The sequence below is a fragment of the Vibrio sp. sp1 genome (assembly GCF_016920955.1).
Taxonomy (GTDB): Bacteria; Pseudomonadota; Gammaproteobacteria; order Enterobacterales; family Vibrionaceae; genus Vibrio; species Vibrio alginolyticus.
On sequence record NZ_CP060589.1, the window covers coordinates 692,059 to 749,729 of the forward strand.

The following is a 57,671-nucleotide window of genomic DNA, read 5'->3' on the forward strand; positions in this document are numbered from 1 at the left end:
ACTTTTTGACCATAAACCAATACTGGGATGTGCTCACGAGTATGGTCAGTACCTGGCCATGTTGGGTCACAGCCGTGGTCTGCCGTTAGGATAAGCACATCGTCTTCTTCCATAATCTCTAGCACTTCGTTGATACGATCATCGAAGTACTCAAGTGCCGCTGCGTAACCCGCTACGTCACGACGGTGACCGTAAGCTGAGTCGAAGTCTACAAAGTTAGTGAATACGATCGTGTTGTCGCCCGCTTCTTTGATTTGCTCTAGCGTTGCTTCGAACAATGCAGGGATACCTGTCGCTTTCACTTTCTTAGTGATGCCGCAGTTTGCGTAGATATCAGCAATCTTACCAATAGAAACCACGTTGCCTTGCTTCTCTTCAACAAGTTTCTGTAGAACCGTTGCTGATGGTGGCTCAACAGAAAGATCACGACGATTACCTGTACGCTCAAATTGACCTTTACCAGCACCAACAAATGGACGCGCGATAACACGACCAATGTTGTAATCTTCTAGCTCTTCACGTGCGATTTGGCAAAGCTCTAGTAGACGGTCTAGACCGAAAGTCTCTTCGTGACATGCGATTTGGAATACAGAGTCCGCAGAGGTGTAGAAGATTGGTTTGCCAGTCTTCATGTGCTCTTCACCAAGATCGTCAAGAACTTGAGTACCAGATGCGTGGCAGTTACCTAGGAAACCGTCAAGACCTGCACGCTCAAGAATGCGGTCAGTCAGTTCTTTCGGGAAGCTGTTTGCTTTGTCAGTGAAGTAACCCCAGTCAAACAGAACAGGAACACCTGCGATTTCCCAGTGACCAGACGGCGTGTCTTTACCTGAAGAAAGCTCTGCTGCATGACCGTATGCACCAATGATTTCAGCGTCTGCGTCTAGTCCAGGTGCGAAGCGACCTGTCGATTCTTTATGCGCCATTGCCAAACCAAGTTTCGATAGATTTGGAAGGCGAAGTGCACCTTGGCGATTGTCGTTATCTGCTAAGCCTTTTTCACATTGGTCAGCGATGTGACCTAGTGTGTCTGAACCTACATCACCAAATTCTTTAGCGTCGGCAGTTGCACCGATACCGAATGAGTCTAGTACTAAAATAAATGCTCTTTTCATTGCTCGTTCCTTAGGCCCACTCGGCTTTTTATTATGGTTGAGTAGGCCTTGTGTAATTGCTTGTTCTATTAGATATCTTCTGCACGAATTTGGCGGTAAACCTCTGGAGTTGGTGTGTATTCACCACCTACTTTGATTGCACTGCGCAGTGCTTTTGCCGCTTCTTCCCATTGCTCTTCAGTGCGAGCGTGGATGACCGCAAGAGGTTTATCACTGTCTGCGACCTCACCTAGGCGGATGAACTCGTCGAAACCAACTGCGTAGTCGATTTCATCAGTAGCAACACGACGACCACCACCCATAGCAACCACAGCCATGCCGATAGCACGTGTATCCATTGCAGAGACAATGCCCGTTTCTGTTGCGTAAACTGGCTTGATGATTTCTGCTTTTTCTAAGTAGTTGTTGTAGTTTTCTACGAAGTCCGCAGGGCCGCCTAAGCCAGCAACCATCTTGCCGAAGCACTCAGCCGCTTTGCCGTTATCCAGCACTTCCATCAGTTTTGCGCGTGCGTCTTCTGTGTTCTCAGCAAGCTTGCCAAGTACTAACATTTCAGCACATGAAGCCATGGTCACTTCAAGTAGACGAGGGTTACGGTATTCACCTGTTAAGAAACGAACCGCTTCACGAACTTCTACTGCGTTACCCGCTGAAGACGCCAATACTTGGTTCATGTCCGTAAGAATTGCCGTAGTCTTAGTGCCAGCACCGTTTGCTACCGCAACGATTGATTTTGCTAGCTCTTCAGACGCTTCGTAAGTTGGCATAAATGCACCTGAACCCACTTTTACGTCCATCACTAGCGATTCCAGACCCGCCGCCAGTTTCTTAGAAAGGATCGACGCCGTAATCAGGGAGATATTGTCTACCGTTGCGGTAATATCACGAGTAGCGTAAACACGCTTATCCGCAGGAGCAAGGTCACCAGTTTGACCGATAATCGCCACACCAGCGTCTTTGGTTACTTGACCAAAAACATCGTTGCTCGGCGTAATGTTGTAACCAGGGATAGATTCAAGTTTATCCAGCGTACCGCCTGTATGACCAAGACCGCGGCCAGAGATCATAGGTACGAAACCGCCACACGCTGCCACCATTGGGCCAAGCATTAAAGAAGTTACGTCACCCACACCACCGGTTGAGTGTTTGTCGACAATTGGACCACCGAAGTTCATGTGGCTCCAGTCGATAACCATGCCCGAATCACGCATTGCACACGTTAAGGCGATGCGCTCATCCATGGTCATTTCATTAAAGAAAATCGTCATAGCAAACGCCGCAATCTGACCTTCAGATACCGTGTTGTTCGCTACGCCTTGAATAAAGAAGTTGATTTCGTCTGCGGTAAGTACTTCACCGTCACGTTTTTTACGAATGATTTCTTGTGGTAAATACATTAGTGCCTCCCAAGCTCTTTTGAGCCATGGTTGTAGTAGGATAGAAGAGGTTTGGTAGCACCCGTTTAGGTGCTACCGTTCAGACGTATTATTGGAATTAGTACGCTGTTGGATCAGCGACGTCGTCCGATACTTCTAATGTATTTAGTAGGTTGGTTAGCAGGCTAGACGCACCAAAACGGTAGTGACGAGCATCAACCCAGTTGTCACCTAGGATTTCGTCAGCCATTGCTAGGTATGCTGCTGCGTCTTCAGCAGTGCGCACACCACCTGCTGGTTTGAAACCAACAGTTTCTGCAACACCCATGTCGCGAATAACTTCAAGCATCATGCGAGCGTATTCTGGTGTTGCGTTTACTGGCACTTTACCAGTTGAAGTTTTAATGAAGTCAGCACCTGCTTCAATACAGATTTGAGATGCTTTCTTGATTAGTGCTTCTTCTTTTAGTTCACCTGTTTCGATGATCACTTTAAGAAGAATGTCACCACAAGCTTCTTTACATTGCTTAACTAGTTCGAAGCCTACTTTCTCATCACCCGCCATTAGCGCGCGGTAAGGAAAAACTACGTCAACTTCGTCTGCACCGTAAGCAACCGCCGCTTTTGTTTCAGCAACTGCGATTTCAATGTCGTCGTTACCATGTGGGAAGTTCGTTACTGTTGCAATACGAACCTCTGGCGTACCTTGCTCACGAAGTGTCTTCTTAGCAATAGGAATAAAGCGAGGGTAAATACAAATTGCAGCTGTGTTGCCTACTGCTGTTTTCGCGTCATGACATAGTGAGATCACTTTTGCATCAGTGTCATCGTCATTCAACGTAGTTAGGTCCATAAGTTTAAGTGCACGTAGCGCTGCTGCTTTTAAATCGCTCATTTCTATCTCCGATCAATATTCAAAAAATTCACTACTCAGCCTTACATCACGTCTTTAACTATAATCAACAAGTCGAGACAATGTGAGTAAATGGCTAAACAGTCTATTAATGAACGGACTTGGTTCCCTGAAGACTCGGCATATACAGCGAAAATTTATCATATGCCAATTGCTATCCTTGTCACCGCACAGTACCAGTTTGGCCTATGGCACAACAATCTATGATTGCGGTGTCTTTAATATCACATCACAAAGCAAAACGCCTATTAGATCTGATATTGCAGGGCAATTCATTTGCCCATCGATTATGTAATATTCATTACGTGATTAAGAATCAAGCTTAACCACTATCCTGTGATTAATACATTATAGAGTTTCACCGCAAAACTGTAGCACCAAATAGAGCGCAAACGGTTTGTATCTCAAAATTTCCTAGCCCCTATTCCATTGACTGCGTAATACCTCGACTAAGGCAAACACCCGATGAAATTTTGGAGCCCGAAAAACGAAAAATGCCCCGCAGCAATCTCTTGCTACAGGGCATGATGTAAAACGGCGTCTATATATTAAGAACCGATTCTAATTATAGTGCTGCAAGGCTTAAGCAGAAGCCTGCAATTGTCGCTGCCATAAGGTTAGACAACGTACCTGCAAGAACTGCTTTAACACCCATGCGAGCGATGTCACTACGACGGTTTGGTGCAAGGCTACCTAGACCACCAAGTAGAATCGCGATAGAAGAAAGGTTCGCGAAACCACATAGTGCGAATGAGATGATAGCTGTTGTCTTCTCAGACATTACTTCACCAGTTGCCGCGATTACTTGAGCGTTTTCACCTAGATATGGTGTGAAGTTCAAGTAAGCAACGAATTCGTTCACTACGATTTTCTGACCGATGAATGAACCAGCTGTTACAGCTTCTGCCCATGGAACACCGATTAGGAATGCTAGTGGAGAGAACGCGTAACCTAGGATTAGCTCTAGTGTTAGTTCTGGCATGCCGAACCAACCACCGATGCCACCTAGCATACCGTTGATTAGCGCGATTAGACCAACGAATGCGATTAGCATTGCACCTACGTTAAGCGCAAGTTGTAGACCAGAAGCCGCACCGCCCGCAGCTGCGTCGATTACGTTAACTGGTTTGTCGTCACCGCCGTCCATCGCTTCTTCGATACTTTCGTGAGGCTGGTCAGTCTCTGGGTGAAGGATTTTAGCGAACAGTAGACCACCTGGTGCTGCCATGAATGATGCCGCAACTAGGTACTCTAGTGGAACACCCATAGATGCGTAACCTGCTAGTACACCACCAGCAACAGAAGCTAGACCACCACACATTACCGCGAATAGCTCTGATTGAGTCATTTTTGGAACGAATGGGCGAACAACTAGAGGTGCCTCAGTTTGACCTACGAAAATGTTAGCTGCAGCTGACATTGATTCCGCACGAGAAGTGCCTAGCGCTTTTTGTAGTGCGCCACCAAGAATCTTGATAACCCATTGCATAACGCCAATGTAGTAAAGAACTGAAATCAGTGCAGAGAAGAAGATCAGTGTAGGAAGAACACGGAATGCGAAGATGAAACCGCCGCCGCCGAATACTTCGAACATCTTGTCAGAAACAAGACCACCGAACAGGAATGATGAACCATCGTTACCGTAGTTGATAACGTTAGAAACACCTGAAGAGAAACCGTTTAGTAGATCACGGCCCCAAGGTACATACAGAACAAATGCACCTAATGCGAATTGGATAGCGAATGCGCCACCCACAGTTCTAAAGTTGATAGCTTTTCGGTTGTTAGAAAATGCCACTGCAATCGCAAGAAGCACTACCATACCGATTAGGCTCATAAACAGGCTCATAGTTTATGACTTCCTTATAAGTTATTTATTGGCGTGTTACAAAATGGAGCTATAAAGCGGGGGCAATTATACTCATGCAGAATCAATTAAAGTAATGCCAGCCTCACACTTTCCTATAAGATTCATGATTGATTCAACCAGCTTTGTGAGTTAATTCACAATAAGCAGGAAAACGTTTTCGATTTCAAACCACATCTTTAGATTTTATTCACATATCGAGAAAGCAAAATTGCTATTTTTCCACAGTTGAGAGGCAATCGATTGCTTTCGGCCGTTATGCAACTCTACGAGCTCATTAAAGACGTGAATGAGTTTGGCTGGGTGATTTGACTCCCCTTGATATCCAAGTATAGGCATATCTGGTGCGTCTGTTTCGATTACTAGGTTTTCGAGTGGTAATTTTTGAATTGCGTCGCGTGTTTTCTTGGCTCTTGGGTAGGTAATCGTTCCTCCTACACCGATAAAAAAACCTAATTTGACCCACTCCATGGCTTGCTGATAACTCCCAGAAAAAGCGTGTAGCACACCACCTCTAGGGAGATTCGCCGCTTTCACCATTTGAATGAGGCGATTGTGCGCTTTTCGGCTATGTAAAATAACTGGGAGTTCGAAGCGTCTAGCCAGCTCAAATTGAACTTCAAGTATCTTTTCTTGCAACTGTGGATCAACATCAATGGCAAAATCTAAACCACACTCTCCTATTGCCACGCACTGCTGCCCTTTTTGATTTAGATAGCCTTCTAGCTCTGTAAGGTGCTGCTCAACGTTATCTTCAAGAAAATACGGATGAAAGCCGAGAGCATAATACAAATTGGCATGTTGCTCTGCCAAAGTTTGAATACGAGCCCAATTTTGCGGACCGACGGAAGGAATCAAAATTCTTGCGACGCCTTGCGTTTGAGCAAGCTCAAGTTGATGCGCAAAGTCATCTTGAAACACATCAAAATCAAAGTGGCAGTGCGTATCAAAGAGCTTCATCTTGACGCTTTTTATCTGTATCTGCGGGCAGAAAATCAGAGGATGGTTGGGCTTCACTCTTCTCTTTAGTTTGATGGGCAGGGTCTTTTCGATATGGGACGCAACTGCGTTTCTGGTCGGGGGTTAACCCCATTTCTTTACACCAATTGTCGTAACGCTTTAGCCCACGTTTAAACCAGTTCATATCTTATCCTTATATAAAAACGCCCTTGGCTAAGTTTATAGCCAAGGGCGTTTTAAAATCTAGTTTGCGTTAAGGCTTACCCTAACCGCACAAATTAGTGCTCGCGCGTCGCACGGAAATCAACGTCAGGGAAACGCTCTTTCGCTAAGTTTAAGTTAACCATTGTTGGAGCGATATACGTTAGGTTATCACCCCCATCCAATGCTAAGTTCGCTTGATTCTTGCGTTGGAACTCATCCAGTTTCTTCGCATCACCACACTCAACCCAACGCGCAGTTGCAACGTTAATGCCTTCATAAATCGCTTCAACGTTATACTCAGACTTCAAACGAGCCACAACAACATCAAACTGAAGTACACCAACGGCACCAACGATCAGATCGTTGTTCTGTAGAGGACGGAATACCTGTACCGCACCTTCTTCTGATAGCTGAACCAAACCTTTGAGAAGCTGCTTCTGCTTTAGTGGATCTTTCAGGCGAATACGACGGAATAGTTCCGGAGCGAAGTTCGGAATACCAGAGAACTTCAGTGATTCACCTTGCGTAAAGGTATCACCAATCTGAATAGTGCCGTGGTTGTGTAGACCAATGATGTCTCCGGCGTAAGCGTGTTCTGCACGTGCACGGTCACCAGCCATAAAGGTTACTGCATCAGAGATACTCACTTGCTTGCCAAGACGAACGTGGTTCATCTTCATACCTTGCGTGTAAGTGCCAGATACAATACGCATGAATGCGATACGGTCGCGGTGTTTTGGGTCCATGTTCGCTTGGATCTTAAATACGAAACCAGAGAACTTCTCTTCAGTCGCTTCAACTTCACGTTCAACCGCTTGACGAGTTTTCGGCGCTGGAGCCCATTCAGTTAGACCGTCTAGCATATGATCCACACCAAAGTTACCTAATGCAGTACCGAAGTAAACTGGCGTAAGATCACCTGTTAGGAACATTTCCAAATCAAACTCAGGGCAAGCACCCATAACAAGCTCAAGCTCTTCTCGAACACTTTCCGCAAGGCCTGCACCAACTTTTTCATCAAGCTCTGGGTTATCGAGACCTTTGATGATTCGAACTTCTTGAATCTCATGACCGTGACCTGATTCGTATAAAATCGTTTCATCACGGTGAATGTGGTACACACCTTTAAATTCTTTACCACAGCCGATTGGCCATGTAATTGGCGCACACATCATGCCCAACTCGTTTTCTACCTCGTCCAATACTTCCATTGGATCACGAACGTCACGGTCAAGTTTGTTCATGAAGGTTACGATTGGCGTGTCACGCAGACGCGTTACTTCCATCAGCTTACGTGTACGATCCTCGACACCTTTCGCCGCATCGATAACCATCAAACACGAGTCTACTGCCGTTAACGTACGGTATGTATCTTCCGAGAAGTCTTCGTGTCCAGGCGTATCAAGTAGGTTTACCAGACAGTCATTGTAAGGGAACTGCATTACAGAAGTGGTTACCGAGATACCACGTTCTTTTTCCATTTCCATCCAGTCTGATTTTGCGTGCTGTGCGTTACCACGACCTTTAACCGTACCTGCTTTTTGGATCGCGTTTCCGAATAAAAGGACTTTTTCAGTAATGGTGGTTTTACCCGCATCCGGGTGAGAAATAATAGCGAACGTTCTGCGCTTAGACACTTCGCCTAAAAAAAGGGGATTTGACATTAGTTAATCTTCTAAATTACTTTCATGCTCACAAAATAGGCAAGCATATCTACTATTCGATATTGTGCGGTATTCTCGCTTATTATCGCTGTGCTAGCAAACTGGAAAGACATGAACTGAATTTACTCGGCTCACCAGCCTTTACCTGCAACTAACAAGGGAAAGCCAGCGCCACACAAAGAGATGTAAAAATTCAAAAAATTGTTATTACATATTCAAAAGCCTCGAATCCGGATACGCATTTAAAGCATAAGTGTTGATGAGGTAATTAGTAACGGCCTAAAACTAACTCAAAAATAAGTAACTCATGATAATGGCGTCTTCCTTACCATTTCCCGATTTAGCTGGGTAATAGTTGTAACGACGGTCCACTTCATTAAAACCTGCTTGCTCATAAATATGGATAGCTGGGTGATTACTTTCACGCACTTCTAACCAAGCACTCTCTGCTTTGGCTTGTTCACAGTATTCAATAAACGCGTCCAGCAATTTTTGCCCTAGCCCTCTGCCCTGTTGAGAAGGCGCTACTGCAATATTTAATAGTGTCACTTCTCCAACAATATTCTGTCCATAGAAGTAACCAACCACTTGAGAGCCTTCCAGCATCACATGATGGCAAGCACCGCGACTGGATAAGTCACGAACCAAAGATTCGGCCCAAGGGTGAGAATGTGCTTGCTGCTCGATTTGCCAAACTTGGTCGAGGTGCTCTGCACGCATCGGCGTAATTTCAATTGTCACGCATTAGCTCCGTTAAGAGTACGAACAGATTTGTTGCCACAATGCGCGGCGCTGTTCGTTATTACCATCAATATCTTGTAATAGTGGCGAGACCAGGTGCTTTGCCTTGATGCTTTGATCAGCCTCACAGCCTGCAAACCACACCCACTCTAGCTGATGTTCACCCAGCATGGATAAGCGCTCAGGCTCTAGGTGTAGCGCATCATCAAGCGTGAGCTTAATGCTTTTTAATACGCGCTCAAACATCAATGCCGTCTCGTTTTCTGGACATATTGGCGATACCAATAGGAGTTTACATGAACTTTGCAAATCCAATAATGGCGATTGATAGCCTTCCAGTCTTTCAGGGTGTACCAGCTCCCATGTGCTGATCCCCATTTCACGTAAATACTGTTTCTCGTTAATTGACATTTTCCGTCACCTATTTGAACGAGGGCAATCCTATCAAATTATCGCGATTATACCTAAAGGACTTCAAGGAACACCTGAACACAATGAGATGGTTTGGATATTCCTGAACATAGCGTTTTGCCAACGGCCACACATTGGGTATGACATATGAGGTACATTATGAAATTCTTAAATACGCTACTACTTTGCACACTGGTAGCCGCCACCAGCGTGAGTGTTTTTGCTAATAACAGCGATGAGTGGGAGCTGATTGCAACGAAAACCGTTAACTTTCATACAGAAACAGATACCGTGACACCAAATAGCCTATTCCGAAACCGAAGCTTCAGTAAAATAAAACTAAAATGTGTGCAAGGAACGGTAGACATTAATGGTTTAAAAGTCGTCATGACAGATGGTAGTGAGAAAAAGCTTTCCTCTATGGGCGTACTAACAAGCGGATTGTCGACTCGTGCCTGGAGCCTTCCAGGTACAAAAGAAGCCAAGCTAAAACGGATTGAAATGACTTACAGTAGCTGGGGAAGCACAAAACTTAGCCTGCTAGGGGTAAGTAAAAAAGCGAAAATAGAGGTCTGGGGCAAAAAGAAAAGTAACCAGTCATCCTAACCTCCCTATCTCAGTTTTCAGTGAATAAGAAAGAAGCCCACTTAGTCGTGGGCTTCTTTCATTTACAGTTCAGAGAACTCTGGCGCATAGTCTATGCGTCCGGAGCGTCCAGCACATTGACCTTCGACCAACTCTGCGACTCGAAATGCACCTTTAGGGACATCCCAAGCACATTCAAAGCCCATCTCGTCGCATGATTGAAAACCCTGGCGCGCGTAATAATCAGGATCGCCCAACACCACACACACTGGGTAGCCAAAATCACGCAGTGAATCAAAACCTTCTTTGATCAACTCTGCAGCGATGCCTTGGCGACGGTAATCTTCATGAACAGCTAATGGCGCTAGCCCTTGCCATGACAAATCTTCACCATTTAAGGTCACAGGGCTAAATAAAGCATGGCCTATCACCTCTCCCTCATCTGTACACGCGACTAAGGAAAGCGTGAATTTGCTGTTTTCGCGCAAACGCATCACAAGCTCAGCTTCAGCTTCCGTCGGGAAGGCGTGTTTCAATAAGCGGTCAATGGTAAGAATGTCCGCTGGGGCTTCAGTTCGAATAAGCATTCGCTACTCCGGTTGGTTGTGCAGGCGCTTGAACTCCTTTCTGAACAAAATCAGCCAATTGATTCAAAGCGACTTGCATTGCTTTCGGTAACTGCTCTAAGTCGACACTGTCCATTAAGTTTTTCACTTCTAAGCCAAGCTCAGTATCACCTTCAATTGAAAGGCGACGTTGGAAGAACAGTGTGTCAGGGTCTTCTTTACGACCAGCAATCAGTACTAGGTCGTTTAGATTACCACTAAAACTCACATCTTCCTGAACTGGTTTTTCAGCTACCACCAATTTTTCGTCTTGATAGCTGATGTACCATGCTAAGTTCAAGTCTTTAATCGCAACTTTTAACCACTTGTCTTCAAGGAACTCAAAGTCACCATCTTCCAAGGCTTCTTTAAACACCATTTTTAGCCCTTCCAGCAACGCTTTTTGCTGAATTGGCTGTGGTAATAACTGGACTGGAGAACGCAAAATATTAGCTGCGTTCTTTACTAGTTGACTGCGAATCTTGTTTAACACGTTCATTATCCGTTACTTTGTCATTAGGTTGCTTATATTAAGCAATCGTGGCGATGAGATTACTGTTATGTATCAATAAAGTGCTTATTTTAGATTGGTGGTTTATTGCTCACTAACGCTTCTTTTTTTGAACTTACGTGTATTATTGATGCGAACAGGTGGATAAACACTTTTACAACCGTATTTTCAAAGTTATAGTTATCTGAGCGTATCCATGTGATTGTCGACTGCACAGCTAAAACCGCGAGCCCTTTAATGGCAGGTAACACTTTAGCTTGGTGGTAGACCGCCGCAGGCTTATCAGGGTGTCGCTTTTTATACACGGACGAATAATCTGGCTCATTGGAGATCGGTAATACCCTAATGCCTTCCCAGCAATTAAAACATTGGTTTGCCACGCTAACCTCAAATAGCCCTTTCTTCTTTGCCATTCTTGATAAAAAACACAATTATCGAATGGTAAGTGACCGTTACTGCGATATCGCAGGTTTAAGTCATGAGGAAATCGTCGGCTTAAACGATTGCCAAGTGCTGGGTGAACAGTTTTATAAGAAGCTTGCACCATACTATCAGCGCGCGTTCAAAGGGGCACATGTCGAAGCCGAAATCACGCTCGATGAAACCGACCTTGAAACCAGTCTTCACTTTAGTCTTTCGCCAGTTTTTGAAGGTAACGACATTCGCTTTGTTGTTTTTCACGCTGTCGATACTTCAGAAAAGCAGATACTCGTTCGCTCCTTAGAAGAGTCCGAAAGTAAGTTTGCGAAGTTAACACAACTGCTACCAGACGGCTTACTGCTTATCGAAGATGATATTGTCATCTCTGCGAACCCCGCATCAGCGCGCCTTCTCGGACTTAACTCTCCTCATGAATTGTTGGGCGAAGAGCTAAGTCGTTTATTCATCGATGAAAACAGTAAAAAGGTATTTAGTCATCGATTGAGTACATTAATTTCTGACAAACCTTTTGTCTGCTTAACCAGTGCAAGATGCGGCTTTGAACGGAAAGTTCAGCTACACGCGGATTCCACGGCGATATTAGGTAGCGAATCTCAAATTATCCTAATCCAAGATGCTGATGATGCGCCCAAAAACCTGTCTTCTGCATCGAATGAAGACATACACATTGACTCGCTCACCAAACTCTACAACCGCTTTGGCTTCACCAAACGTTTGGAACAGCTGATCAAAAAGCAAACACCGCTTCTGGTGTTCTATTTGGATATCGATAACTTCAAAAACATTAATGACTCACTTGGTCACCATATTGGCGATAAAGTGATTCAAGAGGTATCGGCCCGTCTTAAACGGTTACTACCAAACCAAGCGATTATTGGTCATTTGGGTGGCGATGAGTTTGGCGTCATTCTGCCGGAGCCAGAAAACACCCGCATGGCTGAAATTTTGTCCGATCGCATTATCTCGTTGATCAACCAACCTTTCGACTTGCACCACTTCAGTAAACGCCTTGCCTGTTCAATTGGTAGCGTTCGATACCCTGAAGACGGACAAGATGCGCGAATCCTACTACAAAATGCCGATACTGCGATGTATGAAGCCAAAGATCGTGGTAGAAATCGTCTGATCAAATTTAACGATCAAATGAACAAAGAAGCGCGTATGCGTTTGTGGCTTGAAATCGAACTGCAAAAAGCATTGCAGCAGAACGGTTTGGAAGTGTGGTATCAACCTAAGGTTAACGCGCGAGACTTCAGTATCAACGGCGCAGAAGCGCTCGTTCGTTGGAAGCATCCAGTCGAAGGGTACATTAGTCCTGGCTCATTCATTCCTGTCGCCGAGCGCGCTGGGTTAATCGAACACCTTGGACGTGTCGTGATGCGTGATGTTTTCAATACGGTAAAACGTTGGAAACAACAGGGCATACTGCCAGGCCGTGTCGCCATCAACCTCTCTCCCGAGCAATTTGGCAACCCACAGCTGATCGACTTTATGGAAAAGTTGCTTCGCACTACCGAGCTTGATCCAAGCTGCATTACCTTCGAGCTAACCGAAAGTGCCGTGATGAGTGATAGCGAACATACACTGCAAATGTTGAATGCGATTAAAAAGCTTGGCTTCGCTCTCTCTATCGATGACTTTGGTACCGGCTACTCTTCTCTTTCCTACTTAGCGCGTTTCCCTATTGACGAGCTAAAAATCGACCGCGCTTTTATTAATGATATAGACACACTACCGAAACAAGTCACTGTGATTGAAAACATCATTAATCTGGGTAAGTCGCTCGACTTAACTGTCGTTGCCGAGGGGGTGGAAACCCACCAGCAAGCTACTTTGCTCTCTAACCTTCAATGTAATGCGATTCAAGGATTCCATTTTTATCGCCCACAGCCAAAACACGAAATTGAAGAGCTGTTTGTACAGAATCGTCGTCACAAGAACTAACCCCGACCCGATACCCTTACTCGCAAGGGGTAAATATCGACTTTATTGAGCTAAACCTAACTTAGGTCAATTTCGCTATTCATAATTCTTCATAAAATGCGGACACCTTTTTATTCTCAATGATTGTGAGCATATGGAACTCTTGTGTCCCGCGGGTAACCTGCCTGCGTTAAAAACTGCGATTGATTGCGGTGCCGATGCCGTCTACATTGGTTTCAAAGATGATACCAACGCCCGTCACTTTGCTGGCCTCAACTTTAACGGCAAAAAGTTAGAAAAAGCGGTGCAATACGTTCATGACCGCAATAAAAAAATTCATGTCGCGTTGAATACCTTCGCTCATCCCAATGGCTTCGAGCGCTGGACGAACGCAGTAGACAATGCAGCGGCACTGGGTGTAGACGCGCTGATTGTTGCAGACATTGCAGTGCTGGAGTACGCGGCTCGCAAATATCCCGATCTGGAACTACACCTTTCAGTGCAAGCATCAGCGACCAACGTCGCAGCCATTGATTTTTACAAACAAAACTTCAACGTAAAACGGGTAGTGCTACCCCGCGTTTTATCGATTCATCAGGTCAAACAGCTCTCACGCAACATCACTAGCGATGTCGAGTTAGAAGTCTTTGCTTTTGGTAGCCTTTGCATCATGTCTGAAGGTCGCTGCTACCTATCGTCATACATGACAGGCGAGTCTCCAAACACTGTGGGAGCATGCTCTCCAGCTAAGTACGTTCGCTGGCAAGAAACAGAAAATGGTCTGGAATCCCGCCTTAACGACATTTTGATCGATCGCTACAGCACCGGTGAAAATGCGGGCTACCCTACCTTGTGTAAAGGCCGTTTCGAAGCAGAAATCGAAGGCGAGAAAAAACGCTACCACGCACTGGAAGAACCAACCAGTTTGAACACCCTCTCTATGCTGCCAGAACTATTTGCTGCAAATGTGGCGTCTGTAAAAATTGAAGGTCGCCAACGTAGCCCAGCTTACGTAGAACAAGTCACTCGAACATGGCGAGCCGCGATTGACCGTTACCAAGCAAACCCAGAAGCTTATCAAGTCGAAGCGGCTTGGGATGCCGCATTGGCAAACGTGTCTGAAGGTACGCAGACCACACTTGGTGCTTATCACCGCAAATGGCAGTAGAGGTTAAGATGGATAATTCAATGAAATACGCGCTTGGCCCGCTGTTGTACTTCTGGCCAAAACAAGACATCGAAGCGTTTTATGAACAAGCGAAATCAAGCTCCGCGGACATCATCTATCTTGGGGAAACCGTATGCTCAAAACGTCGAGAAATGAAGCCTTCGCATTGGCTTGAAATAGCAAAAGAGCTGTCTGCATCTGGCAAGCAAGTGGTGCTATCAACAATGGCACTACTAGAAGCTCCGAGTGAAGTAAACATAATGAAGAAGTACATCGACAACGGTGACTTCGCGATTGAAGCAAATGACGTATCTGCTGTTCAATTGGCATCAGAGCATAAAGTGCCTTTCGTCGTTGGCCCTGCAATCAATACTTATAACGCACACACGCTCAACTTATTTTTGAAGCAAGGTATGATGCGTTGGTGCATGCCTGTCGAGCTCTCTCGCGAATGGTTAAACGATACTTTGGTTCAGTGTGACGAGCTTGGTATTCGTAACAAGTTTGAAGTTGAGGTATTTAGCCACGGTTATTTGCCTTTAGCATATTCCGCTCGCTGTTTCACAGCCCGAGCTGAAAACCTAGCGAAAGACGATTGCGAAACCTGCTGTATCAAATACCCTACGGGTATCCAGGTCAGCAGCCAAGAAGGACAAGAAGTCTTTAACCTTAACGGCATTCAAACGCAATCAGGGTATTGTTATAACCTGATCAATGACTTACCAAGTATGCAAGGCCTAGTTGATGTGGTCCGATTAAGCCCTCTCGGTGTGAGTACACTTTCTGAGTTAGAGCATTTTCGCTCAAACGAGCACGGCGACAACCCTGAAAAACTTGAAAGCCGCCAATGCAATGGCTATTGGCATCAGCTAGCTGGCTTAGAAGTAAAAAACATTTAGCTCCCCAAAAAAGAAAAGCGAGGCCCAACCTCGCTTTTCTCTATCAGCCATTGTTAACAGGCTTGCACTGTTGGCTCAGCCGAAGTTTCATTAAGCAGCTTTTTCACATCTCGCCACAACATACTGATCACGACCAAACTCAATGCAATGTTAGATAATGGGAAAGCTAACCAAATGCCTGTCACGCCGAAAAGTTTCGGCATAATGAATAAGAATGGCAACTGGACCAGCATGTTGCCTAGTGTTACAAACATAGCTTTGCTGCCTTTGTTTACTGATTGATAGTACGCGGCCGCCACAACTAAAAAACCATCTAAGAACAACGCAAACATGTGTAAACGAATCCCGATCACAGTGCTATCAATCAACTGTTGGTCAGCATTATTAAACACCGCAACCAGTTCGTACGGGAAAAGGTTCATCAAAACAACGAACGCCACCCCACCAAGCACAGATGTCCCCATCGCGACCTTTAATAACTTTCTGATGTTCTCCTGATTACGTGCACCGTGGTTGAAGCTCACTAAAGGCTGCATACCATTCGCAATTCCTTCGGCTATCAGATAGTAAACCGTCACGATGTACCCCAAAATGGCGTACGCTCCGATCAACATTGCACTTCCGTATTGAGCAAATAACGCGTTGTGCAGTGCCACCATCACAGAGCCGTAGGCGTACATAAAGAAACTTGATGTACCTATCATGATAATCTTTGGTGCAGCATCAACCTGAACTTTGAAGTCGCGGATACGAAGGCGTAATGTTGCTTTTGAAGTAAAGAAGTAACCAATACCGAGCACAGTGACCACTAATTGTGCAAGTGCAGTGGCAATAGCGGCTCCGGTTAACTCCCACTCCAACCAAGCAATAAATACGTAGTCTAATACGATGTTAATAACGGCACCGATGACCATCAAAATCGTTGCTAAGTTCGGGCTGTCGTCATTGCGTAACAGAAACGGAACTGCGATAGAACCCAACGTGAATACGCACGCGACAATCAGAATATGCAAATATTGCAGCGCAAGTTCAAACACTCGCCCTTCCGCACCTTGCCAGCGAATAAATTCATCCGAAAACAAGAACAATATTGTAGCAACGACCGGCATCAATGCCGCTAACAACGTCAATCCGGTCGTTAGGATTCGCTTAGCGCCTTCATGATCGTTCTCTCCTTGCTTGATCGAAGTCAGCGCGCCAGTCCCCACCCCAATCATTATTCCTATACCGAGGATCGAACCGATAATAGGCCACGCAACATTGATCCCAGCTAATCCGTCAGCGCCAACATAACGGCCAATAAAAATGCCATCAACTATTTGATACAAACCGTTTACGAGCATTGCTGCGACGGTTGGAATCGTATATTTCCAAAACTGTCTATAAATTGAGTTTTGCATGACTGTCACCAGTAGTTAGCAAAGCTAACCATTTAATTAGCAAGACTAACTAAATGGTTAAATTAAATAAAAGAAAGATGAAACAACAAAAACTAAACCATACAGCTGAGGCCTTTGCTTTAGTTTAAAATGACTTATTACTCAATGCTTTATTCAATAAAGCTTGTAACTGTTCAGCTTCTTGCTGATTTAATTGTTGCATCATTTGGTCAGAGATATCTTTGTACACTACCTGCTCCAAAGACATTTTTTCTGCGACTTCTTCCGTAAGCAACACACGCTTAGCACGAGCATCCTCATTACATGCGATGCGTTTCACCAAACCCTTTTTTTCCAAACGCACAACCATTGTCGATGCGGAAGGCTTAGTCACTTGCAGCTCTTCTGCAAGATCGGTTATTCGCACACCCTCAGGGTAAACCTGAATCACACGTAAATAATCGAACTCATTAAAGCTTAGATGTGATAATGGATCTTCTTTGGCATAGACACGCCAAGCTTTGGCGCAAAAACGCTCTAAATCAATCAAGCTTTCTTCTAATGCCATAAAAGCCACCACCACTTAGTTAGCAAGACTAACTATTTTAAATGAGTCACTCATCAAGTTCAATCATAAAAAAAGCCGCTCTCATCGAGCGGCTCTAAATCATTCAATTTCCAGCTTCTTGGCAGCCTTTAACTTGGCCAATCTATCTTGCTGTAATTGATCGTAAATTTGCGCCAACTCCAAGAAAGAATAGCGATGCTCAACATAATCGTAAACGTTGAACGAAATCGCGAGCTTATAAAGTGAGATGGCACTTGCGATATCACCTTCAAGCTGATTACGCTTTCCAAGGTAGAAATACGTTTCCGTCAATCGTTCAGCTAGGCGATAGTTCTCTCTCGTTCCATCCATAATTGCTTTAAGCGCGTCTTCGTCCGAGACGTCTCGTAGCATGATGGCAACAAGAACCCATCCCCACTCTTCACTACGATCTCGTAAATAACGCTGTTGAAGATTGGCTTTTGCTTGCTCTGGATTTTGCTCAGCTTCGATGATGTACAGCCATAATGAACGAAAAGGATCCGTTGGCATTTCTTGATAATGCTTGGTCATATCTTCTAAAGCGAGATCGATTCTGCCACCATAATACAGTGCAATCGCACGGTTGCGCTCAGCATAGGTATTATCAGGAGCCAACTCTATGGTCGAGTCAAACGCTTCATATGCCGCATCAAACTCTCCTACTTGGGTAAAGTATACTCCCAAAAGATTGAAGATGTCCGGCTGAGCAGGATTCAACTGCAAAGACTGGTTAAAGTCCAAACGGGCAAGATCACGTAAACCAACGCTGTCGTAGTAGCTACCGCGCTCATAATGCATTTTAGCGCGCACTTCATCACTAAGGTCGGGACGTTGTAGCAACTGCGAGAGACGCGCGATTTGTACTTCTTGTTGAACACTAGGCTGAAGTGGCACCGCCATCGGTGGATATAACCACTTTTGTGCTGATTGTTGAGAAGTATTTGCACAACCGGTCAGCGCGATAGCAACACATAAAATTGCGGTTTGAAACCATTTCACTAATTGATACTCCTGTTTGGACCGCTCAAGATTTATTTCTCTTAATGCAATATAGGCGATAACCTCGTTTGAGGTTAATACATCGAAACAAACCAAAAAAGGGGAGCGAAAATGCTCCCCTTTTATAACATGCTTTCAGGCCCTTAATCTAATAAAAGGCTGAAAGTCTCATTTTGTCTTACTCGTCTTTAGCAGCTGGTGCTTCAGCAGCAGCTTCTTCAGCTGGCTTTTCTACCGCTTCTTTCATGCTTAGACGTACACGGCCTTGGCGGTCGATTTCAAGAACTTTAACTTGAACTTCTTGACCTTCAGCTAGGTAGTCAGACACTTTCTCTACGCGTTTTTCTGCGATTTGAGAAATGTGTACAAGACCATCTTTGCCTGGAAGAACCGTTACGAATGCACCGAAGTCTGCTAGACGTGCAACTTTACCTGTGTAGATACGGCCCACTTCAACTTCAGCAGTGATCTCTTCGATACGGCGGATAGCTTCTTTCGCAGCAGTGCCTTCAGTTGCCGCAATCTTGATAGTACCGTCGTCTTCGATTTCGATAGTTGTACCAGTCTCTTCAGTTAGAGCACGGATAACTGCACCACCTTTACCGATAACGTCTTTGATCTTCTCAGCGCTGATCTTCATCGTGTGAATACGCGGAGCAAATTCAGAGATGTCTTCACGAGCACCAGAGATTGCTTCATCCATTACAGATAGGATGTGCTTACGTGCGCCTTGAGCTTGGTTAAGCGCAATTTGCATGATTTCTTTAGTGATGCCTTCGATCTTGATGTCCATTTGAAGTGCAGTGATACCAGTGTTAGTACCTGCTACTTTAAAGTCCATGTCACCTAGGTGGTCTTCATCGCCAAGGATGTCAGAAAGTACAACGAAATCGTCACCTTCTTTAACAAGACCCATTGCGATACCAGCAACAGATGCTTTGATTGGCACACCTGCGTCCATAAGTGCAAGAGAAGTACCACATACTGAAGCCATTGAAGATGAACCGTTAGATTCAGTGATTTCCGATACAACACGTACTGTGTATGGGAACTCATCAACAGAAGGCATTACTGCAGCAATACCACGCTTCGCCAGTTTACCGTGGCCGATTTCACGACGCTTAGGAGAACCTACAAAACCAGTTTCACCTACACAGTATGGAGGGAAGTTGTAGTGCAGTAGGAAGTGATCTTTACGCTCACCAGTTAGCTCATCGATGATTTGAGCATCACGCTGAGTACCTAGCGTTGCAGTAACGATCGCCTGAGTTTCACCACGAGTGAATAGCGCGCTACCGTGAGTACGAGGAAGAACACCAGTACGTACATCTAGTGCACGAACCATGTCTTTTTCACGGCCATCGATACGAGGGTTACCTGCAATAATACGGCTACGTACTACTGTCTTCTCTAGATCATGGAAGATAGTGTGGATTTCTTTTGTGTCTGCTTCAGGATCTTCAGCAAGAAGAACTTCATTTACTTCCGCAGCGATCTCATGGATGCGGTCGTAACGAGCCATTTTCTCAGTAATTTGGTAAGCTTCAACAAGTTTAGCTTCTGCTAGATCAGCAATCTTATTTTTAAGCGCTGTGTTCTCTTCAGGAGCAACCCAATCCCAAGCAGGAGTTGCAACTTCTGCTTTGAATTCGTTGATAGCTTGAATAGCAACTTGTTGTTGGTCATGACCATAAACAACCGCCGCTAGCATTTCTTCTTCAGTTAGGTTGTCCGCTTCTGACTCAACCATCAGTACTGCTGACTCTGTACCTGCAACAACAAGGTCAAGCTTAGAAGTTTCTAGTTCAGTTTGGCTAGGGTTAAGTACAAGCTGACCATCGATATGACCAACACGCGCCGCACCGATAGGGCCGTTGAATGGAATGCCAGAGATAGCAAGAGCAGCAGAAGTACCGATCATTGTAACGATATCTGGCTGAACATCTGGGTTTACAGACATTACTGTCGCGATAACCTGAACTTCGTTTTTAAACGCGTCTGGGAATAGCGGACGGATTGGACGGTCGATTAGACGAGCTGTTAGCGTTTCGCCTTCAGAAGGACGACCTTCACGTTTGAAGAAGCCGCCTGGGATTTTACCCGCAGCGTAAGTACGCTCTTGGTAGTTAACCGTTAGTGGGAAGAAGTCTTGACCTGCAACGGCTTCTTTTTTACCTACAACAGATACGAATACAGACGTATCATCCATTGTGACCATAACTGCTGCTGTAGCTTGACGTGCAATAACGCCAGTTTCTAAAGTAACTGTGTGGTTACCGTACTGGAACGTTTTAACAACTGGTTTTTCGAACATTGTTATTCCTTGTTTCTAATCTTCCTTTAGTGCTTAAAGAAATCTTAGATGTGTTAATTGACACTCAAGGCATTACGAATCGCGACTAGTAAAAAGAAACTCGGAAATTCCTTTTGAATAGTCGCGACCTTTTGGTCGACGTGGTTGACTGTAATGCTATGAGCTTTTGAGAAAACCTCTTACAAGGTTTAGCCGCCAGTATTATAACGGCATAAGTCTAATTTGGCTAAATTTAGGCAACAAAAAAGGGGCATAAAGCCCCTTTTTAGACAAACTGCTATGCAGTCGCTGATTAGCGACGTAGGCCTAGACGTTTGATTAGGTCTTGGTAGCGAGCTAGGTTTTTACCTTTTAGGTAATCTAGAAGCTTACGACGACGAGAAACCATGCGTAGAAGACCACGACGGCTGTGGTGATCGCCTTTGTGCGCTTTGAAGTGACCTTGTAGGTGGTTGATAGAAGCTGTAAGTAGAGCTACTTGAACTTCTGGTGAACCAGTGTCGCCTTCGCCTTGTGCGTATTCTGCAACGATTGCTGCTTTAGTTTCTGCATTCAGAGACATAATTCTCTCCTAATAAGAGTAGGTTTAAAGTTGTAGCAGCCAATCTCTGATTCAGCCGCTACGCGAAGCGAGGATTATAGGGAAATTTCCTATCTCGTGCAATATAAAAATACCGACACTCAGGTCGGTATTTTCAATCATTTACTTGGATGCAACGTCATCTCGGAACACGACCAATCGCTTAGGAGCGATTTTGCCATCTTCGTTCATTTCGCCAACGCCAATAAATAAGCGTTCTTCACCCATAGTAAGGCGAAGTGAGCCCTCTGTCGGAGCACCAAATACTTGAACGGGCTGCCCATGTTGGACCATATCCGCCAGTTCAGGCACCAAGTTGACTTCTGGTAAGTCTTCTACCGCTGTATCCATTGGCAAAAGTAGCGGGTCCAGTAGTTCTCGAGGCGCTCGTTCCTCGCGGTGAGCTTGCTCTAGCAACTCATTTAGTTGCTCAAGTGTTACCATATTCTCGTAAGGGTATTTAGCCACACCAGTACGACGAAGCATAGTTACGTGCGCACCACAACCTAACATTTCGCCCAGATCATCAACGATAGTACGAATATAGGTACCTTTAGAGCAGTGCACTTCCATCTCTACTTCATCGCCTTCAAAACGGTGAAGAACAATCTCATATACCGTGATCTTACGAGATTCACGCGGAACTTCGATGCCTTTACGAGCGTATTCATACAAGGGTTTACCTTGATACTTCAACGCAGAGAACATGGAAGGCACTTGATCAGATTCACCACGGAACTGATCGATGCACGCTTCTAGCTTGTCTAACGTAACATCGACTGGACGCGTCTCTACAACTTCACCATCCGAGTCAGACGTATTGGTACGTTCACCCAGCTTTGCGATCACGCGGTAGCGTTTATCAGAATCAAGAAGAAACTGAGAAAATTTTGTCGCTTCACCCAAGCAAATTGGCAGCATGCCTGTCGCTAATGGGTCCAAGGCTCCAGTGTGGCCTGCTTTCTCGGCAAAGTAGATTCGCTTTACTTTTTGCAGTGCATCATTGGAAGAGATACCTGTTGGTTTGTCCAACAGTATAACGCCATTAATTGGACGACCTTTACGACGACGAGCCATTATTCTTCGTCCTCACGACCAGAATCTTTTTGCTTTTGTTTGTCTGAACTAACGACTTCAGACACTAGGTTAGACATACGCATACCTTCAACAAGCGTATTGTCATAGTGGAAGCGGATTTCTGGCGTTAAACGTAGACGAATACGCTTACCTAACATCATGCGAATGTGCACTTCGTGCTCACGTAGCGCTGCTAGACATGATTCAGGTGTTTGCTCACCCACACATAGGAAGGTCACAAATACTTTTGCGTAAGCTAGGTCACGAGAGACTTCTACGTCTGAGATCGTCACCATGCCAAGGCGAGAGTCACGAACTTCACGTTGAAGGATCATCGCTAGTTCTTTTTGCAGCTGCTGTGCAACGCGCTGCGTGCGGCTAAATTCTTTTGACATATCTTTACTCTTATATAGAAAGAATGGGGGGTTGGTCAAAGCCAGCCCCCCATGGTGTATTCAACAACCAATTACTACTTATCTTTCAAAGACAATATTAGTAATTTTAGTCAATTAGTCTAGAGTACGTTTAATTTCAACGATTTCGAAGACTTCGATTTGGTCACCAACGCGAACATCATTGTAGTTCTTAACGCCGATACCACATTCGTAGCCATTCTTAACTTCTTGAACGTCATCTTTGAAACGACGCAGTGACTCTAGTTCACCTTCGTAAATAACAACGTTATCACGTAGTACACGGATTGGGTTGTTACGCTTGATCACACCTTCTGTAACCATACAACCAGCGATAGCGCCCAGTTTCGGTGACTTAAACACGTCACGAACTTCAGCAAGACCAATGATCTCTTGCTTGAATTCTGGAGCAAGCATACCGCCCATTGCTTGTTTCACTTCGTCAATCAATTGGTAAATGATTGAGTAGTAACGTAAGTCAACAGCTGCGGCTTCAACAGCACGACGAGCAGAAGCATCTGCACGAACGTTAAAGCCAAGGATGATTGCGTTTGAAGCTTCCGCTAGTACTACGTCAGTTTCCGTAATACCACCAACACCAGAACCAACGATGTTCACTTTAACTTCGTCAGTAGATAGCTTAACTAGTGAGTCTGCGATTGCTTCTACAGAACCTTGAACGTCTGCTTTAAGTACAACGTTAAGTTCAGCAACTTCACCAGCAGTCATGTTAGAGAACATGTTCTCTAGTTTAGATTTCTGCTGACGAGCAAGTTTCACTTCACGGAACTTACCAGCACGGTAGTTAGCTACTTCACGCGCTTTACGCTCGTCACGAACTACTGTTGCTTCATCACCTGAAGATGGTACACCTGAAAGACCTAGGATCTCTACAGGGATAGATGGGCCAGCCGAAGTAATTTCTTTACCTAGCTCATCACGCATTGCACGAACACGGCCGTATTCTTGACCACAAAGAACGATGTCGCCTTTGTTTAGTGTACCTGATTGAACAAGTACTGTTGCAACTGGACCACGACCTTTATCTAGGCGAGATTCAACAACAACACCAGATGCCATGCCTTCAGCTACAGCTGTAAGTTCAAGAACTTCAGACTGAAGAAGGATTGCTTCTAGAAGACCATCGATGTTTGTACCCTGTTTAGCAGAGATGTGAACGAACATGTTCTCACCGCCCCACTCTTCAGGAATAACGTCGTATTGAGCAAGCTCGTTCTTAACGTTATCTGGGTTCGCGTCTTCTTTATCGATCTTGTTCACAGCAACAATTAGAGGAACGCCTGCCGCTTTCGCGTGCTGAATCGCTTCTACTGTTTGTGGCATTACGCCATCGTCTGCTGCAACTACAAGAACAACGATATCTGTCGCTTGAGCACCACGAGCACGCATTGCAGTAAACGCTGCGTGTCCAGGAGTATCAAGGAACGTGATCATGCCGTTGTCTGTTTCAACGTGGTACGCACCAATGTGCTGAGTAATACCACCCGCTTCGCCAGAAGCAACGTGTGTGCGACGGATGTAGTCAAGTGTTGACGTTTTACCGTGGTCAACGTGACCCATGATAGTAACAACTGGAGCACGTGGAACTGCTTCCGCGTTAGTGTCACGGTCAGATAGTACCGCTTCTTCCAGTTCGTTCTCTTTACGAAGAACTACTTTATGGCCCATTTCTTCAGCAACAAGTTGTGCTGTTTCTTGGTCGATCACTTGGTTGATAGTCGCCATAGCGCCCATCTTCATCATTACTTTGATAACTTCTGTCGCTTTAACCGACATCTTGTTAGCAAGTTCTGATAGAACGATCGTTTCGCCAATTACAACGTCTTGCTTAGCAACCGTTGCTGACTTATCAAACCCGTGCTGCATTGAAGTCGGCTTAGCAAGTTTGCCCTTACGACCTCTACCGCCACGTTGGTTGTTACGGCCACCGCGAGCTTGGTCGTCTTTACCCGAAGCTGCTTTTTTCTTCTTACGACGACCGCCTTCTACTTTGCGATCTGCTTCATCTTCGGCTTCACGTGCGTATTGTGAAGTCGTTACATGGTAATCTGTATCTTCCATATCACCCTTTTTCTCTTCTGCAGCAGACCAACGCTCTTTATTCTTTTCAGCCAATTCGCGAGCTTCTTCAAGCTTGCGCTGACTTTCCTCTTCAGCCTTACGCTTAGCTTCTTCTTCCTGACGACGTTTAAGCTCGTCGGCCTCTTTTCGCGCTGCTTCTTGCTTAATTTTCTCTTCAGCATCACGCTTTGCTTTTTCTTCAGCATTACGTTGTGCATTCGTATCTACGTCTCGCTTCGCTTTTTCTTCAGCTTCACGTTTCGCTTTTTCTTCCGCTTCACGTTTTGCAGCTTCTTCAGCTTCACGTTTCGCAGCTTCTTCAGCTTCACGTTTTGCAGCTTCTTCTGCTGCACGTTTTGCTGCTTCTTCTGCTTCACGTTGTGCTGCTTCTTCAGCTTCACGTTTCGCTTCATCTTCAATTGTGCTGCGCTTCACGTATGTACGTTTTTTGCGCACCTCAACCTGAACATTCTTACTCTTACCACCACCCGCGTTCACACTAAGTGTACTACGAGTTTTACGCTGAAGCGTAAGGCGAGTCGGCTCTGAATCACCTGATTTATCACCGTGTTCTTTCTTTAAATGAGAGAGAAGCTTCTGCTTCTCTTCATCAGTAACATTGTCAGAGCTCGCCTTTTTAATGCCAGCGTCAGCAAGTTGTTCAATCAAGCGGTCGACTGGCGTACCAATCTCATCACTCAGTGCTTTAACTGTTAATTGTGTCATGCCGCTTCCTCCTTGCCGAAAATTATGCTTCTTCGCCGAACCAACAGATGTTACGTGCGGCCATAATTAGCTCACCTGCACGTTCTTCGGTCAGGCCTTCGATACCTTCTAAATCGTCAATACCTTGGTCAGCAAGATCTTCCAGTGTCGCTACACCTTTCGCTGCCAATTTAAATGCCATCTCACGCTCAAGACCTTCAAGTGCAAGTAGGTCCTCAGCTGGTTCTAGACCTTCAAAAGACTCTTCTTGTGCTAGTGCGATCGTCGTTAGTGCATCTTTTGCACGTCCACGAAGCTCTTCGATTAGTTCTTCATTCAAACCATCGATTTCTAGTAGCTCGTTAACTGGCACGTATGCGATTTCTTCTAGCGTTGAGAAACCTTCTTCAACAAGAAGTTGAGCGAAGTCTTCTTCAATATCTAGGTACTTCATGAAGTTTTCAATAGATGCTTGTGATTCTTCAGCGTGTTTCTTCTGAAGATCAGCAACTGTCATAACATTCAGTTCCCAACCTGTTAGTTGAGATGCTAGACGCACGTTTTGACCGTTACGACCGATAGCTTGCGCTAGGTTGTCAGCTTCAACTGCGATGTCCATTGAGTGTGCATCCTCATCAACGATGATAGAAGCAACATCAGCTGGCGCCATTGCGTTGATAACGAATTGAGCTGGGTTATCATCCCAAAGCACAATATCGATACGCTCCCCACCAAGTTCGCCAGAAACAGCTTGTACACGTGCACCACGCATACCAACACACGCACCTACAGGGTCGATACGTTTGTCATTTGTTTTGACAGCGATCTTAGCGCGAGAACCAGGATCACGTGCCGCGCCTTTCAACTCGATAATATCTTCTGCGATTTCAGGCACTTCAACACGGAACAGTTCTGCCAACATTTCTGGCTTAGAACGAGTGATGAACAATTGGAAACCACGTGCTTCAGGCGCGACTTTGTAAAGAAGGCCACGTACACGGTCGCCTGGACGGAAGTTTTCACGAGGAAGTTGGTCATCACGCAGGATTACCGCTTCAGCGTTATTACCAAGATCAAGCACGATTGTGTCACGGTTTACTTTTTTCACGACACCAGTGATTAGATCACCTTCATTGTCGATGAACTGTTCAACGATTTGTGCGCGCTCAGCTTCACGAACTTTTTGTACGATAACTTGCTTAGCAGTTTGAGTCGTAATACGGTCAAACGTTACTGATTCGATTTCGTCTTCTACGTAGTCGCCAAGCTCGATTGAGTCATCTTCGTATTGCGCTGCTTCTAGTGAGATCTCTTTTGTAGGGTTCTCAACGTCATCAACAACTAACCAACGGCGGTAAGTTACAAACTCACCGGTTTTACGGTCAATGGCAACACGTACGTCGATTTCGATTTCGTATTTTTTCTTTGTAGAAGTTGCTAGAGCAATCTCAAGAGCCTCAAAGATACGCTCACGAGGTACCGCTTTTTCGTTCGATACCGCTTCTGCTACCGCTAAAATTTCTTTACTCATTGTATTTAGCCTCTAAGCTTAAACTTTTTTAGGGAACTAAAATTTAGGGATCAGGTTAGCTTTGGAAATGTTACTTAGAGCAAACTCTTCTTGCTGACCGTCTACAGTAATTGTCACTGTTTCGCCATCAACACCGTGGATAATACCTTTCCACTTACGACGGTTTGCTACAGCCATTTTCAATACGATGCTGACCTCGTGACCAATAAATTGCTCGTAATGTGCTGCTTTAAAAAGTGGTCTTTCTAAACCTGGAGAAGACACTTCTAGGCTGTAAGCAACAGAAATTGGATCTTCAACGTCTAAAACTGCACTAACTTGGTGGCTAACTTCTGCACAGTCGTCTACGTTAATACCATTTTCATGGTCAATGTAGATACGTAACGTTGAGTGCGCGCCTGCACGAATGAATTCTAATCCAACTAACTCATAACCTGATGCCGCTACTGGCGCGTCAAGCATTTCAGTAAGTTGTCTTTCTAAACCAGTCATTTAACCACTCCAGAAACAAAAAAAGGGCTCAGAGCCCAATCAAAAAACCAAGCAGTATCTGAGCTATTTCAAAAAGCTCAGATAACAAAAAACCCCGATAGTCGGGGTTTTATGCTGCTGGACCCTGATACGTTAAGAATAGCCAACAATTGCTTTTCTTAACTCGTAGTGTGGTTAGCACTACGCAAACTTGCCAATCTACGATTTCCTTTTAAAGAAAGAGATTGGTTGCGGGGGCCGGATTTGAACCGACGACCTTCGGGTTATGAGCCCGACGAGCTACCAAGCTGCTCCACCCCGCGTCCGACTTGCTGAGCATTATACTCGCAAACAAGTGATTTACAAGTTTGTAAATACATGGTGCCGAGAGAGGGACTCGAACCCTCACACCTAAGGCACTAGCACCTCATGCTAGCGTGTCTACCAATTTCACCATCTCGGCATCAAAACCTTACAGCTTATTGAGGAATTTCATCACCCGCTGGGGCAGGAACTTCACTCGCTGCATCCTTAACTTGTTCAACAACTGGTTGACCTAACGTTGGGTCTACCCATTGTGATTCAGTCTGGTGCGTAGACATACGACCAAGTAACAAGCTAACGATAAAGAATACGGTTGCTAAAATAGCAGTTGTTCGGGTTAAGAAATTACCTGAGCCGCCAGCACCAAACACTGTGTTTGAAGCACCAGCACCGAACGAGGCTCCCATATCTGCGCCTTTACCTTGTTGAATCAACACAAGGCCAATCACACCAAGCGCTGCCAACAGGTAAATCACAAGTAGAACTGAAAACATTTTTTCCACCTATGTTCCAAATTGTTGAGCCAGCGCCGTTCAAAAGAATAAATCATTATGAACAAGGCTAGCGACCTCCTAACGGGAGGCGGAGCAATACTAGCGAAAGCCAGTAACGCTGACAAGGGAAAATTAGTAAAAAATCAATGCCAATGCGTTAAGCGCTCAAAAAAAGGGCAAAAGATGCCCTTTTCATTCAAGACATGCTTTAACGCAATGATTAACAACTTGCTTTAACAGCCTCAGCGATTTTCAATGCTGAGTGTTGAACTAGTTCACCATCTTCGCCTTCCACCATAACGCGGATCAAAGGCTCAGTGCCAGACTTACGCAGCAGTACACGCCCTTTATCACCAAGTGTCGCCTCTACTTCAGCGACAGCGTTTAATACAGCTGTAGCTTCAAGAGGGTTACTTTCTCCTGAGAAACGGACATTTTCTAAAACCTGAGGATATAGTGTCATTCCTTGCGATAGTTCATATAAAGACATATCGCTGCCAATTACAGAAGCAAGTACTTGAAGTGCAGCAACAATCGCATCGCCGGTTGTGACTTTATCTAATAAGATCACATGGCCTGAGTTTTCAGCACCAATTTTCCAACCTTTTTCTAGCAGTTGCTCCATGACATAACGGTCACCAACAGCGGCACGTACAAACGGAATGCCTAGCTGCTTTAAACCATTTTCCATACCCAAGTTAGTCATTAGTGTACCAACAACACCACCCTTTAGCTCACCACGACGAAGAGCATCACGAGCGATGATATAAGCAATTTGGTCACCATCAACTTTGTTACCTAGGTGATCGACCATAATGATGCGGTCACCATCACCATCAAATGCGAGACCAAGGTGCGCTTGCTCTTCAACAACACGCTGTTGAAGTGCTCGTACGTCTGTTGCGCCCACTTTTTCATTAATGTTGATGCCGTTAGGCTCTACGCCCATAGCGATAACTTCTGCCCCAAGTTCTTTGAAAACATTTGGAGCGATGTGGTACGTTGCACCGTGCGCACAGTCTACTACGATCTTAAAGTTCGCAAGGCTCAACTCAGATGGGAAAGTACTCTTACAGAATTCGATGTAACGACCAGCTGCATCATTTAGGCGGGTTGCTTTACCAAGCTCAGCAGACTCCACACATTCAATTTCTTTATCTAACTCAGCTTCGATCGCCAATTCGATATCGTCAGGTAGCTTAGTACCCTCAGAAGAAAAGAATTTAATGCCGTTGTCGTAATATGGGTTATGTGATGCAGAAATCACAATACCAGCCTCGGCACGGAAAGTCTGAGTTAAATATGCCACAGCTGGAGTTGGCATGGGACCAGTAAATGTTGCTTTAAGTCCCGCAGCTGCAAGGCCAGCCTCTAGTGCAGATTCAAGCATATAACCTGAAATACGTGTATCTTTACCTATGATAACTTTCTTTGTGCCTTGTTTCGCTAGTACACGACCAGCAGCCCAGCCAAGCTTAAGTACGAAGTCTGGAGTGATTGGGTATTGTCCTACTTTACCGCGCACACCGTCAGTACCAAAGTAACGTCTTTCATTCGACATAAACTTTCCTTTATTATTTTTAAATATTGTTTTTCGTCATCTCAACAACTTTCATCGCTTCGATTGTCTCTTCAAAGTCATGCACGCGAATGATCTGCGCGCCTTTCATCGCGGCAATCGTAGCACAAACGACACTTGCGTTCGTACACTCAGCCGCTGGCTTGTCTAACAGTTTGAAGATCATGGATTTACGAGACATGCCAGCCAAAATAGGCAGGCCGAATTCATGAAACTTTTCAAGATGAGCAAGCATATGATAATTGTGTTCGATTGTTTTGCCAAAGCCAAACCCAGGATCGAGAATCAGTTGAGATTTATCAATCCCTGCTGCTTCACACGCCGCGATACGTTCTTCTAGAAAAGCCGACACGTCCCCCATTAAATCATCATAATGAGGGTCAACTTGCATGGTCCTAGGCTGACCTTTCATATGCATCAGACAAATTGGAAGGTTTGCTTCTGCTGCGACTTCCAGAGCACCTGGCTCTTGCAGCGAGCGGATGTCATTGATCAAATCAGCCCCAGCATCAATTGCTTGACGCATCACTTCTGCTTTACTGGTGTCAACGGAAATCCATACATCATATTTTTCACGAATGGCTTTGATTACTGGGACAACACGCCTAAGCTCTTCTTCCAAAGACACATCCGGTGCACCAGGTCTTGTTGATTCACCACCAACATCAACAATACTTACACCAGCCTTTATCATTTTATCAACTTGAGCAAGAGCAAGTTCAATTGAGTTGTATTTACCGCCATCCGAAAAGGAATCCGGTGTCACATTTAGAATGGCCATGACATGTGGACGCGAAAGGTCCAAAGATTTGTTATTTGCTGTAATCATCATCATAAACACAAAAACCCCGAGATAACTCGGGGTTTAATATTATCGATACTCTTTATTCAGAGTCTTTCTTTTCAGGCGCTTCGTTAGAAGTTGTTTCAGAAGAGCTAGGCTGTTCTGCATCTTTCGCAGTCTCCGTTGCTTCTTCTTTAACTTCTTGCTTTGCTTGAGGCTTGTCGCTGTCTTCTGGTTTGCTTGCTGAGTTATCACTCCAGCCCGCAGGCTCACGAATTTCAGCTTTGCGCTCCATTAAGTCATCAATCTGGCGAGCATCAATGGTTTCATACTTCATCAGCGCATCTTTCATCGCATGCATGATATCCATGTTCTCTTGAAGAATCTTCTTCGCACGATCGTAGTTGCGGTCAATGATCTGACGAACTTCGTCATCAATCAACTTCGCTGTATCGTCAGACACATGTTTAGTCTGAGTTACACTACGCCCTAAGAACACTTCGCCTTCATCTTCTGCATACAGCAGAGGGCCAAGCTTTTCAGAGAAACCCCATTGAGTAACCATCTTACGAGCAATATCTGTTGCGCGCTCGATATCATTAGAAGCACCGGTTGATACTTTGTCAGCACCGTAGATAAGTTCTTCTGCTAAACGACCACCGTACAAGCTAGAAATCATTGATTCTAGGTGTTGGCGAGACATACTCACGCGGTCCTGCTCTGGAAGGTACATTGTTACACCCAACGCACGACCACGTGGAATGATAGACACTTTGTACACTGGATCGTGTTCAGGAACCAAGCGACCAACAATCGCGTGACCCGCTTCGTGGTATGCGGTTGACTCTTTCACTTCCTCAGACATCACCATTGAACGGCGCTCAGCACCCATCATGATTTTGTCTTTCGCCAGTTCAAACTCAACCATAGAAACGTTGCGCTTGTTACCGCGCGCAGCAAACAGGGCTGCTTCGTTAACTAAGTTTGCTAGGTCAGCACCAGAGAAGCCTGGAGTACCACGTGCGATGAGAGAAGGCTCTACATCACCCGCTAGAGGGACCTTACGCATGTGAACTTTTAGGATCTGTTCACGGCCACGTACATCTGGAAGACCAACTACCACTTGACGGTCAAAACGACCAGGACGCAGTAGCGCAGGGTCTAGCACGTCCGGACGGTTAGTCGCAGCGATAACGATAATACCTTCGTTACCTTCGAAACCATCCATCTCAACGAGCATTTGGTTTAGTGTTTGTTCACGTTCATCATGACCACCACCAACACCTGCGCCACGTTGACGACCTACCGCATCGATCTCATCGATAAAGATGATACAAGGTGCAGCTTTCTTTGCTTGTTCAAACATGTCACGCACACGAGATGCACCAACACCAACGAACATTTCTACGAAATCAGAACCAGAGATAGTAAAGAATGGTACTTTCGCCTCACCGGCAATGGCTTTCGCTAGAAGCGTTTTACCCGTACCAGGAGGACCAACCATTAGAACACCCGTTGGAATCTTACCGCCCAGTTTTTGGAAGCGGCTTGGATCGCGTAGGTAGTCCACCAGTTCTTTCACGTCTTCTTTTGCTTCGTCACAACCAGCAACGTCAGCAAAAGTTGTCTTGATTTGTTCTTCGCTCATCATTCGAGCTTTACTCTTACCAAAAGACATGGCGCCTTTACCACCGCCGCCTTGCATTTGACGCATGAAGAAAATCCATACACCAATCAGTAAGATCATTGGGAACCAAGAGATGAAGATAGTACCAAGCAAGCTTTGCTCTTCTGGAGGCGTGCCTTGTACTTTCACGTTTTGGTTAATTAGGTCATCTAGAAGCTTTTGGTCATACACTGGCATGTAAGTGACCATTTTGGCACCGCCGCCACGACGAACAAAGCTAATTTCACCGTCTTTAAAAGTTGCTTCTTGAATCTGGCCTTGGCCAACTTCCTGTACAAACGTGGTGTAATCCACGGTTCTGCCATTGCTTTCTCCAGGGCCAAAGCTCTGGAATACCGACATCAATACGACGGCGATAACAAGCCACAGAATTAAATTTTTTGCCATGTCACTCAAGGTGTAAGCCTCTCGATAACTAATTGTAATTAAAGGTAGGGTACTACAGTTCATTAACTGTAGCTATAGTGTTAACACGCTCTCAAGAGAGCAAAATGGTTAACCTTTGTAACCAGTGGCTACGACGAAGACCTCTCGAGAGCGAGCTCGCGATGAGTCTGGTTTTCTAATTTTTACGGCTTTAAACATGTCTCGGACTTCTTTCACATACTGATCGAAGCCTTCCCCTTGGAAAACCTTTACGACAAAGCTACCATTAGGCGCTAGAACTTGTCGACACATATCTAAAGCTAATTCAACTAAATACATAGCGCGAGGTTGATCAACAGAATTGTTTCCCGCGATGTTAGGCGCCATATCAGACATTACTACGTCTACCATGGAAGGTTGGATCCTTTCTAGCAAAGCTTCCAATACCGCATCATCACGAAAGTCGCCTTGTAAAAAGCTAACGCCAGCAATCGGGTCCATAGGAAGCAAGTCACACGCGATGATCTGACCGCTGTCCCCTACTATCTTAGCAGCATATTGAGACCATCCGCCCGGCGCAGCCCCCAAGTCGACGACTGTCATTCCAGGCTTTAACAATTTATCTTTCGTTTGAATCTCATCGATCTTGAAATAAGCACGTGAACGGTAGCCTTTTTTTCGGGCTTCATTCGCGTATTTATCATCAAAGTGTTCTTTCAACCAACGACCAGAACTAGCCGAATGTTTTTGTTTACTCATTTTAATCCCAACAAGGCACAAATTGGAGCTATTGTTTTAATAGGCGCTACCTATTACTCAATAAATTATAGTCTTCAGCAATAGATGGCGTTAAAATAGCTTTTTTCAACCCTTATTTTAAAGAAAATTGGCCGCGTAATGAACCTAAGCACCAAACAAAAGCAGCACCTTAAAGGCCTAGCTCACAGTTTAAAACCTGTTGTGCTAATGGGCGCAAATGGACTTACAGAAGCCGTGCTAGCAGAAATTGAAATCGCTCTTAACCATCACGAACTTATCAAAGTAAAAGTTGCTTCGGAAGATCGTGAAACAAAACAGCTAATCATCGACGCTATCGTACGTGAGACGGGCGCTGAAAAAGTTCAGACTATTGGTAAAGTGCTTGTGCTATACCGCCAGTCTGAAGAGCGTAAAATCGAAATCCCTCGTAAGTAACTCTACTTACGTTGCTGAAGAAAAAAGGTCGCCTGAGGCGACCTTTTTGCGTTTTATCAGAGTAATAATGCAACTCCAAACGACTTAGATATATTCTACTCGGTCAATTTCGAAGTCTTTCGCGCCACCCGGAGTTTGAATAGCAACTTCATCGCCTTCCATCTTACCAATCAGGCCACGAGCAATAGGTGAGCTCACTGAAATGCGACCTGCTTTGATATCGGCTTCGTCATCACCAACGATTTGGTACGTTTTTTCTTCTTCGGTGTCGATATCAATCAAGGTTACGGTTGAACCAAAAATAACTTTACCCGTGTTCTCCATCTTCGTTACATCAATAACTTGAGCAACTGACAGTTTGTATTCAATGTCACGGATTTGTGCTTCACAAATGCCCTGCTCTTCACGAGCGGCGTGATATTCAGCATTCTCTTTTAAATCACCTAGCTCACGAGCTTCAGCAATTGCCTCTGAGATCTGAGGACGTAGTTTAAGTAGACGATCGAGTTCTGCACGTAGCTTTTGCTCGCCACGTAGTGTCATTGGAACTTTTTCCATTTTATAACCTCAAGCCCAAATGGGTCTTTGGACAAAAAAAGCCCACCCTGTCATAGGACTGGGTAGTGCGCTTAAAGATGTATTTCGTTTAGTGTAAACAAACTCCCGGACGAAATCATCTTAATTCGAAAGACAGCAAGACTATGCCTTTTCGGCATAATGATATAACTCACTTTTAGAGCGGCTCTAGGGCGAATCACCTTCTCAATTTATTGAAAAACAACACTGTTCATTACACCAAAAACCTCAAAAAAGATAAAAACTAATCAATGTCAGGCCAATGTCATTGCCAATAATTTCAATCAAAAACAGTAATTTAAATAAAAACAACGCACAATTGAACAGTGTTCATCATTGGGATTTATATCATTTTACTAACTCATACGGAAACTTTAGCAGTAAAACATGTCCAGCGAGTTGTTAGATCAATGGCTTACAAGTGCGAACTATATCGCTCAATTAGCCAATTTTGGACCAACAACTTGTGAGAGATCACCTCTCCCCCATACAACAATGATTATGGACAGCTAACTAGGACAAATAAGATGAAAAAGACTCTAATTGCTCTTTCTGTATCTGCAGCAGCTATGGCAACTGGCGTAAACGCAGCTGAACTTTACAACCAAGACGGTACTTCTCTAGAAATGGGCGGCCGTGCTGAAGCACGTCTATCTATGAAAGATGGCGACGCTCAAGACAAATCTCGCATCCGTCTAAACTTCCTTGGTAAACAAGAAATCAATGACAACCTATACGGTGTTGGTTTCTGGGAAGGTGAATTTGAGACTGCTCAAAACGGTACTGTAGACGGCGACGACAAGAGCGATCTAGAAACTCGTCTTGCTTACGCTGGTCTTGGCGGTGCTTACGGTGAGTTCGCATACGGTAAAACTGAAGGTGCACTAGGCGTTATCACTGACTTCACAGATATCATGGCTTACCACGGTAACTCTGCAGCAGACAAACTAGCTGTATCAGACCGTACAGACAACATGATGGCTTACAAAGGCCAGTTTGAAAACCTAAGCGTAAAAGCAAGCTACCGCTTCGCTGATCGTATGGAAAACAAAAACACTGGTGAGTACTACGACAACAAACAAGACGGTTACTCTCTATCTGCAATCTACGCTCTAGCTGACACTGGTCTTGAGCTAGGTGCTGGTTACGCAGATCAAGACAAAGCTAACGAGTACATGCTAGCTGCATCTTACACAATGTCTGATCTTTACTTCGCTGGTGTATTCACTGACGGCGAGAAAATGGAAGATTCAAACAACAGTAACACAGTTGATTACACTGGTTACGAGCTAGCGGGTGCTTACACTCTAGGCCAAACAGTATTTACAACATCATACAACAATGCAGAAACTAACAACGAAACTTCTGCAAACAACTTCGCTGTTGATGCTTCTTACTACTTCAAGCCTAACTTCCGTGGTTACATTTCTTACAACTTCAACCTGATTGATGCAGGTGACAAGTTTGGTTCAACTGACACTAGCAAAACAGTTGCAACTAAGATCGATGCTGAAGACGAGCTAGCTCTAGGTCTACGTTACGACTTCTAATTCCGGTCTTTGACTAGAATATCGAATGCCCGCTTTAAGCGGGCATTTTTTATACTTCATTTTAAGCAGCGCGCCTTTCTCTCGTGTCTCATTCATGAAGACATTTGAAGCATTTCTTTAGTTACCTAGCATATTGAAAGGACTTGCGTATACTCAATCACATAACTCACCTTAGAAAGTACCATTATGCGTTTACGTTGGCCCTTGCTCATATTCTCTTCATTACTTTCTGCTTTTTCACAAGCGTACCCTCATCAAGAGGTGTTGCCTGAAGGCGCCCGCATCAGTTTAGTTGCGGAAAAACTCAGTGAAAATGCTGAGCTTGACGGTGTTCATCCTACCGAACAACTGTTCCCACCAGCGAGTACATTAAAAATCGTCACCGCATTAGCCGCAAAGCTAGAACTGGGTGATAATTTCCGGTTTCGAACCAAGCTGGAAACGTCGAACTCAGATGCAGTGATTTACTTTGTCGGCGACCCAACACTCCAAACCAACGACTTAAAATCACTTCTCACTCTAGCTAAGAAAAATGGCTTAAAACGGATTAACGGTGACCTATGGCTCGATAACAGCGCATTCACTGGTTATAACCGTGCGGTGGGCTGGCCGTGGGATATCTTGGGAGTTTGCTACAGCGCTCCGGCATCGACCATCACACTCAATAACAACTGTGTACAAGCCTCTATCTATACACAAAAAGATGGTGGAACGCGGGTCTACGTACCAGAGCATCAACCTATTCGTGTCACAAGTACCGTAGAAACAGTTTCTAAAACCATTAAGAAAAGTCGTCATTGTGACTTAGGTTTAGTTGCAAATCCCGATAACAACTACAAGCTAACAGGGTGCTTGGTTGAAAGAGACAAACCATTGCCACTGAAATTTGCGGTTCAAGACCCTGAGCGTTACACCAGTCAAAGGTTGGCGACTTTGCTCAAGGAGCTCAACATTGGGGTATCAGGAAAGATTAGGGTCGGTACGGCGCCAGAAAAGCAGCGAAAGCTCATCGCAATGCATCAATCAAAGGCCTTACCAGACATTCTTGAAGATATGCTCAAAAACTCTGACAACTTGATTGCCGACACATTAACCAAAACACTTGGCGCTAAATTTTTCGTTCAGCCAGGCAGTTTTACTAACGGGACAGAAGCGATCAAGCAGATCATTTTCGCCAACACTGGTATTGATATTCGTAATGCGCGCCTAGAAGACGGCTCAGGACTTTCGCGAAATAACCGGATCTCCGCGACCAAGATGGCTGAAATGCTGCGCTATATTTGGAAGCATGAAAACGAACTCAAATTGATTGCCATCATGCCGAAATCAGGTGAATCCGGCACATTAAAGTACCGACAAAGTATGCGAAAACTTCCAATTAAAGGACAGCTGATAGCGAAAAGTGGCTCTATCTACGGGACTTACAATATGGCTGGATATGGCTTGGATAAAAATGGTCAACCTAACACCATTTTTGTTCAGTTTGTTTCAGACTACTTCCCAGAAAAACGGGACGACAACACTCCTGTCATCGCCCCGATTACACATTTTGAGCAGCTTTTTTACAATGACATTGTGAACTTTAGTCAGGCAATACCTAAGAAATAGTTCACCACGTTAAAGTAAATCCACATTCCTGAAATATCGACGATAGACGCAAGAACTGGACTCACCAATACGGCAGGGTCCAACTTGCAAGCTCGTGCAATAATTGGCAACAGCCCGCCCAATGTTGTAGAAATGGTGACTTGAATGAACAGCGCAACTGCTATTGCCAGAGCGATATCGGTCAGTTCAAAGCCTCCTGTTGATTGTCCTGCACTAAATAACATAATGCGTCCAATCATCACGATAGCGATTGCTAGCGCAATAAATAGAGCGACTCGGCTCTCTTTCCACAAAACTTCTAACCATTGGCGTTTTTTTAACTCTCCAGTAGCAAGAGCACGAATCACCAAAGTTGCTGCTTGTGTTCCTGTGTTACCACCAGCAGCTGCAATCACTGGCATGTACACTGCAAGTAAAACAAGCTGACTAAGGGTGTCCTCATACTGAGCGATGATCAAGCCTGACACTATCCCTAAAAGAGCCAGCGCAATGATCCATCCAATACGCTGTTTTACATGCCCTAAAACACTAGTTGATAAATAACCATCGGGTGTATCAACTTCAGACATATGCAGACCCAGTTGGTGAGCATAATGACGTGCGCGTTTGTCATGACCTGCTTGCTCAAGTTGAGCAATAAGACTATTCACATAGCCGACAGAGCAATGCTGTAAAATACCTACAGCCTCATCAATCGGCATAACCGTAAGCAAATGGACTTGTTGCTCTTGCTCATACTGCAAGAATGCATTGCGAGCTGCACCAATTTCTACTTCAGAAAAGTTTGGTGTTGTTTCAATAAAAGTGTTGTTCATTACCGTCATGGCGAATCTCCCGATTGGCATTGGTAACGACCATCGACAAAGCATGAAAAAGCCACTCTCGCACGCTAAAAGTCAGACAACAAATAAGATGCACAGAGAAAACCAATGCGAATGCACTGTCTATTCAGAATGTATGAAGGAAATAACGAGAAAAAATTAGAAAAGATGCCTCACCACTTAGGTAAGGCGGAGATCGCCAATACCGAAGCGGGTTATTTCGCTCCCTTAATCTTACTCACCCAACGACTGGGAGGATGGTCGGTATTGTTCATGTAAATCTCCGATAGCGCTGCCATTATTGGCAGCGCAAGTATAGTAGCAAAGTTCATCAGGTATGGAAGTTTTACTTTGCCGTTTTTGCTAAATTTTCATACAAAAAAAGCGCCCTTCGGACGCTTTCATTTGCAGTCATTATGGATTACTGAATAGTAATACGAGCAAATTTACGTTTACCTACTTGGAACACGTAAGTACCCGCTTCTGGAGCAAATTTGCTGTCCGCAATTTTTTCACCATCAATCTTCACAGCGCCCTGCTTAACCATGCGCATCGCATCTGACGATGATGGACATAAACCTGCTTCTTTCAACAGATTACTCACTGGGCGACCTGCGTCAAAGTCAAACTCTGGCATTTCATCAGGAATTTGGTTCTTCGCAAAACGGTTTACGAATTCTTGCTCTGCTGCATCGGCATCGGCTTCACTGTGGAAACGAGCAATAATTTCTTTTGCTAGCAATACTTTGATGTCACGAGGGTTTTTGCCCGCTTCTACATCAGCTTTGAATTGAGCAATCTCTTCCAGAGGACGGAAAGAGAGCAGCTCGTAGTAGCTCCACATTAGGTCATCAGAAATAGACATGATTTTACCAAACATTTCGCTTGGCGCTTCGCTGATACCGATGTAGTTGTTTGCTGACTTAGACATCTTCTTCTCGCCATCAAGGCCCACTAGAAGCGGCATCATCAGTACAACCTGAGGTTTTTGACCGTGAGACTTTTGCAGTTCACGACCCATTAGAAGGTTGAACTTCTGGTCTGTACCACCTAATTCAACATCCGTTTCCATTGCTACTGAGTCCCAGCCTTGTAGAAGTGGGTACATGAACTCATGAATAGCAATTGGCTGACCACCCGCGTAACGCTTTTTAAAGTCGTCACGCTCTAGCATACGAGCAACGGTTTGGTTTGCCGCAAGGCGAATCATACCTTCTGCGCCCAGTTCAGACAGCCACTCAGAGTTAAACTGAATTTTAGTCTTTGCAGGATCGAGAATTTTGAACACTTGCTCTTTGTACGTTTCAGCGTTACGCAATACGTCTTCGCGACTTAGCGGTGGACGAGTTGTGTTTTTACCTGTTGGGTCACCAACCATTGCAGTGAAGTCACCGATTAGGAACGTCACTTCATGACCTAGTTCTTGGAACAAGCGAAGCTTATTGAAAATAACCGTATGGCCTAGGTGAATGTCAGGTGCTGTTGGATCAGCGCCCAATTTAATACGTAGAGGACGGTCTTCTTTTAGTTTTGCGATTAACTCTTCTTCTGGAATCAGCTCTTCAACACCGCGCTTAATCTCGGCTAGTGCAGCTTCAATGCTCGCCATTCTTGTTCACTCCCACAGATTTGGCAAAAATATAATAGCTGAACATATTACTTGAATAGCGATGCATTTTGAAACACGTTAGACTAGGTAGTTGTCACTTTTTCCGTTTAATTTAGCAATCAAGTACCTCATGCATTCGATTTTTGTCCGACTTCCACTCTTGCACAAAGTATTGATCGGTTTTTTTAGTGCGTTGATTATCTTCGCGCTCTTCTTTTTACCTGATCCGCAAGACCTAGACCCGCAGCAGAGCCGATTAAAAGTTGGTCAACATTATCCTGTGCCAGTTTCCCTCGAACTCAGTGCACTAAATAGTTCATCGCCTGCGGTTCCCGCCGTGCTGCGCTGGGAGACATACAAGGTAAAAAATGGCGAGAGTGCTGCCATCTTATTTAGTCGCGTAGGGCTTTCTGCTCGTCTATTACATGAACTGGTGTCATCAGACAAAGAAGTAGAAAAACAGTTAACTCGGCTTCGACCTGGTGACCGATTGCAATTTGGCTTTGACGAAAATAACGACTTGGTGCAGCTAAGAAGGACACTAAGCGCGTTCGAGACTTTTCGTATCACATTAAAAGACGGCAAGTACGTTTCTGAAGTTGATAAGAAAGAAGTCGACTTCCAGTACAACTACGCAGAAGCCACCATCAAATCAAACTTTTGGAATGCAGGAATATCTTCTGGATTAAATGGTAACCAAATCATGGAACTGGCTGGCATATTTGGTTGGGACATCGACTTTGCTTTAGATATTCGTAAAAACGATAGCTTCCGAGTACTTTACCAAGAGGAAGTGGTAGAAGGAGAAGTAATCGGCCGTGGAAAAATCATTGCTGCGATCTTTAAAAACCAAGGCGATACCTTTACCGCAATATTGGATCAGAAAAGTGGCAAGTATTACGACGAAAATGGGCGTGCAATGAAAAAAGCATTCTTACGCGCGCCGTTGGATTTCCGTCGAGTTTCGTCTAACTTCAACCCACGCCGCTTACATCCAGTGACGGGACGCGTTCGTCCTCATAGAGGCACGGACTATGCAGCACCAGTGGGCACCCCGATTTGGGCGGCTGGTGATGGTGTCGTTCAAAAATCGTCTTACAACAAATTTAATGGTAACTACGTTTTCATTAAACATAGTAATACTTACATTACCAAGTACCTGCACTTAACCAAACGTACTGTACGAGCTGGTCAACGCGTTAAGCAAGGCCAAACCATTGGTACGCTTGGCGGAACTGGCCGTGTAACAGGCCCCCACTTGCACTATGAGTTCCTTGTGAATGGTGTCCATAAAAACCCACGCACGGTGAATTTGCCACAATCTAAATCCCTGACAGGCAAAGCGAGACAAACTTTCATGGCAAACGCGAAAGTTAGCATGGACAAGCTTGAACGCTACAGCAAACTGTTAGCAATGAAGTAAGGCAAGGTATTGAAAAGGGCAGCTTCGCTGCCCTTTTTGTTTTGTCGATATCATCACGATAAAGCTTACTGTTCAGAGTGATGCTCTCTCCCGAGCATAAGCAAACACGGTGTCAGAACTAACGTTAGCAAAGTCGCAAATGCCAAACCACCCGCGACAGCGGTCGCAAGCTGAGACCACCATTGAGTGCTTGGTGCGCCAAACTCCACTTTCTGATTAACTAAGTCGATGTTCATTTCTAACACCATTGGCAATAAGCCTAATATGGTGGTCACCGTCGTGAGTAAAACGGGTCTTAAACGCTGCACACCCGTACGCAAAATAGCCTCAGATTTTTCTAAGCCACGTTTACGCATCTGATTATAAGTATCGATTAAAACAATATTGTTGTTTACCACGATACCAGCCAACGCAATCACTCCAATTCCCGACATAATGATGCCAAATGGCTTTTGGAAAATAAGTAACCCAGCGAAGACACCAACGGTAGAAAACAGCACTGCACTAAGGATTAAGAAAGCTTGATAAAAGCTATTAAACTGCGTAATTAAAATCAAAGCCATCACACCAAGCGCGACAATAAAAGCATTTTGCAAGAATGCTGATGAGTTTTCCTGCTCTTCATTTTGACCCCGAATCTTATATTCAATGCCTTCTGGTAAGTCGAGCTGTTCCATTCCAGCGGCAATCTTAGGTAACTCAAGCGCCAAATTGTAACCTTCCACCATATCCGCTTTAATATTGATAACTCGATGACCGTCGACCCGACGAATAGTGTCTTGCTTATGATCTGGTTTGATTTGAGCAAAATTCGTAATCGGAACCAGACCAGCTGCCGTTTTCACTCTCAGTTGATCAAATCGACCTATGTCGCGCTTATCTTGCGGATAGCGCACCAAAATATCGACTTCTTCATCCGCATCATCGGGCAAATAATCGCCTATTTTCAAGCCGTTCGTAACAAACTGGACGGTATTCCCGACTAAAGTAGCATCCGCTGCAAAGCGAGAGGCGTCATCTCGCTGGATATCAATTTGCCAATCAATCCCTTCCTTATTAGTGGTATCACTCAAGTTGGTCAGTGCAGGATTACCATCAGCCCAATGTCGTACTTTTTTGGCTGCTTCATCTAACGCACTAACACTCAAATTTCGTGATGACACTTCAATCACGAGATCATGCTCGACAGGCGGTCCTGCGTCCGGGAATTTATACTCAAGTTCAACACCATAAAAGCGGTCTGTCGTCTCTTTTAGTTCCTCAATAATGGTTTTCACTTTGCGTCGATACTGCCAATCCACAGGCGTTATTTGAATCTGGCCAATCTCGTCCCCATTATCGCTCGATCCTGTGCGCGTGTAGACACTTTCAAACTCGTCATGACCGAGCATCACCTTCTCGATTTCGCGCATAACAACATCTTTTTCGTGAATAGACAGGTCACCATAAGAACGAACTTTAACGGTAAAAAAGGCAGGGTCCACCTCAGGGAAAAACTCTGCACCCAAGCCAGCTTTGTTGTAAGTGAAGCCGACACCTGCCGCTAGCAGTATCGCGCTGAGTAAGACTTTCCATGGATGACGAATCGCTACCGACAGAGTCTGGTAATAAAGCTTGGTAATGCCTGTCGCTTTTTCAAAGTTGCCGTTATGCAGCTCCACCATTTCTCGCTGAGCTTTCTGATTGACTACTTGAGGCTTGCCAATGATCCCACCGATGACAGGAACGAACAATAAAGCCATCATCAGCGAAGCGGCCAAGGTAGCAATTAAAGTAAGTGGTAAGTACTTCATGAACTCACCAGTGATGTCTGGCCAGAAAAGTAACGGAGCAAACGCAGCCAATGTGGTTGCTGTGGATGCGGTAATAGGCCAGGCCATTCGCTTTGCTGCATCTCGATAGGCTTCTTTACGTGGCGTTCCTTCTTGCATGCGCCGATCTGCAAACTCTGTCACCACAATGGCACCATCCACCAACATGCCTACCGCCATAATTAAAGCAAACAGTACGACGATATTGACCGTCAGCCCAAATACCGATAACACCAACAACCCAGTCAAGAACGATCCTGGAATAGAAATCCCCACGAGAAGCGCGGTCCTAACCCCCAATATGGCAATAATGACGATAACTACGAGGATAATTGCGGATAAGATATTGTTTTGTAGATCACTGAGCATCAATTTGACATCGTCGGATTGATCCCAAGTATATTTAACTTGCAAATTGTCGGGCCACTCGGCGCGCTTCTGTCCCAGAGCCAGTACTTCTTTTACCAGCTCAACCGTTTCAATGATGTTTTCCCCTGCCCGTTTTTTTACGTCCAAAACGATGGCAGATTCGCCATCTAAACGAGCAAAACTTTCAGGATCGCGAAATGCACGTCGTACTGTCGCCACATCGCCAAAAGTGATCACCTCTTTGCCATTCACCTTGATCGGTAGTTCAAGCACATCTTTCAGTGAATCAAAAACCGATGGGACTTTTACCGAAAAGCGTCCATACCCAGTATCGACAAACCCCGCAGCCACAACTCGGTTATTCAAGGCAATTAAATTATAGATGTCCGCTTGATCGAGACCGTAGCTTTCCATCAATAGCGGATCGACAACTATCTCCACGATGTCTTCGCGATCTCCTGCGATTTCAACCTCAAGAACCTGACGGAAACTTTCCAAACGATCACGTAACGTTCTGGCAATCTGAACAATGGTTCGCTCTGGTACGGTGCCATAGAGCACAACGGTCAAAACAGGCTCTTCAGATGCAAACGTGACTTCGTTTACCGTCGGCTCATCACTGTCCTCTGGTAACTTTGGCTTCGCAAGATCAACTGCATCACGCACATCTGCCATCGCTTTATCAAGATCCACTCCGACACTAAATTCCAGCGTCACCGAAGCATGACCTTCTGATGCCACAGAGGTCATCTCTTTTACGCCTTCAATTGAACGCAGCTCTTGCTCTATTGGACGAACCAATAAACGCTCGGCATCGACAGGAGAAATGCCTTGATGCCCAACAGAAACGTAGATAATAGGAATGGTAATATCAGGGCTCGATTCCTTGGGGATTGTGACGTAAGTAATGACACCTGCAATTAATATCATCACCAACAATGTCAGCATAGTGCGAGCACGAGATAACGCAGCATCAATCAGAGTGTACATAGGTGCTCCTTACTGCTCATTAGCCGCTTCAATAACTACGTCATCAACTTTATTGGCCAGTACTTGATCACCATCTCGCACAAAACCTTGTCCCAGCACGATAATGTCTACACGCTCTCCTAACCCAGAGAGCCACACACCATCATCCTCGGCCTTAACGAGTTGAATTGGAACAAACTCAACATGCTCATTACGCAGTGTCTTGACACCTAAGTTACCTTCTTCATCTAGTGCTAACATGGCAGCCGTAATCTTTACTGCCAACACTTCACTCAACGGCAGCTGTACTTCTGCGCTCATACCGGCAGGAATTCTTGCGTCTTGATTATCAATTTCGATTTCAATTGGAAATGTATTAGTAGAAGCAGAAGAAACACGTCCAATGTAGCGCACACGACCTTGATGATGCTGTTGGTTAATGGTTCTTACGTCGGCTTCTAGGCCTTCCTTAAGGTATTGTATATGCCGTTCACTGACATCGGCTTCAATCACTAAAGTATCCAAATCAATGACCGTCGCAATAGGGTCGCCAATCCCGACAAAATCACCTAACTCAACAAAGTGGTGATCTACGATGCCATCAAATGGCGCTTTAACTTCAGTATTTCTTAAAGCCGTTTGCACGTTACTCAAATTCGCACGTGCATCTACCAACGCTGCTTGCGCTGTCGCAAATGCAACCTCACCTTGCAGTCCTCGACTTTTTAGCGATTTAGCTGCATTAAACTCTTTTTCTTTAACCAACAGCATCGCCTGGGCTCGTTTAAGTTGAATGCCAAGGTCGCGCTTATCGATGTTTGCGATCACTTGTCCCTGTTTGACCGCTTGGCCTTTCTTTATGTTAAGACTGACTATTTTACCGGCAACTTCAGCGCCAAGACGCGCTTGACGATTGGGCGCTGTTCGTCCATACAATTCAATGGTTTTACTAGTAGGTTCGGCAAGAAAAGTATCAAACATCACCTTTGCAAGTGGTGTCGTGTTCGTGGATGTTGAAGAGTTAGGATGATCATCTTGTGCTTTGAGTTGGCCGATGGTTAGCCATGCAACAAGAAGTAAGACGAGGATAAGAGATACTAGCCAAGGGCGCTCGACAATTCGGCGTCCAAAAGAAAGTCCAGACATATAAAGTCCTTTTTATTATTTCTCTGCATATCTGCGAGCGTGCGCTTTACGTGACATCCTTCTACATAAAGCACAGGCAGCCATTAGCTGCCTGTTAGGTGTTAATTACACACTGAACGATGCACCACAACCACATGTTGTCGTTGCATTTGGATTATTTACGAAGAAGCGCGCTCCTTCCAACCCTTCTGTGTAGTCAACAATACCGCCAACGAGATATTGCAGACTCATAGGGTCTACAACCAGTGTTACACCACTGTTTACGATTGTCGTATCGCCTTCGTTTACATTTTCATCAAAAGTAAAGCCGTATTGGAAGCCGCTGCAGCCGCCGCCAGTAATGTATACGCGCAGTTTCAATGCTGGGTTTTCTTCTTCAGCAATCAATGCTTTAACGCGAGATGCTGCTGCGTCAGAAAAAGATAATGGTACGTTTACTTCGCTCACGAAGACCTCTCTCACTCGTGTAATGCGTCAAGCCTGAAGCAAGACGTCAAATTTGTGCTAATTGAGACGATTATCCAATACCTGACAAACTCGTTCAAGTATTCGCCGCCGATTCTTTATAACAGATGCGGATATATAAGATTACACTGCGAAACAACACATAAATTAAGCAAAACGTTTCTAACTTGATTATAGCTAGGTACAATGCGCTCCACTTGGTCCGAGCAATCAAAAGAGGATAACCCCATGACCAAATCATCAGAGCTGTATCAAAAAGCTCAGCAAACCATCCCTGGCGGTGTCAATTCACCAGTTCGTGCATTCAACGGCGTTGGCGGCTCTCCGCTATTTATCGAACGAGCAGACGGTCCACTGATTTTTGATGCCGATGGTAAAGCGTATATTGATTACGTTGGCTCTTGGGGTCCAATGATTCTTGGCCACAACCACGCGGTTATCCGCGAGGCAGTAATTGATGCAGCGCAACGCGGTCTTAGCTTCGGTGCGCCAACAGAACTTGAAATCGCGATGGCAGAATTAGTTTCTGAGCTTGTTCCATCAATGGAGCAAATCCGCATGGTAAGTTCTGGTACTGAAGCTACGATGAGCGCGATTCGCCTTGCACGTGGCTTCACCGGTCGCGACAAGATCATGAAATTTGAAGGTTGTTACCACGGCCATGCTGACAGCTTGCTAGTAAAAGCAGGTTCTGGTGCACTAACACTAGGTCAACCAAGCTCTCCTGGCGTTCCTGCAGATTTTGCTAAGCACACGCTAACAGCAACATTCAACGACCTAGATTCTGTACGCGAGCTATTTGCTGCTAACAAAGGCGAAATTGCTTGTATCATCGTTGAGCCAGTAGCTGGCAACATGAACTGTATTCCACCAGTGGAAGGCTTCCACGAAGGGCTACGTGAAATCTGTGATCAAGAGGGCGCGCTACTAATTTTTGATGAAGTAATGACAGGCTTCCGTGTTGCTCTAGGCGGCGCGCAAGCACACTACAACATCAAACCCGACCTAACGACACTGGGTAAAGTGATTGGTGGCGGTATGCCAGTAGGTGCTTTCGGTGGCCGTAAAGAAGTGATGCAATACGTTGCACCTACAGGCCCAGTTTACCAAGCTGGTACCCTTTCCGGTAACCCTGTCGCAATGGCAGCAGGCTACGCATGTTTGAACCTTCTAAAAGAAGAAGGCAACGAAAAGCGCCTAGCTTCTAAAACGAAACAACTTGCTGAAGGTTTTAAGTCTCTAGCAGAAAAACACGGTATTCCGCTAGTTGTTAACCAAGTGGGCGGTATGTTCGGCTTCTTCTTCACTGACCAAGAAAAAGTAACTTGCTACGAAGACGTAACGAAGTGCGATGTAGAACGCTTCAAGCGTTTCTTCCACTTAATGCTAAAACACGGTGTCTACCTTGCGCCATCTGCGTTTGAAGCGAGCTTTACTTCACTCGCTCATGGTTCAAAAGAGATTGATGCCACACTAGAAGCGGCTGACCGCTGTTTTGCTGTTCTTGCAGAAGAAGCGAAATAATCGCTAAAAACGGCGATAACGCATTTAGAAAAGGACCGTAACGGTCCTTTTTTATTGCCAATTCAAAATAACCAATATCGCTAATACCCCAACGACAATGCCAAACCACGGTATTCGCTTAGCTTTTTTCTCGGTTTGACACTTTTTATCACCGTTGCAACAACCCATAGCTCATCTCTTGATTGATAACCGACTGATTTGTAGTCATTATAGCAAGGTACATCGCCCTGCTCTAATTCGGCATTGTCATAAGCTTGAAAGAGTTAAGAGTGCAAAGTAATAAAGGTTACACGCCATCATTGAAGGCATAAACCGTAAACGTCACCTGTAAGTTGGACTAATACCATGCCAAATAATGTAAAAATAACGTCGAGTCACCGAGTACTAATGGTTGCTTTACTCGCCGCTGCTTTTGCTTGCTACTTATTGGTTGAGCCATATATCAATTCCATTGTGATGGCTTTTATCATTTCTTTGCTCATGTTTCCGATACACGAATGGTTTGAGCAGAAAATTCCCAAGCACCCCAATATGGCGGCACTGCTGTCATGTGTCGTCTTGACGTTTATTATTGTTATCCCGCTTTTATTTGTGTTTGCCGCCATTGTTCAGCAAGGCTCTGTTTTCTCACAAAATACATATAATTGGGTTACCAATGGTGGTATCCAAGATATATTCCAACATCCTTTCGTTATCAAAGGCTTAGCGATTGTTAATGAGTACTTACCTTTTGATAAAATCGAGCCCAAAGCCATCGCTGAGAAAATTGGGCAATTTGCCACATCGTTTGGCTCTAACTTAGTTGCTATTAGCGCAAAGATTTTAGGAGACGCAACCAACTTCCTAATGAACTTCTTCCTAATGCTGTTTGTGTTGTTTTTTCTGCTTCGTGACCACGACAAAATTATCTCTGCGATTCGTCATATTCTGCCACTTTCACGTAGCCAAGAAGACCGAATATTGACAGAGATAGAGCAAGTTTCTAAATCAGCCGTAATGGGCTCATTCATGACGGCGATTGCTCAAGGTTTGGCTGGCGGCATCGGTATGTGGCTCGCCGGCTTCCCTGGGCTATTTTGGGGAACGATGATGGGCTTTGCATCATTCATTCCAGTGGTAGGAACCGCGCTAATCTGGATTCCTGCAGCAGCGTACTTGTTCTTAACAGGCGATATGACTTGGGCTATCTTTTTGACGGTGTGGAGTGTAGTTGTCGTTGGCTCTATAGATAACCTATTGCGCCCGTTGCTAATGCAAGGCAGCGCCGGCATGAATACCCTTATGATTTTCTTCTCATTACTGGGTGGTCTGCATCTGTTTGGTTTGATTGGTCTTATCTACGGCCCACTTATTTTTGCCGTGACCATGGTACTGTTTAATATCTACGAGGAAGAATTCAAAGACTTCCTTAACCAACAAGACAACAGCTAGTCACCGCTTAATCACTTCAAGCTTGGGGCAGATTGTGCGAAAATCTGCCCCAAATTATTTCTGATGAACCAAATTTATGTCTGCTTATATCGCTCCTAGCCAAATAGCTCAGCGCCAACTTGAATACTTCAACGGAAAACACGTTTTAGTCGCTGGTGAAGTTGAAGACCTATTTCCTCTTGAGTTAGTAGCTCATTGTGAGTCTGTTGAAGTGTTTACTTCCAACTATAGCTACTACCGCCAAATTCAAACCTCTGACAAAGTGAAAAGTCATTTTGGCTCTGTGTTTGATGTTGAAACAAAAGCAGACATGGTCCTTTTATACTGGCCAAAAGCAAAAGCCGAAGCAGAATACTTGCTGGCGATGTTGATGGCGAAACTGGGCATTAACACCGAAATCGTCATCGTTGGTGAAAACCGCTCCGGCATCAAGAGCATCGAGAAGATGTTCCAAGAATACGGCCCTGTGAACAAGTACGACTCTGCTCGTCGCTGCTCATTTTACTGGGGTAATTGCCTCAATGAACCAAAACCTTTCAACCAAGCAGATTGGTTTAAGTCTTACACTGTTACACTCGGTGAGCAGTCGCTAGCGGTTAAGAGCCTACCTGGCGTATTCAGCCATGGCGAGTTCGACTTAGGTAGCCGATTGCTGCTTGAAACCTTACCTAAGCTGTCGGGCAAAGTGCTCGACTTTGGTTGTGGTGCAGGTGTGCTCGGTGCGTTTATGGCGAAAGCGAATCCAGAGATCGCGATTGAGATGTGTGACATTAATGCTTATGCGATCACTTCTAGCCAAGCCACATTAGAAGCGAATGGTTTATCCGGACGCGTATTTGCATCAGATATATACTCGGATACCGCAAAAGACTACCGCTTTATCGTCAGCAACCCGCCATTCCACAGTGGTTTAGACACAAATTACAACGCAGCGGAAACCTTGTTGGGCCAGGCACCACAATATCTAATCAAAGACGGTGAAATGGTGATTGTCGCGAATAGCTTCTTAAAATACCCACCAATTATCGAGCGGGCGTTTAATAATTGCGAGACGCTAAATAAGACCAATAAATTTTCTATCTACTACGCGAAAAAATCATAACTTCCCCCGCGCAGGCACAAACCTGCGCGATTTTTTCTCATAAATTCAACACTCATAAGAAAAACTGCGTCACCCTGCACGCTTTACAACTAACTTTCTTGTCAAAGAAAAAAAACTCGTTAATTTTGTTAATTCTATCTAGTTGAACATCTTATCCGTTTTTAACGAGAACCTCGGCAGCGAAGTATGTTTTAGAACTGCCCATTATGAGTTGTAATCTTATCCATGTTTAAATTCTACAAAAAACAGAAATTTAAGCGCCTTCAGAGTACACTGATGACCGCATTTCTGGTGCTCAGTATCACACCTCTTACCATTACTGCGATCTTTTTCTTGCAGTCCCACAGTAAAGATCTGCAAGAACAAAGCACCTCGCACTTACTGTCTGTTCGAGATACAAAACAGCAGCAAATCATCGACTACTTTGAGGCACGAGAAACCGAAGTCATGGGCTTTGTGCGCTCAGAGTTGGCTTACGCCAGTGGTGGCCGATTCTACGGTCTCGTCAATGCTTTTAGTCGTTTAGGCAATGATATTGAAGAGTCTCGTAAAAACGCCCAACAGCGCTACATCGAGGGCAGCGGAGACCAAATCAAAACCTCAACGTTACCCGAGTCATCCAACTATGTAGGAAGTGAACGTTACCGGCTTTTGCATAAACGCTATCATTGGGCCTACTTGGAGCTCCTCAAGCGCTCTGATTTTAATGACATTTTGCTGGTCGACATCAATGGTAACGTCACCTACTCGATCAACAAAGACGATAACTACGGAACGAACTTGTTATCAGGCCCCTACAAAGACTCGGCACTTGGCAAAACTTTCAAGCGTCTCGCCGATGATGTGACTGAACGTCGAAAAGTAAACGAAGACTACACTCCTGTGATTGTGTCTGACTTCGAGCTGGAAGGGGGTAAATCAGTCGCTTGGCTAGGTGCACCAATTGTTCAGCAAGGTTATCTACACAGCTATGCCATGTTCCGCTTGCCAAATAATGGCATCACTAAGTTAGCCGCAGACGCTAATCGAGAGTCATCCATTAACACCCTGCTGGTTGGAAATGATCACCAACCTCGCACAATTAACACGAAACAAGACGACATTAAGAACAGTTTAGAAGTGATCGATAAAGCACTCTCTGGTGCGTTTGGTGTCGGCACTTACACGAACGGCTTAGGTGAAGAAATCATCGCGGCTTATGCACCGATTGAAACTCGTGGTGTGATTTGGGCGCTCGTCGTACAGTTACCAGAAAACGAAGCTTTCGCTCGTATCCATCAACTCGAAAAACTATTCGTTATCGCTATGTTGATCGCCATTATCCTTGTGGTGATAGCTTCTCACTATTTATCAAACTTTATCACTTCTCCGTTGCTGAAATTGACTTGGGTTGCCGAAAAGGTCTCTGCAGGGGATCTTGATGACACGTCTTTTAATACGGTTCGTAAAGATGAAATTGGTCGGCTTGCGTTAAGCTTTGAACGAATGCAACGCTCTATTCGAGAGAAGATTCAAACCATTAAGAAGCAAAATGAAGAACTAGAAAGCAGCATACAGATCATTCAAAAACAGAATGAAGAACTGCAATTGGCCGATAAATTAAAAGATGAATTCTTAGCCACGACTTCTCATGAACTTCGTACACCGTTACACGGCATGGTCGGGATTGCTGAAACCTTAGCGTCCGGCGCCAATGGTGCGATCCCCGCTAGCCAGAAATATCAGCTTGATATCATCATTAAAAGTGGTCAGCGTCTCGCTAATCTAGTCGATGACTTGTTGGATTATCATAAAATGCGTTATGGAAGCATGGATATCCAGAAATCAGCAGTGAGTTTGGGCAGTGCAACACGATTGGTTTTAGAGCTTTCTAGCCATTTACTCGGAAGTAAAACCATCCGCATCATCAACCAAGTCCCAGCGGATTTAAAAGCAGTGTCAGCTGACCCGCAACGCCTTGAACAAGTGCTATATAACCTGATTGGCAATGCGATTAAATACACCTCAGAAGGTAAAATTGTTATCTCCGCTAATGTGGTAGATGATCATGTACGCGTACAAGTCGTGGATACTGGACAAGGAATTCCCGCAGAACAACTTGAACATATTTTTGAACCACTTATCCAAGCAGGGCAAGACGCGAGCCGTTATCGTCAAGGTGCAGGGCTTGGGCTCTCCATTAGCCGTCAATTGATCGAATTAATGGGAGGCTCGTTATACGTCAGTAGCCAACCAATGGTCGGAACTACCTTCAGTTTCACTTTACCGCTCGCCAGTGAAGAAGAAATCCAAGCAACCCAGACTCTAGCTGCGCACGGACACTTCCAAATCCCTGAAGTTAATGTAGAGAACCGCGAAGACTTATCACTTCCAGAGAACCCAGACGGCCCGTTACTGTATGTTGCTGACGATGAACCAGTAAACTTACGCGTGCTTGAAAGCTTTTTACGTTTAGAGGGCTATCGTGTGCGTACCGTCTCCGATGGGCCAGAAACGTTAGCGCTCGTCGAGCAAGAGAAGCCGGAACTTCTGTTATTGGATATCATGATGCCAGGCATGAGCGGCTACCAAGTTTGTAGTGAACTACGTGAAACCTATGATCATGCCGAGTTGCCAATCATTATGCTCACCGCACTCAGTCAAACAGAAGATCGTGTAAGAGGTTTTGAAGCAGGAGCCAACGACTATTTATCGAAACCATTTAATAAACAAGAGTTGGCGGCACGTATCCAAGCGCATTTAACGGCAAGTAAAGCAGAAATGCGCCATATGGAAAACAAAGTGCTAGAGTCTGAACTTAGACAGCGAGCAGTCGTTGAAGCAAGCTTACTTGAGACTCAAGGTCGTTTGTTGGAACAGCTAGAATCGGCTCCTGAAGCTATCATCTGTCTACGTGAAGACAAGCGTATTCGCTTTGCTAACGAAGCTGCTTGTAAGCTATTCAAGCGCAGCTTAGAACAGCTAAAGCGCTCATCTGCTGATGAGCTGATTGCCCCTAAATATCTAACCGTCAAACAACCTCATTACTGTGGCAAGATTGATATCTATATTGAAGATATTCGTCAGAACATCGAAGCAGACATTCTTAAGCTCCCTGAAGGTTCAGGGTTAGATATCATGTACATCTTTAATGTCGGCGGTGGAGCCAGTGCCGCTCGCATACATAATCTAGAAACCGCCGTAGAAGTGCTTTCAAGTTATGCATTTGATGGTGACAAAGACCAATTGCAAAAGCTAAAAGAGCTTGGCGGAGAATTTACGCGCCTTGCAGACAAAGCACTCGGTAATAAAAAGGACAAGCAAGAACTTATGCGGGAAGTTCTAGTCGACGCAATGACACATGCTTTAGAGTATTGGGAATCTGTAACGGGTGAAAGTAAATTCGCATTTGCAGAGCAAAGTGGCTTGTGGCGCGTTTATCTAGACCGAAGTACTTTACAAACACGCACCTTAGATAAATACATGCGTATAGAAACATTACCCAAAACACCACGTTGGAGAACGGTGCTAAGCTCGATAGAGTTCATTCTCGAACACTGCAAAGAACAGAGCCCCGAGAGAGCATACATAGAAGCACAACGAGATAAACTACAGCGACTATTGACCAGCTAATATTTATCAAAAAAACTAGCCCAGCGTGCATGCTGGGCTTTTTTGTTATTCGAGTATTCCCTTCCTAGAGATAAAAGAGACCGCCTCTTCCTACCCCATTACCATATTTCCAATAACGAACATTCGGTTAGACAACGCTATCTATTGTTGGTCTTCAAAACGTACGACCTTATCCATTTAACTTGTCTTAACTAGGTAAGTTCGAGCAACCGAAAAAACTTCATTCATATAATAAAAAAAGGACAACAAACGGAAGAAAACTGTCGATAAAAAAGGCCATTTTTCAGATAACAAGCGGATTTTGACGAACTATTGATAGAGATTGCGAACTTAATCACAACAGAACGGCAGATTAATTTTTAGCTGATTAATTAACACCATTTCTGCATGTGAGCGAGATCTCCGAACCTAGAAAACAAGCAGGAAACGTATATTTAAAAAGGACCAGCAGGTTAGTAATCACCAACACTTATTATTAACAAGGATATAAACTGCGACGCATATCAACGTTTATTTTTTGGCCCAATGCTGGTTAAAATTAGCCAAAATAACGTTTATAACGGAGAGCTCAGAGATTTTAACGTTTTTAACGGGAATCAAGTTTGATTATTTTATGGATAAGGTGTTTTCTTACTCCTACCTAAGGCCTACAGGCCACTCTTGGCGAAACTCAATGTTGTAATGAGTAAGGCATGTACAAGAGGTAGGTCTTAGAGAGTGTTTATCAATTGATGACATTCAATTCCATTTAGTGAAATGAAAGCAAATAGTAAGGAACAGCTATGCTTGCCAATATTAAAAAAACAGCACTAGCAACAGCAATTATTGCAACGGCTACTACAGGTTTTGCATCGGTAGCTACTGCGGCTGAACGCAGTGAACTGACTATCCACCCTAAAGAGTTTACAACTTTCGTTCGTAACTTTAACCCTTTCTTGGGTGCAACTAACCTGCACACAACAACCGACTTTATTTACGAGCCGCTCGTTGTTTTTAACGAAATGCACGGTAACACGCCTGTATTTCGTCTAGCAGAAAACTTTACCATGGCTGATGACCTGATGAGCGTAACCTTCGATATCCGTAAGGGCGTAAAATGGTCTGATGGCAAAGCGTTTACCGCTGATGATGTTGTTTATTCTTTCAACCTAGTTAAAGAGAAGCCAGAGCTAGACCAATCTGGTATCAACTCTTGGGTGACTGGCGTAGAAAAAGTTAACGACTACCAAGTTAAATTCCGTCTAAGCGAAGCAAACTCAAACGTTCCTTACGAAATTGCGAAAGTACCAGTCGTACCTAAGCACGTATGGAGCAAAGTAAAAGATCCAGCAACATTCACAAACGAAAATCCAGTAGGCAGTGGTCCATTTACTGAAATCGACACTTTCACACCGCAGCTATATATCCAGTGTGAGAACCCGAATTATTGGGATGCTGACAACCTAGATGTAGATTGTCTGCGTGTGCCACAAATCGCGAACAACGACCAATTCTTGGGCAAAATCGTTAACGGCGAAATGGACTGGACGTCTTCATTCGTACCAGACATCGACCGTACGTACGCTGCAGCAAGTCCGAATCACCACTACTGGTACCCACCAGCGGGTACTCAAGCATTTGTAGTGAACTTCAAAAACCCAGACGCTGCGAAAAACGAAGCACTAACTAACGTTGACTTCCGTCGTGCGTTCTCTATGGCGCTAGACCGTCAAACTATCATTGATATCGCTTTCTACGGCGGCGGTACAGTGAACGACTTCGCATCTGGCCTTGGCTACGCATTCGAAGCTTGGTCTGATGAAGAGACGCACAACAAGTACAAAGGCTACAACACATACAACGCGGAAGGTGCGAAAAAGCTTCTAGCTAAAGCTGGCTTCAAAGATGTAAACAAAGATGGCTTTGTGGATACACCATCTGGCAAGTCTTTCGAGCTTCTAATTCAATCACCAAACGGTTGGACTGACTTCAACAACACGGTACAACTAGCCGTTGAGCAACTAGCAGAAGTGGGCATTAAAGCTCGTGCTCGTACACCGGACTTCTCGGTATACAACCAAGCTATGCTAGAAGGTACTTACGACGTTGCTTACACCAACTACTTCCACGGTGCAGATCCACACTTGTACTGGGATAGTGGCTACAACTCGAAGCTACAAGCTGGTGACGGCATGCCTCGCTTTGCAATGCACTTCTACAAGAACGATAAGCTAGACGGTCTTCTTAACAGCTTCTACAAGACAGCAGATAAACAAGAACAACTAGAGATCGCTCATGGCATTCAGAAGATCATTGCTCAGGACCAAGTAACTATTCCTGTGCTATCTGGCGCGTACATGTACCAATACAACACAACTCGCTTCACTGGTTGGTGGAACGAAGAAAACCCTAAGGGCCGTCCAAACATTTGGGCAGGTATCCCAGAGCGTCTACTTCACGTACTGGACCTAAAACCAGTTAAATAAGTAGAAGTTCATTTCAAGCGGCATACATCCCGTGTGCCGCCTATAAAAATCCCTTGTTAACGAAACCAATATGTGGCGCTCGTCGTCAGGGGATTTTTCGCTCTAAATTTCGCTAGGAGCGACCTGAAACCAGAAACAGGGAAAAAATCTGGGTGAGTAAGGTGTGAGTTATGGGTTATTTTTTAAGACGTTTGTCGTTCTATCTTGTCGCGCTCTTAGTTGCAGCGACGTTAAACTTTATTATTCCGCGAGCAATGCCTGGTGACCCAGTTACCATGATGTTTGCTAATGCTTCAGTACAGGTGACTCCAGAACGAATCGCAGCAATGAAAGAACTGCTCGGTTTCGTTGATGGGCCAATTTACATTCAGTACTTCTCGTACATTAAAAACATTCTAAGTTGGGAATTGGGCACCTCAATCCAGTTCTACCCACTTTCAGTTAATTCTTTACTAGGTAGTGCATTTGGCTGGTCACTATTTCTAGCTGGTACTGCGGTTGTACTTTCTTTCTCCATCGCTTCTGTCCTTGGTATTTTTGCCGCCTGGAAGCGCGGTAGTAAGTACGATGCATTCGTAACGCCTGGCACATTGATCATTCAAGCTATTCCACAAATGGTTATCGCAATGTTAGCGCTGTTTACCTTTGCGATTGGCCTGAAATGGTTCCCATCTGGCTATGCTTACACGCCAGGTACTATTCCTGATTGGACAAGCTGGGAGTTCATCAAGAACGTGGGTTACCACGCTGTACTACCTCTATTCTGTGCAACCATCGTTCAAATTGGTGGCTTCTTAGTTAACATGCGTAACAACATGATCAACCTTCTCGCCGAAGACTATATCACGATGGCTAAAGGTAAAGGGCTGAGTGAAAACCGCGTCGTCTTTAATTACGCCGCACGTAACGCACTACTTCCAAGTGTTACCGCACTGTCTATGTCTTTAGGTATGGCCATTGGAGGTCAATTAATCATCGAGATGATTTTCAACTACCCAGGCCTAGGTACTGTTCTATTGAACGCAATTCACGCTCGTGACTACCAAGTACTTCAAGGTCAGTTAATTATCATGACGATGTTCATGCTGTGCTTCAACTTAATGGCTGACATGCTGTACATGATTCTAGACCCTCGCCTACGTACGGGAGGCAAATAATCATGAAAGAACTATTCAAACTTATTTTAGGTAACGCATTTGCTCGCATTGGTCTTGGCATTGTTACGCTGTTCGTGTTCGT

The 57,671-nt window shown here is 44.8% G+C and carries 48 protein-coding genes and 2 tRNA genes (2 of these 50 only partly in view); 16 read left to right on the plus strand and 34 right to left on the minus strand.

What is annotated here, in order from left to right:
• The 3 genes from H9L11_RS03240 to deoC all read right to left on the minus strand — a co-directional run.
• On the minus strand, positions 1-1,115 hold the 5' portion of the coding sequence (locus H9L11_RS03240) for a phosphopentomutase (protein WP_205390992.1). 106 nt of this gene lie to the left of the window's left edge; 1,115 of the gene's 1,221 nt are visible here — the first part of the coding sequence; its start codon is at positions 1,113-1,115; the stop codon falls past the left edge of the window.
• Positions 1,116-1,183: 68 nt separating this feature from the next.
• Positions 1,184-2,512 carry a thymidine phosphorylase gene (gene deoA, locus H9L11_RS03245; RefSeq protein ID WP_064376470.1) on the minus strand — a complete coding sequence of 443 codons (1,329 nt, stop codon included), beginning with the start codon at positions 2,510-2,512 and terminating at the stop codon, positions 1,184-1,186.
• A 97-nt stretch (positions 2,513-2,609) separates the two neighbouring features.
• Complete coding sequence (gene deoC / locus H9L11_RS03250; protein WP_005380133.1) at positions 2,610-3,386, minus strand: deoxyribose-phosphate aldolase; 777 nt, start codon at positions 3,384-3,386, stop codon at positions 2,610-2,612.
• Positions 3,387-3,476: 90 nt separating this feature from the next.
• Here deoC and H9L11_RS23630 point away from each other — a divergent pair, with 90 nt between their 5' ends.
• Entirely contained in the window at positions 3,477-3,611 is a 135-nt protein-coding gene (locus tag H9L11_RS23630; protein WP_005391675.1) for a hypothetical protein, read from the plus strand.
• Positions 3,612-3,969: 358 nt separating this feature from the next.
• Here H9L11_RS23630 and H9L11_RS03255 read toward each other — a convergent pair whose 3' ends face one another.
• The 6 genes from H9L11_RS03255 to H9L11_RS03280 form a co-directional block, all read right to left on the minus strand.
• Complete coding sequence (locus H9L11_RS03255) at positions 3,970-5,253, minus strand: NupC/NupG family nucleoside CNT transporter (RefSeq protein ID WP_005380131.1); 1,284 nt, start codon at positions 5,251-5,253, stop codon at positions 3,970-3,972.
• Between the two features lie 204 nt (positions 5,254-5,457).
• Complete coding sequence (locus H9L11_RS03260) at positions 5,458-6,231, minus strand: TatD family hydrolase (protein WP_005380129.1); 774 nt, start codon at positions 6,229-6,231, stop codon at positions 5,458-5,460.
• Complete coding sequence (locus H9L11_RS03265; protein ID WP_064376469.1) at positions 6,218-6,415, minus strand: DUF5363 family protein; 198 nt, start codon at positions 6,413-6,415, stop codon at positions 6,218-6,220. Before H9L11_RS03265 ends, H9L11_RS03260 begins: the two co-directional genes overlap by 14 nt.
• 94 nt (positions 6,416-6,509) lie before the next feature.
• Complete coding sequence (prfC, locus tag H9L11_RS03270) at positions 6,510-8,099, minus strand: peptide chain release factor 3 (protein ID WP_005380123.1); 1,590 nt, start codon at positions 8,097-8,099, stop codon at positions 6,510-6,512.
• A 285-nt stretch (positions 8,100-8,384) separates the two neighbouring features.
• Positions 8,385-8,840 (minus strand): ribosomal protein S18-alanine N-acetyltransferase, encoded by a 456-nt coding sequence (gene rimI, locus H9L11_RS03275; RefSeq protein ID WP_005380122.1) that lies wholly within the window; start codon positions 8,838-8,840, stop codon positions 8,385-8,387.
• 12 nt (positions 8,841-8,852) lie between these two features.
• Positions 8,853-9,251, minus strand: coding sequence for a DNA polymerase III subunit psi (locus H9L11_RS03280; RefSeq protein ID WP_064376540.1), 399 nt, complete (start codon positions 9,249-9,251; stop codon positions 8,853-8,855).
• 159 nt (positions 9,252-9,410) lie between these two features.
• Between H9L11_RS03280 and H9L11_RS03285 the strand changes: the two genes are divergently transcribed.
• The gene (locus H9L11_RS03285; protein ID WP_064376539.1) at positions 9,411-9,857 is read left to right on the plus strand and encodes a hypothetical protein; all 447 of its coding nucleotides are present in this window, start codon (positions 9,411-9,413) and stop codon (positions 9,855-9,857) included.
• Positions 9,858-9,919: 62 nt separating this feature from the next.
• Here the strand turns inward: H9L11_RS03285 and H9L11_RS03290 are convergent, their stop codons facing one another.
• Both H9L11_RS03290 and H9L11_RS03295 read right to left on the minus strand, forming a co-directional pair.
• Positions 9,920-10,423 (minus strand): N-acetyltransferase, encoded by a 504-nt coding sequence (locus H9L11_RS03290; protein WP_005380119.1) that lies wholly within the window; start codon positions 10,421-10,423, stop codon positions 9,920-9,922.
• Positions 10,407-10,934 carry an SCP2 domain-containing protein gene (locus H9L11_RS03295; RefSeq protein ID WP_005394645.1) on the minus strand — a complete coding sequence of 176 codons (528 nt, stop codon included), beginning with the start codon at positions 10,932-10,934 and terminating at the stop codon, positions 10,407-10,409. Before H9L11_RS03295 ends, H9L11_RS03290 begins: the two co-directional genes overlap by 17 nt.
• A 363-nt stretch (positions 10,935-11,297) precedes the next feature.
• Between H9L11_RS03295 and H9L11_RS03300 the strand changes: the two genes are divergently transcribed.
• The 3 genes from H9L11_RS03300 to H9L11_RS03310 all read left to right on the plus strand — a co-directional run bounded on the left by H9L11_RS03300 (position 11,298) and on the right by H9L11_RS03310 (position 15,383).
• A complete protein-coding gene (locus H9L11_RS03300; protein WP_005380112.1) occupies positions 11,298-13,337 on the plus strand; it encodes a bifunctional diguanylate cyclase/phosphodiesterase in 2,040 nt (679 codons plus the stop codon).
• A 133-nt stretch (positions 13,338-13,470) separates the two neighbouring features.
• Positions 13,471-14,484, plus strand: coding sequence for a peptidase U32 family protein (locus tag H9L11_RS03305; protein ID WP_005380110.1), 1,014 nt, complete (start codon positions 13,471-13,473; stop codon positions 14,482-14,484).
• Positions 14,485-14,504: 20 nt separating this feature from the next.
• The gene (locus tag H9L11_RS03310; RefSeq protein WP_005380107.1) at positions 14,505-15,383 is read left to right on the plus strand and encodes a U32 family peptidase; all 879 of its coding nucleotides are present in this window, start codon (positions 14,505-14,507) and stop codon (positions 15,381-15,383) included.
• A gap of 53 nt (positions 15,384-15,436) precedes the next feature.
• On the opposite strand, the gene H9L11_RS03315 is transcribed toward H9L11_RS03310, so the two are convergent.
• The 17 genes from H9L11_RS03315 to rlmE all read right to left on the minus strand — a co-directional run bounded on the left by H9L11_RS03315 (position 15,437) and on the right by rlmE (position 33,516).
• A complete protein-coding gene (locus H9L11_RS03315) occupies positions 15,437-16,783 on the minus strand; it encodes an MATE family efflux transporter (protein ID WP_064376537.1) in 1,347 nt (448 codons plus the stop codon).
• A gap of 124 nt (positions 16,784-16,907) precedes the next feature.
• On the minus strand, positions 16,908-17,330 hold the full coding sequence (locus H9L11_RS03320) for a MarR family transcriptional regulator (RefSeq protein WP_005380103.1): 423 nt from the start codon (positions 17,328-17,330) through the stop codon (positions 16,908-16,910).
• A gap of 99 nt (positions 17,331-17,429) precedes the next feature.
• Positions 17,430-18,350 carry a lipoprotein NlpI gene (gene nlpI, locus H9L11_RS03325; protein ID WP_005380101.1) on the minus strand — a complete coding sequence of 307 codons (921 nt, stop codon included), beginning with the start codon at positions 18,348-18,350 and terminating at the stop codon, positions 17,430-17,432.
• A gap of 178 nt (positions 18,351-18,528) precedes the next feature.
• Positions 18,529-20,664, minus strand: a complete 2,136-nt coding sequence (gene pnp, locus H9L11_RS03330) for a polyribonucleotide nucleotidyltransferase (protein ID WP_005380098.1) — start codon at positions 20,662-20,664, stop codon at positions 18,529-18,531.
• Positions 20,665-20,956: 292 nt separating this feature from the next.
• The gene (gene rpsO / locus H9L11_RS03335) at positions 20,957-21,226 is read right to left on the minus strand and encodes a 30S ribosomal protein S15 (protein ID WP_005380094.1); all 270 of its coding nucleotides are present in this window, start codon (positions 21,224-21,226) and stop codon (positions 20,957-20,959) included.
• Positions 21,227-21,367: 141 nt separating this feature from the next.
• Positions 21,368-22,321 carry a tRNA pseudouridine(55) synthase TruB gene (gene truB, locus H9L11_RS03340; protein WP_017820421.1) on the minus strand — a complete coding sequence of 318 codons (954 nt, stop codon included), beginning with the start codon at positions 22,319-22,321 and terminating at the stop codon, positions 21,368-21,370.
• Positions 22,321-22,716 (minus strand): 30S ribosome-binding factor RbfA, encoded by a 396-nt coding sequence (gene rbfA / locus H9L11_RS03345; protein WP_005380087.1) that lies wholly within the window; start codon positions 22,714-22,716, stop codon positions 22,321-22,323. The genes truB and rbfA overlap by 1 nt, the downstream gene beginning before the upstream one ends.
• A gap of 114 nt (positions 22,717-22,830) precedes the next feature.
• The gene (gene infB, locus H9L11_RS03350) at positions 22,831-25,542 is read right to left on the minus strand and encodes a translation initiation factor IF-2 (protein WP_005380086.1); all 2,712 of its coding nucleotides are present in this window, start codon (positions 25,540-25,542) and stop codon (positions 22,831-22,833) included.
• A gap of 22 nt (positions 25,543-25,564) precedes the next feature.
• Positions 25,565-27,052, minus strand: coding sequence for a transcription termination factor NusA (gene nusA, locus H9L11_RS03355; RefSeq protein ID WP_005380084.1), 1,488 nt, complete (start codon positions 27,050-27,052; stop codon positions 25,565-25,567).
• Positions 27,053-27,088: 36 nt separating this feature from the next.
• Positions 27,089-27,544 carry a ribosome maturation factor RimP gene (rimP, locus tag H9L11_RS03360; protein ID WP_005386424.1) on the minus strand — a complete coding sequence of 152 codons (456 nt, stop codon included), beginning with the start codon at positions 27,542-27,544 and terminating at the stop codon, positions 27,089-27,091.
• Positions 27,545-27,769: 225 nt separating this feature from the next.
• Positions 27,770-27,846, minus strand: a tRNA-Met gene (locus tag H9L11_RS03365).
• A gap of 56 nt (positions 27,847-27,902) precedes the next feature.
• Positions 27,903-27,986: transfer RNA gene (locus H9L11_RS03370), tRNA-Leu, on the minus strand.
• A gap of 16 nt (positions 27,987-28,002) precedes the next feature.
• Positions 28,003-28,341: a preprotein translocase subunit SecG gene (gene secG / locus H9L11_RS03375; protein WP_005380080.1), complete on the minus strand. Its 339-nt coding sequence runs from the start codon at positions 28,339-28,341 to the stop codon at positions 28,003-28,005.
• Positions 28,342-28,561: 220 nt separating this feature from the next.
• On the minus strand, positions 28,562-29,902 hold the full coding sequence (gene glmM, locus H9L11_RS03380; RefSeq protein WP_005388992.1) for a phosphoglucosamine mutase: 1,341 nt from the start codon (positions 29,900-29,902) through the stop codon (positions 28,562-28,564).
• A 19-nt stretch (positions 29,903-29,921) separates the two neighbouring features.
• Positions 29,922-30,752, minus strand: a complete 831-nt coding sequence (gene folP / locus H9L11_RS03385; RefSeq protein ID WP_017820419.1) for a dihydropteroate synthase — start codon at positions 30,750-30,752, stop codon at positions 29,922-29,924.
• A 52-nt stretch (positions 30,753-30,804) separates the two neighbouring features.
• Positions 30,805-32,778 carry an ATP-dependent zinc metalloprotease FtsH gene (gene ftsH / locus H9L11_RS03390; protein WP_017635895.1) on the minus strand — a complete coding sequence of 658 codons (1,974 nt, stop codon included), beginning with the start codon at positions 32,776-32,778 and terminating at the stop codon, positions 30,805-30,807.
• Between the two features lie 108 nt (positions 32,779-32,886).
• Entirely contained in the window at positions 32,887-33,516 is a 630-nt protein-coding gene (gene rlmE, locus H9L11_RS03395) for a 23S rRNA (uridine(2552)-2'-O)-methyltransferase RlmE (RefSeq protein WP_005388985.1), read from the minus strand.
• Between the two features lie 138 nt (positions 33,517-33,654).
• Between rlmE and yhbY the strand changes: the two genes are divergently transcribed.
• Complete coding sequence (yhbY, locus tag H9L11_RS03400; protein WP_005380066.1) at positions 33,655-33,951, plus strand: ribosome assembly RNA-binding protein YhbY; 297 nt, start codon at positions 33,655-33,657, stop codon at positions 33,949-33,951.
• 84 nt (positions 33,952-34,035) lie between these two features.
• Here the strand turns inward: yhbY and greA are convergent, their stop codons facing one another.
• Positions 34,036-34,509: a transcription elongation factor GreA gene (gene greA / locus H9L11_RS03405; protein ID WP_005380065.1), complete on the minus strand. Its 474-nt coding sequence runs from the start codon at positions 34,507-34,509 to the stop codon at positions 34,036-34,038.
• A gap of 545 nt (positions 34,510-35,054) precedes the next feature.
• On the opposite strand from greA, the gene H9L11_RS03410 reads away from it, so the two are divergent.
• Both H9L11_RS03410 and dacB read left to right on the plus strand, forming a co-directional pair.
• Positions 35,055-36,077 (plus strand): porin, encoded by a 1,023-nt coding sequence (locus H9L11_RS03410; protein WP_005380064.1) that lies wholly within the window; start codon positions 35,055-35,057, stop codon positions 36,075-36,077.
• 186 nt (positions 36,078-36,263) lie between these two features.
• Positions 36,264-37,685: a serine-type D-Ala-D-Ala carboxypeptidase gene (dacB, locus tag H9L11_RS03415; RefSeq protein ID WP_017820417.1), complete on the plus strand. Its 1,422-nt coding sequence runs from the start codon at positions 36,264-36,266 to the stop codon at positions 37,683-37,685.
• On the opposite strand, the gene H9L11_RS03420 is transcribed toward dacB, so the two are convergent.
• Together H9L11_RS03420 and tyrS are read right to left on the minus strand one after the other, a co-directional pair.
• The gene (locus tag H9L11_RS03420; protein ID WP_005380062.1) at positions 37,664-38,509 is read right to left on the minus strand and encodes a magnesium transporter; all 846 of its coding nucleotides are present in this window, start codon (positions 38,507-38,509) and stop codon (positions 37,664-37,666) included. The genes dacB and H9L11_RS03420 overlap by 22 nt on opposite strands.
• A gap of 418 nt (positions 38,510-38,927) precedes the next feature.
• Positions 38,928-40,115: a tyrosine--tRNA ligase gene (tyrS, locus tag H9L11_RS03425; protein ID WP_017820416.1), complete on the minus strand. Its 1,188-nt coding sequence runs from the start codon at positions 40,113-40,115 to the stop codon at positions 38,928-38,930.
• Positions 40,116-40,245: 130 nt separating this feature from the next.
• Here tyrS and H9L11_RS03430 point away from each other — a divergent pair, with 130 nt between their 5' ends.
• Positions 40,246-41,538 (plus strand): peptidoglycan DD-metalloendopeptidase family protein, encoded by a 1,293-nt coding sequence (locus H9L11_RS03430; protein WP_033905576.1) that lies wholly within the window; start codon positions 40,246-40,248, stop codon positions 41,536-41,538.
• 65 nt (positions 41,539-41,603) lie between these two features.
• Here H9L11_RS03430 and vmeK read toward each other — a convergent pair whose 3' ends face one another.
• The 3 genes from vmeK to erpA all read right to left on the minus strand — a co-directional run bounded on the left by vmeK (position 41,604) and on the right by erpA (position 46,280).
• Positions 41,604-44,708, minus strand: a complete 3,105-nt coding sequence (vmeK, locus tag H9L11_RS03435; protein ID WP_017820415.1) for a multidrug efflux RND transporter permease subunit VmeK — start codon at positions 44,706-44,708, stop codon at positions 41,604-41,606.
• A gap of 9 nt (positions 44,709-44,717) precedes the next feature.
• Positions 44,718-45,833 carry an efflux RND transporter periplasmic adaptor subunit gene (locus tag H9L11_RS03440; RefSeq protein ID WP_005380030.1) on the minus strand — a complete coding sequence of 372 codons (1,116 nt, stop codon included), beginning with the start codon at positions 45,831-45,833 and terminating at the stop codon, positions 44,718-44,720.
• A 105-nt stretch (positions 45,834-45,938) separates the two neighbouring features.
• Positions 45,939-46,280: an iron-sulfur cluster insertion protein ErpA gene (erpA, locus tag H9L11_RS03445; RefSeq protein WP_005380031.1), complete on the minus strand. Its 342-nt coding sequence runs from the start codon at positions 46,278-46,280 to the stop codon at positions 45,939-45,941.
• Positions 46,281-46,526: 246 nt separating this feature from the next.
• On the opposite strand from erpA, the gene hemL reads away from it, so the two are divergent.
• The 7 genes from hemL to H9L11_RS03480 all read left to right on the plus strand — a co-directional run.
• Positions 46,527-47,822 (plus strand): glutamate-1-semialdehyde 2,1-aminomutase, encoded by a 1,296-nt coding sequence (gene hemL / locus H9L11_RS03450; RefSeq protein ID WP_005380032.1) that lies wholly within the window; start codon positions 46,527-46,529, stop codon positions 47,820-47,822.
• A gap of 345 nt (positions 47,823-48,167) precedes the next feature.
• On the plus strand, positions 48,168-49,253 hold the full coding sequence (locus tag H9L11_RS03455) for an AI-2E family transporter (protein ID WP_005386541.1): 1,086 nt from the start codon (positions 48,168-48,170) through the stop codon (positions 49,251-49,253).
• 76 nt (positions 49,254-49,329) lie between these two features.
• Positions 49,330-50,355 (plus strand): 16S rRNA (guanine(1207)-N(2))-methyltransferase RsmC, encoded by a 1,026-nt coding sequence (gene rsmC, locus H9L11_RS03460; protein ID WP_158159762.1) that lies wholly within the window; start codon positions 49,330-49,332, stop codon positions 50,353-50,355.
• Positions 50,356-50,580: 225 nt separating this feature from the next.
• Complete coding sequence (locus H9L11_RS03465) at positions 50,581-53,967, plus strand: response regulator (protein WP_170893987.1); 3,387 nt, start codon at positions 50,581-50,583, stop codon at positions 53,965-53,967.
• 782 nt (positions 53,968-54,749) lie between these two features.
• Positions 54,750-56,432: an ABC transporter substrate-binding protein gene (locus tag H9L11_RS03470; RefSeq protein WP_005380037.1), complete on the plus strand. Its 1,683-nt coding sequence runs from the start codon at positions 54,750-54,752 to the stop codon at positions 56,430-56,432.
• Positions 56,433-56,602: 170 nt separating this feature from the next.
• Positions 56,603-57,589, plus strand: a complete 987-nt coding sequence (locus H9L11_RS03475) for an ABC transporter permease (RefSeq protein ID WP_005380038.1) — start codon at positions 56,603-56,605, stop codon at positions 57,587-57,589.
• A gap of 2 nt (positions 57,590-57,591) precedes the next feature.
• Positions 57,592-57,671, plus strand: partial view of an ABC transporter permease gene (locus H9L11_RS03480; RefSeq protein ID WP_047102642.1) — the start only. 946 nt of this gene lie beyond the right edge of the window; 80 of the gene's 1,026 nt are visible here — the first part of the coding sequence; the start codon lies at positions 57,592-57,594; its stop codon lies beyond the right edge, outside the window.

Coding starts and splice junctions, on each gene's coding strand:
- deoA (WP_064376470.1), bottom strand. CDS start 2,512: ATGTATTTACCACAAGAAATCATTCGTAAAAAACGTGACGGTGAAGTA.
- deoC (WP_005380133.1), bottom strand. CDS start 3,386: ATGAGCGATTTAAAAGCAGCAGCGCTACGTGCACTTAAACTTATGGAC.
- H9L11_RS23630 (WP_005391675.1), top strand. CDS start 3,477: ATGGCTAAACAGTCTATTAATGAACGGACTTGGTTCCCTGAAGACTCG.
- H9L11_RS03255 (WP_005380131.1), bottom strand. CDS start 5,253: ATGAGCCTGTTTATGAGCCTAATCGGTATGGTAGTGCTTCTTGCGATT.
- H9L11_RS03260 (WP_005380129.1), bottom strand. CDS start 6,231: ATGAAGCTCTTTGATACGCACTGCCACTTTGATTTTGATGTGTTTCAA.
- H9L11_RS03265 (WP_064376469.1), bottom strand. CDS start 6,415: ATGAACTGGTTTAAACGTGGGCTAAAGCGTTACGACAATTGGTGTAAA.
- prfC (WP_005380123.1), bottom strand. CDS start 8,099: ATGTCAAATCCCCTTTTTTTAGGCGAAGTGTCTAAGCGCAGAACGTTC.
- H9L11_RS03280 (WP_064376540.1), bottom strand. CDS start 9,251: ATGTCAATTAACGAGAAACAGTATTTACGTGAAATGGGGATCAGCACA.
- H9L11_RS03285 (WP_064376539.1), top strand. CDS start 9,411: ATGAAATTCTTAAATACGCTACTACTTTGCACACTGGTAGCCGCCACC.
- H9L11_RS03290 (WP_005380119.1), bottom strand. CDS start 10,423: ATGCTTATTCGAACTGAAGCCCCAGCGGACATTCTTACCATTGACCGC.
- H9L11_RS03300 (WP_005380112.1), top strand. CDS start 11,298: ATGCCTTCCCAGCAATTAAAACATTGGTTTGCCACGCTAACCTCAAAT.
- H9L11_RS03305 (WP_005380110.1), top strand. CDS start 13,471: ATGGAACTCTTGTGTCCCGCGGGTAACCTGCCTGCGTTAAAAACTGCG.
- H9L11_RS03310 (WP_005380107.1), top strand. CDS start 14,505: ATGAAATACGCGCTTGGCCCGCTGTTGTACTTCTGGCCAAAACAAGAC.
- H9L11_RS03315 (WP_064376537.1), bottom strand. CDS start 16,783: ATGCAAAACTCAATTTATAGACAGTTTTGGAAATATACGATTCCAACC.
- H9L11_RS03320 (WP_005380103.1), bottom strand. CDS start 17,330: ATGGCATTAGAAGAAAGCTTGATTGATTTAGAGCGTTTTTGCGCCAAA.
- pnp (WP_005380098.1), bottom strand. CDS start 20,664: ATGTTCGAAAAACCAGTTGTTAAAACGTTCCAGTACGGTAACCACACA.
- rpsO (WP_005380094.1), bottom strand. CDS start 21,226: ATGTCTCTGAATGCAGAAACTAAAGCAGCAATCGTTGCAGAATACGCA.
- truB (WP_017820421.1), bottom strand. CDS start 22,321: ATGGCTCGTCGTCGTAAAGGTCGTCCAATTAATGGCGTTATACTGTTG.
- rbfA (WP_005380087.1), bottom strand. CDS start 22,716: ATGTCAAAAGAATTTAGCCGCACGCAGCGCGTTGCACAGCAGCTGCAA.
- infB (WP_005380086.1), bottom strand. CDS start 25,542: ATGACACAATTAACAGTTAAAGCACTGAGTGATGAGATTGGTACGCCA.
- nusA (WP_005380084.1), bottom strand. CDS start 27,052: ATGAGTAAAGAAATTTTAGCGGTAGCAGAAGCGGTATCGAACGAAAAA.
- rimP (WP_005386424.1), bottom strand. CDS start 27,544: ATGACTGGTTTAGAAAGACAACTTACTGAAATGCTTGACGCGCCAGTA.
- secG (WP_005380080.1), bottom strand. CDS start 28,341: ATGTTTTCAGTTCTACTTGTGATTTACCTGTTGGCAGCGCTTGGTGTG.
- glmM (WP_005388992.1), bottom strand. CDS start 29,902: ATGTCGAATGAAAGACGTTACTTTGGTACTGACGGTGTGCGCGGTAAA.
- folP (WP_017820419.1), bottom strand. CDS start 30,752: ATGATGATTACAGCAAATAACAAATCTTTGGACCTTTCGCGTCCACAT.
- ftsH (WP_017635895.1), bottom strand. CDS start 32,778: ATGGCAAAAAATTTAATTCTGTGGCTTGTTATCGCCGTCGTATTGATG.
- rlmE (WP_005388985.1), bottom strand. CDS start 33,516: ATGAGTAAACAAAAACATTCGGCTAGTTCTGGTCGTTGGTTGAAAGAA.
- yhbY (WP_005380066.1), top strand. CDS start 33,655: ATGAACCTAAGCACCAAACAAAAGCAGCACCTTAAAGGCCTAGCTCAC.
- greA (WP_005380065.1), bottom strand. CDS start 34,509: ATGGAAAAAGTTCCAATGACACTACGTGGCGAGCAAAAGCTACGTGCA.
- H9L11_RS03410 (WP_005380064.1), top strand. CDS start 35,055: ATGAAAAAGACTCTAATTGCTCTTTCTGTATCTGCAGCAGCTATGGCA.
- dacB (WP_017820417.1), top strand. CDS start 36,264: ATGCGTTTACGTTGGCCCTTGCTCATATTCTCTTCATTACTTTCTGCT.
- H9L11_RS03420 (WP_005380062.1), bottom strand. CDS start 38,509: ATGACGGTAATGAACAACACTTTTATTGAAACAACACCAAACTTTTCT.
- tyrS (WP_017820416.1), bottom strand. CDS start 40,115: ATGGCGAGCATTGAAGCTGCACTAGCCGAGATTAAGCGCGGTGTTGAA.
- H9L11_RS03430 (WP_033905576.1), top strand. CDS start 40,246: ATGCATTCGATTTTTGTCCGACTTCCACTCTTGCACAAAGTATTGATC.
- vmeK (WP_017820415.1), bottom strand. CDS start 44,708: ATGTACACTCTGATTGATGCTGCGTTATCTCGTGCTCGCACTATGCTG.
- H9L11_RS03440 (WP_005380030.1), bottom strand. CDS start 45,833: ATGTCTGGACTTTCTTTTGGACGCCGAATTGTCGAGCGCCCTTGGCTA.
- hemL (WP_005380032.1), top strand. CDS start 46,527: ATGACCAAATCATCAGAGCTGTATCAAAAAGCTCAGCAAACCATCCCT.
- H9L11_RS03455 (WP_005386541.1), top strand. CDS start 48,168: ATGCCAAATAATGTAAAAATAACGTCGAGTCACCGAGTACTAATGGTT.
- rsmC (WP_158159762.1), top strand. CDS start 49,330: ATGTCTGCTTATATCGCTCCTAGCCAAATAGCTCAGCGCCAACTTGAA.
- H9L11_RS03465 (WP_170893987.1), top strand. CDS start 50,581: ATGTTTAAATTCTACAAAAAACAGAAATTTAAGCGCCTTCAGAGTACA.
- H9L11_RS03470 (WP_005380037.1), top strand. CDS start 54,750: ATGCTTGCCAATATTAAAAAAACAGCACTAGCAACAGCAATTATTGCA.
- H9L11_RS03475 (WP_005380038.1), top strand. CDS start 56,603: ATGGGTTATTTTTTAAGACGTTTGTCGTTCTATCTTGTCGCGCTCTTA.